The sequence below is a fragment of the Rhodospirillales bacterium genome, assembly GCA_016712595.1.
GTDB lineage: Bacteria > Pseudomonadota > Alphaproteobacteria > Rhodospirillales > Defluviicoccaceae > Defluviicoccus.
This window is the reverse complement of record JADJQT010000001.1, coordinates 1,580,005-1,637,675: the sequence shown is the minus strand read 5'-3', so window position 1 is coordinate 1,637,675 and position 57,671 is coordinate 1,580,005. Positions and strand designations below refer to the sequence as shown.

Genomic DNA, 57,671 nt, shown 5'->3' with positions numbered 1-57,671 from the left:
TCCTCGCCGAGCAGGGCTCGCACTGGAGGCAGACTGAGGATGACGAAGGCGAATTCGGATCCCTGCGCCAGCAGGAAGCCGAGTTGGGTGGAGCCGGGAACCGACCAGCCAAAAGCTCTGCTCGCCGCGGCGTTGGTGACGATCTTCACCGCGATCAGCAGCACAGCTGCGCCGATCACCCACGGCCAGAGGCGCAACAGCATCGCGAGGTCGAGCGACAACCCGACCGAGATGAAAAAGAACCCGAGCAGAAGCCCGCGGAATGGCTTGATCTCGGCTTGGATGATGGCACGGTAGGGAGTCTCGGCAACGATCATGCCGCCAAGGAAGGCACCCAGTGTCAGCGACAGACCGATGGCGCCGGTTGCCCACCCTGCAGCCAGCGCCACCAGGAGCGCCGTCGCGGTGAACACTTCCTCGTTGCGACTGCGGGCAATGGCGTCGAACAGCGGTCGCACGACAACGCGGGCGAGCAGGACCGCGATCCCGAAGGCGAGCACCGCCTTGACGATAGCCAGCCCGATCGCCGGCAGGACCGCCGTCTGGCCGCCGAGTGCGCTCGCGACGATCAACAGAAAGATCGCGGCAACATCTTGGAAAATCAGGATGGCGGTGGCGGTGAGACCGACCGGGCAATTCTGCTGATGGCGCTCGCTGATCAGGCGCGCGACGACGGCTGTTGAGGACAGCGCCAGGGTTGCGCCGACCAGGAACGCGGCAGGCGGGCTCAATCCGAACAGCATCGCCACCAGGCCGAGCACCAATGTCGCGCCCAGCACCTGAACCGGCCCGAACCCGAAGATATCGCCCGCCTGCTCGCGAATGTGCTTCAATGAAAAGTGCAGGCCGATATCGAACAGCAGGAAGACGACGCCGAGTTCGGCCAGCGTCGCCACGGTTCCGCTGTCGGACAACAGCCTGACGTCAGCGGCGCTGAGGCCCAGGCCCAGCACGAGATAGCCGACGATCGGACTGAGCTTGATCGCGCGGCAGCCGACCGCGACCGCGACACCCAGCCCCAGCAGAACGATGACCGGGACGAGAGCTGACAGGATGTGATGCGCGTCCGTCAACCTACGCCTCCGCGGGATGCAGGTATCGATGGATCGCCTGCACGACCACCGACCCTTCGCCGACGCTCGACGCCACGCGCTTCACCGATCCGGAACGGACGTCGCCGACGGCAAAAATTCCGGGCATGCTGGTCGCAAACGGCGAGACGGTTCCTGTTTCGTCCTGCATCTGACCCGTCACCACAAAGCCCTTGGCATCGAGATCGATGCAACCATCGAGCCATTCGGTATTCGGCTCCGCGCCGATCATCGCAAACACGTTGCAGATCGGCCGCGTCTCGCTGGCGCCGGTATCGAGATTGCGCCACGTGACGTCCCGCAGCCGCGCATCTCCGTGCAGCGTCGTAATCTCCGTGCGCGTGTGCAAGGTGATCTTGGCCGACTGCGCAATCCGACGAACAAGGTAGTCCGACATCGTCGCGGCGAGTCCTGCGCTACGCACCAGGATATGAACGTGCGCGACCGTGCGCGAAAGAAACATCGCCGCCTGCCCGGCCGAGTTTCCACCGCCGACAACGATCACTTCCTCGCCACCGCACAGTTGCGCTTCCATGGTGGTCGCCGCGTAGTGGACGCCCTGTCCCTCGAACCGAGCGTTGTCCGCCACGGCAAGTTTGCGGTAGCGCGCCCCGGTGGCGATGACGATCGCGCGCGCCTGCACCGACTGGTCGTCGTCGAGCCGCAGTCGATAAGGTCGCGCGTCGCAGTCGATGCCGCGGACGTCACGCGAAATTGCCAGTCTGGCGCCGAATTTCTGCGCCTGAATCTGGGCACGGCCGGCCAACGCCTGACCGGAAATGCCAGTCGGAAAACCCAGATAGTTCTCAATTTTCGATGATGTTCCAGCCTGGCCACCCGGTGCCATGCTTTCGATGACGATGGTATCGAGCCCCTCGGAGGCGGCGTAGACGGCGGCGGCGAGGCCGGCGGGCCCGGCACCAACGACAGTGAGATCGTAGACCCGTGTCGGGTCAACCGTCTCGGTCAGACCAAGCTCGTCGGCCAGAGCGGCGTTCGATGGATTGCGAAGCACGCGCTCACCGGGCGCAATCACCACGGGAAGCTCCTCCGGGGTCAGTTCAAAACATTCGAGAAAGTCGGTGGATTCTGGGTCCGTTTCGGAGTCGAGCAGGCGATGCGGGTAGCCGTTGCGGCTGAGAAAGCGCTGCAGCCGAAGCGTGTCGCCAGCGTGACCCGGACCGAGGACGATAACACCGCTCTGTCGATACCGGATCAAGCCGATGCGACGCAGGATGAACGCGCGCATGATGATCTCGGCGATGTCGGGCTCACCCGTCATCAAACGGCGAAAACCAGCAGGCGAGATGCGAACGACGCGACACTCGCAGCCCGTTCGTCCCGACACGAGCACCTGCCGGTCGTTGAACAAGGTAAGTTCGCCGGTAAACTCTCGCTCACCATGCACCACGAACACGTTGGACGCCCCACACACATCGACATCGAAAATCTCGATGCTCCCCTCGAGGACGAGGAAGAAATCCACCGCCCTCTGTCCGCGTGTAAAGACGAGCGTGCCCCCCGGCAGCCTTTCCTCGCTGCCGTAGCCGGCAACCCGCGCCGCCATCTCCACACTCAGCCGTGGGAAGGTCTGCGACCGCCGCAGGTAGGGATCGCTCGGATCGAGCTCCGGATCGGGCGATGGATCGGCGGACGATGGCCCATTCAACGCAGGTTGCACGATGTAACTCCCTGTCACAGCAATATTAACGTGCAGTGGGGCAAGGAAGGCAATACCTGTGCCCGTTTGTGCTTCCCCGCATATATGGGGCACCGCAACGCCGCCGAAGCTCAAGAGTGATTATGGGCTTCGGAACGCAGGGCGACAGCCGCATCAGCCTCCAGCCCCGTTCGGCACTGGTCGGTGAGCGAACGGATAGCGGACGAGGCTGCGTTCACGGCAGAGCGGTTCTGGTCAGGAAAACACCACCACGACGACGCCGAGGCATTGACGACGAATGGCATCAGCCCTTGCATCCCCGCCCCGCGCAGAGATGGTTTCTTTTATTATCCTCACCTTCTGGCGGCATGCGCTTGCACGCTGCGTCCTGGCGATCACACCACCCCGAGATCGACGGCCCCTCGACCCGTGACCGGAACCGGCTTGGCAACAGGAGTATCCCGCCGGTGGTTCGCCGGCAAGCTTGCCGAAAGCCGGAACCAAGGTGCCGCGGCCCGGGAGCTTCGCGCTGCTAAGCAGGATTCCCTTGGGCGATCCACATATGGCAGGCTCTGGTGGAGGGATCACTGGATTTTGGTGTTGTCATGGCGGGTCGTCCTCGGGTAGTGGCGACGGCGGAGCAGTGCGAGGAGTTGCGTGCGCTGGCCGGTTCGCCGGATCGGGCGGAAGCGGATCGGGCGCGGTCGATTTTGTTGTCGCTGCAGGGTTGGTCGAGCGCTCGGATTGCCGAAGCGTTTTCGGTCGAGCCGAACAGCGTGCGCCATTGGCGCTGGACGTTCGGTCGCGAGGGGGTGGCGGGCCTGCGCGCCCGCAAGGCACCGGGGCCGGAGCCGGTGAAGGCGCGGGCGGCGCTGGCGGTGGTCTCGGCAGTGCTGACGGACGAGGTTGCCGATCGGCGGAACTGGACGCTGCCGCGGTTGCAGAACGAGATCGAGCGGCGCACCGGCGAGCGGATTTCCAAGTCGCGGCTGAGCGTGGTGATGCGCAAAAAGGGGGCTTTCGCTGGCGGCGACCCCGGCACACGCTGAAGGGGCGGCAGGACGCCCAGGCCGTCGATCGCTCCGGCCTGCGGCTTCGTCTGCTGAAGCAGCAGGCCCAGGCCGGCGACCTCGTGCTGCTGTTCGAAGACGAGTCCGAGGCGCTCACCCATCCTTATCTCGCGCATGTGTGGGCCGGGCGCGGCGCCGACCTGCGCGTCGCAGCGCCCGGCCAGGCGCGCAAGGTGGCGATGATCGGCGCGCTCGACTTCGCGGCCGGCACGCTGGTCGTCGAGACCAGCCGGAGCAAGCGAAGCAGCGATTTCATCGCTCTGCTGACGCGGCTCGACGAGCTCCATGGCCCGCGCCCCGGCCGACCGACGAAGCCGGTCGTGCTCGTCATCGACAACGGTCCCATTCATACCAGCAAGGCGTCGCGTGCCGCCCTCGCCGCGCGGCCATGGCTGTGCGTCGAATGGCTGCCGAGGTACGCCCCCGAGTTGAACGACATCGAACATGCTTGGCGTGACCTGAAGCGGCATTTCCTCGCCCATCAGACCTTCCGAGACCTCGACCATCTCGACCGCGCCATCCATGCTGCCGTCACTGACCTCAACAACGAACGCCAATCCAAAACGTGTGCAAACCTACGAATCGCTGCTTAGCAGCCTTGCTCGGCATGAGTGCCTCTTGAAGAAGTGACAACGCTCCACGTGTGGTTGATTGTAGCGGGATAGGTATCCTCGAGGAGCTGTTGCGTTGTCTAATGACGAGATCATCGATCTTGATCTCGATCCGCGCGAGCACCGTCGCCGTTTTTGGCGTCGCCTCATCCGCGTCGGCATCCCCATCGGCATCGTGTTTCTTATCGTCGCTTCGATCGTCGCGACGGCCTTTTTTGGCTACTACAGCAATCGGCGCGACGCGCTGGCGTTGTCTCATGATGTTCTGGCCGCCCTCGACAAGCGCGTCAGCCAGCAGTTGCAGAGTTATCTCGCGCCGGCGGTGCGCGTCCTCGACCTGTTGCACAGCACGCTGCCGGGCGGCGTCTTCGCCAGAGGCGAGGGGCAACTGGCCGAGAATCTCGCGATCGGCGTTCTGGGCAACGCATCACAGGTCGCGCTGGTCAGCTTCGCCGATGCGAACGGCGATTTTCTGATGGTCAAGCGGCCCGGGGACGGTGCCCCCGAAGGCGACGGTGCTCCGCAGGGCGGAGTTGCGATCAAGCGCATTGAAAATCGCGACGGCGCACGACGCGTGACCTGGGAGCGGCGCGACGCGGAGGGGCACGTCCTGTCGCGGACCGAGGACCCGAGCGACACCTACGATCCGCGGACCCGGTCGTGGTTCATCGATGCCCTGCGCGCCGCCAATCAGGTGTCGTGGACCGATCTTTACATCTTTTTCACCGACCGCACGCCGGGGATCACCGTATCGCGCCAGCTTGCCACGCCGGCCGATCGCCCCGCCGAAGTGGCCGGAGTCGATATCAGCCTGAAAGCGCTGAGCGGTTTTCTTGCTGGCCTCGAAATCGGCAAAACCGGCCGGGCGATGATCATCGATCATGAGGGCCGCCTGGTTGCGTACCCCGATCCCCAGCGGATGATGACCGAAGAGAACGGCAGGCCGGTTCCGGCACGGATCGATGCGATCGGCGATCCGGTGTTGGCCCATGCGTACGACCGGCTGCGCATCATCGGACCAGGATGGCAGGTGATGGACGAAGGGGGAAAGCGGATTATCATCGCGTCTTCATCGTTGCGCGAGATCGTCGGCCGTGACTGGTCGCTGGTGTTCGTCGTTCCGGAAGACGATTTCGTCGGGTTCGTTGCCGCCAACAACCGCACTGCTCTGCTGATGTCGCTGGGCGTGGTCGGCTTCGCGGTTGCGCTGGCCATCCTCCTCGCCCGTCAAAGCTGGCAGACCGAACGCCTCGCCCGCGCGCTCCGCAGGCGCGAGCGGACATGGCAGACACAGCGCCAGGCCTTCGCCGACTTGGCCACGTCGGTCGACATGTTCGATCCGGATGACCGCAGCGGTGGGGAACGATTGACGGCAACGGTGGCTGACGCGCTGCGGGCGCGGCGGGTGAGCCTTTGGCGCTTCGATGCCCGACGGCCGGTGTTGATCTGCGAAGATTGCTACGATCGAGAGACGCGCGGACATACGTCCGGCCGCCAGATCACCGAAGCCGATTGCCCGCTGCTCATCGAGGCGCTGCGAGGGGGAGAGGTGGTGCCGGTCGCTGATGCTGCGGCCGATCCGCGTACCACCGATCTCTCTCGTGTCTACCTAAGCCCCGCCGGCTGCCGGACCCTGCTGGCGGTCCCGATTCAATCGCGCGACCGCGTCGAGGGAGCGGTCTGGATCGAGGATCTCGCCGAGACGTCGCTGAACGACGCCGATACGCTGAGTTTCGTCTGGTCGGTCACACGCATGCTTGCGCCCCGCTTTTCCGCGAGGGCTCCTGCCGTGGTGGCAACAGCCGTCATCGCGCCCGACGATGCCACGCCGCCCGCGCTCCATAAGACTCCGGCCGCCGCGACCGTCGCGCGCCATAACGTGGCCCCGTTCGCGGCGATGCGGACCGCGTCGATTGGGGGAAAGCGTTCAGAGCGGTTTTGTGACCGGCTGGCGGCACACGGGCTCGGCGGCGATAAGGTGGCAAGCGCCATCTTCGCCGATGCGGCGGTCATGGTGATGCGCTTCGTCGACCCGGTCATGGCCGCCGTGGAGCGGGCGGCATCGGGCGGCCCGGAGCGCTCGCCGGTGCTCAACGACGTCGTCTGCGCCTTGCAGCGCATCGCCGAGACGCATGAGATCGACTACCTGAAAATCGTCAGCGATCAGATCGTCGCCATCGAAGGCTTCAGCGGCGATGCGATCCAGCACGCCCGAGCAATTGCCGAGTTGGCGCTGGACATCCAGGCATTCTGCGGTGATGCGTTTGCCGGTTTGGCGCGGCCACTGGATTTGGCCATTGGTGTTGACCAGGGTACTGTGGTCGGCAGCAGCGTCGGCTTCGGCCACTTTGCGTTCAACATCTGGGGAGATGCCGTCCGCGTTGCCCAGGCCATGGCCACCACCGCCCCCCCCGGAATGATCCAAGTTACCGGTCGCGCCTATCGGTGCCTCGCGAACGACTACGCGGCGCGAAGCCGCGGCGCTTTCTACGTCGAGCACGAAGGAGAACTCTCGACCTATCTGCTGAAGGGGCGCCTGTGACGACCGGCCCCGGAGCAATCCCAAGAGGCGTGGGAGGTACCGGCGCCGGTCGGACGGCACGCCGCTTGTCACTCAGGGTACGGCTACTTCTCGCCATGACCGGCCGGCCGATTGTCGGTCTGATCCGCTGGATTCTTGCCGCCGCGGGCATGGCAGCGGCGGTGTGCCTAGTCGGCGCCCAACCGGCATCATGGCGCGCGCCGGTGAAGGCCGAATTCATGCGGACGATGACCCAGGCCGGCGTCAGCGGCCTGCGCGCGGCAATGATCAGTGGTGCCCTGTTCGGCGTGGCCATGGTCATGCAAGCGTCCTACTGGCTGAGCGTGACCGGTCAGCTTGACCTCGTCGGCAGGGTGCTGGTCCTACTGTTGATCCGCGAGGTTGCACCGGTGATCATGGGCCTCATTCTCGTCGGGCGCAGTGCCACGGCGATGATGATCGATCTGAGCTTGATGCGCCGCGACGGCCAGGTGCGGATGCTCGCGCTTCAGGGGATCGATCCGTTCCGCTACTTGGTCATGCCGCGGGTGGTGGCGCTGGCACTCAGCCAGTTTTCCTTAACGATCGTCTTCGTGGTCACGGCGCTCGTCCTCGGGCACCTGTTCGGCTATGCGCTTGGCGTGTCACAGCGCTCGCTCTTCGCCTTTCTCGATACCGTCCTGCAAGCGATGACCGCCACGGACTTCGTTATCCTTCCATTGAAGACGCTGACCATCGGCTTCGCTCTCGGTATCGTCAGCACGCTGGTGGTCTTTGATGCCGATGCCCGGCACCTGGAGGTCCGGGAGCTGATCACCCGAGGTTTCTTCACCGCAGTCCTGGCCGTATTCCTGATCAGCGGTCTGATGAGCGTGTTGCTTTAGGGGGCGAAGCGAATGGACGGCAACGGTACCCCGTCCCGGCCGATTCAACCGATTGTCCTCGACTTCCGGGAGGCGGACCCGCCTGCAGGCCACGCCGCCCACGTCAAGACGCCCCTTACCCTCAGCGTTGCCGCAGGATCGTTGCTACTGATTGACGTTAGCGACTGGCGACAGGCAGCGACGCTGATCGATCTCGCGACCGGACTGGCGGCGCCTTTGGGCGGCAGTGTCAGCTTCCTCGGTCGTAATTGGGCCGCATTGCCGCCATCGCACGCGGATGCGATGCGCGGCCGCATCGGCCACGTCCTGCGTCACGGCAACTGGATCGAGAACTTGCCAGTTTTTGACAATATCCTCCTGGCACACCGCTACCACACGCGGCGACCGATTGCCGAGCTGAAGGCCGACGCCGTCGATCTCGCGGTGCGTTTCGGCCTGCCGGGCATACCGGTCGGCCTGCCGACACAGGTCGATGCAAGCGATCGGCAGCGCGCCGCCTGCGTGCGCGCGTTCCTCGGCCGGCCGGCCCTGGTAATCCTCGAGGAGCCAACGCTGGGATTGGGCGAGAGCGTTATCGAACCGCTGGTCAACGTCATCCGCCGGGCCCGCGACCGGGATGCCGCCGTGCTCTGGTTCACCGAAGACCGGGCAGTCTGGGCGGACGACAGCGTGCCGGCAACCGAGCGCTACCGGCTTCGCGATGTTCTCTATCGGGCGTCATTTCAGAGCGTCGGAGATCGGCGATGAGCCGGGTCTTCCAGCGAGGCCGTTACGCCAACGAAGCCGTCGGCGCCCTCGTGCTTTTCGCGGTCGTTGTCGTGGTCCTCGCCGTGCTCGAGGGCGGGATCATCAATCGTTGGCTCAATCCGCCGGCACATCTGAAGATCGTGCTTCCGGCGCAAGGCCTGTTCGGGCTGTCGGCCGGCGCGTCCGTCGAGATCCTCGGCACCAATGCGGGTCAAGTCAGCCGCATCGTCATCGATCCCAAGCAGAGCTTTTACGCCGAGGCGGAGATCAATAACGACATGCGGGGGTTCGTCCGTCGCGACTCCGCGGCCTACATCCGCAAGCAGTTCGGCATTGCCGGTGCCGCTTATCTCGAGATCACCCGCGGTACGGACGAGCCTCTCGACTGGAAATTTGCCGTGATCGAAGCGAAGGTCGATCGCGCCCCCACCGAGGATCTCGGCGCGCTGATCACCGACCTGCGGGAACGGATCCTGCCGATCATCGATCAGACCGGGCGAGCGGTGACCGCGCTGGCCGACTTCGCCACGCAATTGCGATCCCCGGACGGGCCGCTCAACCAGGTTCTGGCCAACGTCAGCAGCATCAGCCGGACGATCGCCGAAGGAAAGGGGGCCGCAGGCATGCTGGTTGCCGATAAGCGCACCGAGGACGAGTTGCGCCGAGCGGTGGCATCGGTGAGCACCGCGGCGGGGCAGGTGCAAACGATCACCCGCGAGTTGGAGACGATCACCAAGAACCTCAGCGTGGTGAGCCGGTCGGTGAGCGAGCAGACGGGAGCGATCCCGCACATCGTCGCCAACGTCGATCAGTCACTTGCCTCGCTGCGCGTCGTCAGCCGCGACCTCAGTCAGGCGACACCGGCGTTGCCGGCACTGGTTACCCAGACACAGCAGACGACGCTGGAACTGGAGCGCCTGCTGGTTCAGCTCCGCTCGCTCTGGGTGCTTGGCGGCGGTGGAGACGGGCAGAGTGAGCTCGGTCAGCGATTATCGCCAGTGGAGGCGCGGCCGTGAACTGCCGTCCCACGTTCGCGCTTAGCATGCTCGCCCTGGGCGCGCTGTCGGCGCTCGCGGGTTGCGGTGGTTCTTCCCCGCCACCCCCGAGCGATCCGGCATTCGTGCAGACCGAACGGCTGGCCCGCCTCGCTTACGGACAGGGCCGGTCGGATCAGGCGGCGACGCTCTACCGCCAGGCGCTCGACCAGGCCTTTCGGCGCGACGACCTGCAAGGGATTGGTGACGGGGGCTACAACCTCGCCATCGTCGAGCTCAACCGTGGCCACCCGGCCACGGCACTCGATGTTTCCCGTTCGACCCGTGGCGAACTCGTCCGCCGCGGCGCCGAGGTTCCGGCCGACCTGGAACTTGTCGAAGCCGTCGCCCTTTACCGCACCGGTGTGGCAAGCGCCGCGGCGGATCAGGCGGCACGGATCGTGCTTCTGCCATCGGCCTCGGCCGAAACAGTGGCACGCGCCACCTTCCTCACCGGTCTGGTGGCCGATGACGACGGCGACACCGCGGCACTGGCGGCGGCTCTCGCCGCCCTTAGCCAGACGCCGAACGAGGCGAGCGGCGCCGACCGGGACGAGCTCTCCGGCCGGGTAGCCCTTCGCCAGGGGGACCCGATCGCCGCCGGGAAGGAATTCATTAAGGCAGCCGACCGGCGCCGGGCGCTAGGCGATGATCGCGGAATGGCGCGCGCCCTGGCGCTCGCCGGTGGCGCGGCGGAAGCCCGCGGCGACGCGATGGCAGCGGCGGATCTTTTCCTGCGTGCCGGTCGGAGCGCAGCTCTATCCGACGATCCCGGCGACGCGGTCGGCTGGCTCCAGCGCGCTCGCGACCTCGCCCTGCGCGACAACGTGCCAGCCGTGGCAACCGAGGCCCAGTCATGGCTCGATCAGCGCGGCAAACCGGCCGATCGATAAGCTGGGCACAGTTACGGAAGAGTTAGCATCCATCGTTGCTGCGTAACCGGCCGATCGGGGGTCGCTACACGAAAGTTAGCTGCGTGTACGCCGCGTTTATAAGCAAAACGCAGCGATTGGCGATTTGATCGAGATGCTGCCGTTGCGGGTTCGGCGGAGTTGGCGGCCGACGGCGGTTCTGAGGACCGCAACGAGTTGCATAGCAGGCGGGATGCGGTCCCAGAGGGTTCGAACGTGCTCCCGTCCACGGGGTGACCGGCGGGTGGTCTGGCCCGCGACGACGCGCTGTGACCACCGGAAGCCCATCTCGTGGAAGTAGAGGTCGGCGTGCTCCGGACTGATATGATGGAACACGCCGGCGACGGTACGGCGGACGCGGGAATTGAACCCCTCGACGGAATTGGCGTGGACCGTGCCGCGCGCATATTCGCGCTTGGCATGCTGAACCGTATCGTGCGCTGCGAAGCTCTGGCCGACGGCGGCAAAGGTGCTCCACGCATCGCTCATCAGATGGGTCGCGGCCACGTCGACCTCCTTCTCGAGGACTCGTTCGGTCTCGACGGCAGAGAGGTCGACCACCACCGAGGCCCGTGCGCCACCCGCGACCGTCCCGATCTCCGCGTCACGCGGTCGTTCGACCACCGCGAGGACGCACGCCTTGGTCGTCCGCTTCTGGCCTTTCCGGCCACGGCCGACCGGCGGTGTGTCCCGCTGTTTGCGCGGACGGCCGCCAAGATAAAATTCGTCGATCTCGACCGTTCCCTCCAGCTGGGTCTCGCGCGCCATCATCAGCCGCAGGGCGTGCCCCATGCGCCAAGCCGTGGGTTGGCTCACGCCGAGGGCCTCGGCCAGGCGCACCGACGACAGCCCCTTATCGGATTGCAGGGTCAGCCACAGCGCCTTCAACCAAGTGGCGAGCGGCAGCTTGGTAGAGTGCAGCGGCGTTCGTGTCGTCACCGTGAACTGGAACCGGCAACTGCCGTTCGAGCACTGGTAGAGACCGGGTCTCGCCCGCCAATTCCCCATATCCCGCCCGGCGAGCGCGATCGAACGTCGGTATCCACACGCCGGACAGACCCGCCCGGTCGGCCAGATCATGCTTTCCATCAGGCGGCGGCAGCGCTCCTCGTCGCTGAACGCTCGCACCATGTCATCGACCGTCCTGATCCCAGCCAGCGTCGATCGAACCAAATCTGACATCGCCACCACCCGACTATCCCGAACGTCACTAGAATCAGCCAGAAAGCAGCTTTGTTCAACGATTTTGCTGCGTTTTGTTTGTAAACGCGGTGTACGCCAGAATAGAACGAACGGCGAACTCACTCTGGCTGAGCGGCTCCGGTTCGGCCGAGCGCGTTGTAGAGCGTTAACTTTCCTACCTTTAGTCGCGCGGCAGCCTCGCGCACCTTCAGCCCGCCGGTGATCAGCAGCCGGGCCCGGGCGAGCTTGTCGGGCGTGACCGTCGGTTTTCGACCGCCTTTGCGGCCGCGCGTCTCGGCTGCTTTCAGGCCGGCGCGGGTACGCTCACGAATGAGGTCGCGCTCGAACTGTGCGAGCGCTCCGAACAGGTGGAAGATCAGCGTGCCGCCCGGCGTCGTGGTATCCACGCCTTCGGTGAGCGAGCGGAAGCCTACACCTTTCGCCTCGAGCCAGCGGACCGTGTCGATGAGATGCGCCATCGAGCGGCCGAGCCGGTCGAGTTTCCAGACGACGAGCGTGTCGCCGGAGCGGCCGTAAGAGAGCGCCTCGGCCAAGCCGGGCCGATCGGCCTTGGCACCGGAGGCGTGATCCTCGAAGAGCGGATCGCAGCCGGCCGCGCTGAGCGCGTCGAGCTGGAGGGCGGCATCCTGTTCCGCGGTCGATACCCTCGCATATCCGATGAGCGCCACCGCCAACCTTGTCCCTGTCCAGCTTCCCGTCCGGTAATCAACGCGTCCGGAAAGCCGTCGTCAAGGTGCATTGCTGGACAGGTGCGGGCTTGACCATCAAAGGGTCCTTTGCCGGACCTGCTGCTGGCCGATGGTGCGATGCGAGATCATCGGCCACTCCCGGCCCTTTCCAATGGGGACCGGAGGGTCGTACGGTTGGTCTCGCCTCTCGTCGACGACGCATGGCCGCCGGTCAGGCGCTCGGGGCCTGGCGGGGGAAGCTGGCGAGGGCTGCGGTGGTGCCGTCGGCGAACGAGAGCTTCAGGTTGTCCTGGTCGGAATAGCCGTAGATGGTCATCCGGTCGGTGGTGCCGTTGATGGCGATCGTGAGGTTGCCGTCGGCCTCGCTGACCGCGAGGTCGGACGCGCTCACGCCCTCGCGGAACGCGATGGTGCTGTCGCGCACGAAGCCGCTCGCCGCGCCGTAGTTGTTCCCGCCGGAACCGGCATGAGCCGATCGTAAGTAGCCGTAGACCCGGTCCTGCCCGTCGCCGCGACCGAAGACGATGGTGCTGTCGTGGGCGACGTAGAGGACGTCGTTGCCCTCGCCGCCCTCGACGGTCGAACCGGCTCCCGTAGTGATCTCGTCCTGTCCGGTTCCACCCGAGACCTGGGCGTTCTGGCCGGTCATGATGATGTCTTCGTCATCACCGCCGGAGACGATGGCGTTGGCCCCCCGCACGTCGATCCGGTCCCTGCCGCTGCCGCCGGAGATCACGCAATTGTCGCCGCTGGCGAGGACCATGTCGTCGCCCTCGTCCAGCGAGACGACGGCGTTGGAATTGACGTAAACATGGTCGGAGCCGGCACCGCCCGAGATCACCGCGTTTTTGCCGGCCTGCAACCAATCGCGCCCGTCGCCGCCGGAGAGCACGGCGCTGGACCTGGCATAAAGGTGGTCGTCCCCGACGCCGCCCGAGATCACCACGTCGTTCAGAGCCTGAATGTCGTCTCCGCCGCTGCCGCCGGTGACCACCGCGCGCTCGTAACCCGTGACAAAGGTGTGCGCACTCACGGTCATGCTCGTCGGCGTGTCAGCGGTCGACGAGGCGGGGGCGACATCGCCGCCCTGCCACAGCGGCGTGCCCTGGGCGGCGGCGGCGGCGATCTGCTGCAGCGCCGCCCAGCGCTCCTCGGTGCTCGGCATCGCTGCGCCGCCGCCGGCGGCCTTGGCCATCTGCTCCTGTACCATCAGCATCAGCTTCGCCGTCGGCGACAGGCTCACCTGGTCCTGCGGATAGAGCCGGCCGAGCAGCGAGCTGACGTCCGGATGCAGCGCCGTCTGCCAGTTGCGCGTGTTCGGCGCCACCATCCCCGGATAAAGGCTGTTGATCGTCGTCGACATCGCATGATCCTCTTGGGCGAACGCCGACACCGGCCGGCTTTTCCGACCTCTGCAGGTTAGGGCGAAATGTTTAACGTTTCGTTATTCGCCAGGGCGCCGGCCGACCGGCCGGCATCTCCGCATCGAGACGCTCGATCTGCCCGGCCGATGAGCGCCACCCCGGAGCACCGCCCGCATCGATGCCCGTTGCAAGCGCTCGGATCCCCTGTTCACGAGATGAAATCGAAGTTGGCGGCACTCAAGTCGGTCACAATCTTCAACTCGCCGCCGGCGAACTCGGCGTCGGGCCTGAAATGATGCGGCACGTCGCGCCGTTCGGGTGGGAGCATCTGTCGCTTGCCGGCGACTACGCCTAAGACGCCGAAGGCCAGCTTACACCGGGCGAGCTGCGGGCGCTCAGGACCAAGGCGTCGCTGCTCGCCGCGTGACGGAAAGGACATCTTTCGTCCTCACCTGGCGGACATGCAGCTCACTTTCGTGTAGCGACTCCGATTACCCGATGCGCCATCACTCCCTCCAAAACCACAACAGCCACATCTGAATCAAAGACATACCGGTCAGTCCAGCGCCACCCGCGCACAGGTCTCCTCGCGGTAGACTAAGCGGAGCGATGACTTCGCTCAAGCCATTGAAAGGGTGGTGCCCAGGGGCGGATTCGAACCACCGACACGCGGATTTTCAGTCCGCTGCTCTACCAACTGAGCTACCTGGGCACGACGATCGCCACCAAATCGCATCGGAAACGACACGATCCGGGGCTCCCGGCGGAGGCAGCGCTTATATCAGCTTCGCTGGCGGGATGTCCAGCCGCCGAGCGGCTCTTTACACAGGCGATAGCAGCGCGCGAAACCCGAAGACTCAGGCCTCGATGCTCTGCATTCCTGCCGCGGCATAGCGCTCGGCGGCGATGGCGGAGGGAGCAAACATTGCGTCGAGCGTGCTTATCTCGTCGGGCGTGAGGGTAATCTTTACGGCTGCCGCGTTCTCGTGCAGATAGTCTCGCCGTTTCGTCCCCGGGATCGGCACGACGCGCGGCTCCTTGCCAATCAGCCAGGCAAGGGCAATCTGCGCCGGCGTTTTTCCCCGTGCGGCGGCAAACGTCGCCAGCGCATCGGCGAGGCGCTTGTTGCTGACGAACGCTTCACCCTGGAATCGCGGATTCTGCCGGCGGAAATCGTCCGGAGCAAGCGCGTCGACGGAGACCACCGCGCCGGTGAGAAACGCGCGGCCGAGCGGCGAGTAGGCGACGAAGGTCGCGCCGATGTCGCGGCAGGCGTCGAGCATCCCGCCTTCCGGGTCCCGCGTCCACAAGGAGTATTCGCTCTGCACGGCGGCGATCGGGTGCACCGCGTGGGCGCGGCGCAAGGTCGCCGGCGAGACTTCCGAGAGCCCGAGAAACCGCACCTTGCCGGCGGCAACGAGTTCAGCCATCGCCCCCACCGTCTCCTCGATCGGAACGCTGCGATCGCGACGGTGCGCGTAGTAAAGATCGATCACCTCGACGCCCAGCCGCTTGAGCGACGCCTCGCAGGCGGCACGGACGTAGGCCGGCGAATTGTCGATCCGCCGCTCATTCGAGCCCGGCACGCGGACGATGCCGAACTTCGTCGCCAGCACCACCCGATCGCGCCGGCCGGCAAGAAAGCGTCCAACTAACTCTTCGTTATGCCCGGAGCCGTACATATCGGCGGTATCGAAAAAATCGATGCCGAGATCAAGGGCGGCGGCCAGCGTGTCCAGTGACTGCGCGTCGTCGCGGGTACCGTAGAACTCGGACATGCCCATGCAACCGAGGCCAATGGCGGAAATGCTCTGCCCGGTCTGGCCGAGGGTTCGTCGTTGCATTGCAGCTCTCCTCCAAGGGAGCCAGGGCCCGGTGTCGGAAACACGGGCCGGAATGGCCTGCGGCTGAAATGGTCCCTTGTCGAGCCGACGATAAGCCGGATAATCGTGTATAGCTTAGTGAGGAAAATTCATCAATTTCGCGCTCCGACCTCGCAGATCTCGCCGACTTCGCCGCCGTCGCCGTTCATCGGAGCTTCCGCCGCGCGGCTGTCGAGCGCGGTGTGTCGCCGTCGGCGCTCAGCCACGCTGTGCGCGGCCTCGAAGAACGGCTCGGCGTGCGCCTGCTCAACCGCACGACGCGCAGTGTCCGCCTGTCGGCGGCAGGTGAGCGGCTGTTCGCCAGCCTGCATCCGGCGCTCGCCGACATCGCTTCGGCGATCGAAACGGTGAACGCGTTTCGCGACACGCCGAGGGGCACGGTGCGCGTAAACGTCAGCCGCGCCGCGGCACGGCTGATCCTGGCGCCGGTCATTGCCCGCTTCATCGCGGCCTACCCGGCGATTCACCTCGAGATCGCCACCGATGACCGGCTGATCGATATCGTCGCCGGCGGTTTCGATGCCGGAATCCGCTTCGGCGAGCGGATTGCCCAGGACATGGTGGCGGTCCGCGTCAGCCGGGACGTGCGCTTTTCCGTCGTGGGAGCGCCGGATTACTTCGCGCAGCGGCCGCCACCTCAGACGCCGCACGACCTGCGCGCGCACGCCTGCATTCGCTACCGCTTCGCCAGCGGCGCGCTCTATGCCTGGGAACTGGAGAAGGACGGCGTTGAACTTGAGGTCGACGTCGACGGCCCGCTCACCCTCGACGACCAGATGCTGATGCTTGACGCGGCGCTGGGGGGTGCCGGACTGGCCTTTGTCTTCGAGGCATACGCCGCACAGCATCTCGACAGCGGACGACTGATGCGCGTCCTCGCCGACTGGTGTCCGCCATTTCCCGGCCTGTTCCTATATTATCCCAGTCGCCGGCAACTGCCGGCGGGACTGCGCGCGCTGATCGAGATGCTGCGCGTCAGCGATTGAACGCTGCGCCGGCCATGATGCACGGAGTGGGACGATGGCGTATCGAACCTGGGGTGTTCGCACTTCCCTGCCACGCCCGCTCAGCCGCAATGAAAGGATCGCCGATTGTTGCGTGAACGGCGTGGCGATCTCCGCCGGTCTCGTCGGTGTCGTCGTGCTTATGGTGGTGGCAATCCCGCAGGCAAATGACCGGCTGACGATGAGCCTGCTGGTTTACGCCGCCGGACTGCTGGCGATGTTGACAACTTCAGCGCTTTACAACGCCTTGCCCTCCTCGCGGCACAAGGACCTCCTGCGCCGGCTCGATCACGCGGCGATCTTCCTGATGATCGCCGGGACCTACACGCCGTTTTTGCAGATGAAGCTCGACGCCGGATGGGCACGCTGGCTGTTGGTCTACGTCTGGGCGGTCGCCGGCGTCGGCGTGACGCTCAAGCTGATCTGGATAAACCGCTTCGAGCGCCTCTCCGTCCTGCTTTACCTTTTCCTCGGCTGGACCATTCTGGTGGTGATCGGCCCCTTGTCGACTGCGATGGCGACTCCGGCCGTCGTGCTGCTGGCGATCGGGGGCGTGCTTTACAGTGCCGGCGTCCTGTTTCATCTCTGGGAACAACTCGCCTACCAGCAGGCCATCTGGCATGGCTTCGTCGCCGCCGCCGCCGCCTGCCACTATGCGGCCGTGCTGGGTGGCGTTGTCCTGTCCGGCGGGTTCAGCTAATCGGGAGGGGTTGTTGTCGACTCTCGGTCGTATCGGGAGTGGCGTCGGAAGTTTCCGAGCGGTTGAGCGTCTGTAGCTCGCCATCACGCAGCAGCAGAGTGCGCGTCGCCAAGGCTTCGATCAGGCGCTCGTCGTGGGAGACGAGAACGAGGGCTTGCGGCAAGGCGGCAAGGTGATGGATCAGGCGCGCGTGCGCAGCGGTATCGAGCCCGTTGCTCGGCTCGTCAAGCAGCAGAGCATCGGGCTCCATCGCCAGCACCGCTGCCAGTGAGACCAGCCGCTTTTCACCGCCGGACAACTTGTGGGTGATGCGCGCGCCGTAGCCCTCAAGGCCCAGCGCCAAAAGGACGCGCTCGGCGATGCCAACCGCCTGCTTGCGGGTTTTGCCGAGGTTCAGCGGACCGAACGCCACGTCTTCGAGGACGGTCGGGCAGAAGAGCTGGTCTTCGGGGTCCTGGAAGAGGAGCGCTGCGCGGGCGCGGACCTCGCGAAAATCCGCTTCGCTGCTCCGCGCCGCACCGAAAGCGACGAGGTATCCGGCTGTCGGTTTGCACAATCCGACGAGCAGGTGCAGCAGTGTCGTCTTGCCGGAGCCGTTGGCGCCGATGATCGCCACGCGCTCCCGCGGCCGCAACTCGAAGTTGACCCGCGAGAGAATCGCGGGCCCATGGGGATAGGCAAAGCCGACGTCCTGCAGCGAAAAGAGCAGTGTCACGCTACGACGAACTGGCAAACACCGAGCGTGGCAATCGCGGCGGACAAGACACCTGCGAAGGCCCAATCGGCGCGTGTCGGCGGCAATGCGTCCAGCGTCAGAAAGCGGCCGGAAAAGCCGCGACATTTCATTGCCTGACCAACGCGCTCCGAACGCTCGAAGCTGCGGACGAGCAGCATGCCGAAAAGGTAGCCGAAGCTCGTCCACGTATGGCGGTCGGAGTGCGGCTGGAACGCCCGCGCCCGCATGGCGAGCCGGAGCCGGGCGTACTCGCCGTGTAGCACGGCAACGTAACGCACCGTCAACAGCAGCATGCGCGCGAGCTTGTCGGGAACGCCCAGTTGCAGCAGCGCATGCCCCAGCGTCGTCGGCTCGATGGTGCCGACGAGCGACAGCAGGGTGAGAGCAACGGCGTTGCTGGTCAGAACCAGGCGCAGCGCCTGCTCTATGCCGTCGCGGCTGAGCGCGTAGCCGGCGATCTCGGCGATGGCCGGCCCCGGCGCGGTGAACGGCAGGAACAGCACGACCGGCACCATGAAGGCCTCGAGCGCGAGAAGTCGGCGCAGCAGCGGCGCGGGCGGCAGGCGTGCCAGACAGGCGAGCGCGCCCGCCAGCGCCAGCGCCGCAGCCAGCAGCGCGGGAGAACGCAGCGCCAAGGTCACCGCCGCGAAGATGAGGCTCAAGAGAATGCGCACGCGAGGCTCGACCTTTTGGACGAAGCCCGTTTCTTCCCCGTTGCCATTTCGGGCGTCGGCGGTGAGCAGGTTCATCAACGCCGTGCCCGCTCCCTCTGGCGTGCGCGCAGCCACGCAGCGAGACCGGCAAGACCGAGGATGTAGCCAAGACCACCCAAGATGTCGCGAAGCTGGACTTCGTCCTCGAAGGCGTTGAGCTGCTCGCGCAAGGGGCGAATTTGCGCCGCGACCGCAGCGGCGACGGCGTCCGGGAGCGCCTCCGGCCCCGCTTTTCCCGCCGGCTGCATCGCTTCCTCGACGGACGGACGCGAAACATTTGGGTTGACCGCTGCCTGGGCGCCGGCCTGCGACGATTCGGGCAACGAAGCCGGAAGATCTTCGGCGGCGATGACGAAACGGGCGACGTGCCCGTCGCCACAATCGACGATGATGACGTGATCGACACGCCGAGTTGCAGTGATCGCGAACTTGCCGTCGTCGTCCGTCTGCAGCAGCGCCAGTGTCTCGCCTCCCGGTGTGGCGACGACGATTTTCGCTCCCCGCGCCGGGCCGCCGCCGACGAAATAGGCGCTGCCATCGATGCGCGGACCGACGGCGGTGGCAAATACTTTCAACTTGTGGGCGTAAGCCGGTGATGCTGCCAGCACCGCCATCGCCAGCATGCCCACTGCCAAAACAGCCACTGCCAAAACGGCCACCGCCAGCACGGCCGTCGACAGCATTGGCACGCGCAAGGCGCGCGCCGGTCGCACGGCCAACTCAGGCATGCGCCGGACTCCCCACGCCGAGGATCTCCGGCTTGACCTTCTTCAGCAGCACCACCGCCGCACCGGTCAGCGCCCCCTCAATCACCATCAGCGGCCCGTAACTCAGCAGCACGATGCCGAGGGCGGGACGATATTCAGGGCCGCTCAGCGCCAGAGCCGCGCAGACGAACAGCGCAGTCAGCGCGACCGCGCCGGCTCCCGCGCATGCGCCAAGTGCAAAGATGGCGCGCGGTAATTCGAGTCGACGCAAAAGCGGGCCAAGAACGGCCGCGATCAAAAGCGCCGGCACGGCCATGTCGACGACATTGACCCCGAGAGTGCTCAGGCCGCCAAAGCCGAAAAAGAGGGCCTGCAAGGTCAGCGCCACCAGGATCGCCGGTACGGCGGACCAGCCGAGCACAAGGCCTATCAGCCCGCCGAGCAGGGGATGAACGCTCGTCGGACCGACCGGGATGTGGACCAGCGACGCGACGAAGAACACGGCGGACAGCAACGCCGCCTGTGGGATCTTTTCGTAATCCAATCGCTTGAGCGAGACGGCGAGAAGCATGGACGCGGCGGCGACGCCACCGACCAGCACCGGCGCCGAAAGCACGCCATCCGGAATATGCGCCATGTCCGCGGTTCCTCGCCGTTATTTTTTGCCTGCGGCTCCTCGCCGCTACTTCATGTCCACGGCGCGGATCCACATCAGCGCACCGAGTTCGACCGGGACATCCTTGCCGGCCGGGTTCTTCATCGTCTTCTCGCCTTGAGTCAAGGCGGCGAAGCCCCACCAGCCGGCGCGCGGCAGGCCGTAGGCGAATTCGCCCGCGGCGTCGGTCTTGACCACCTGGGTAATGAAGACATCCGACGGCGGCGTCACCGAGCTGTCGTTCATCCATTCGACCTCGACCTCGGCGTCGGGCACCGGCCGGCCATCGCGCTCGAGGACACCGCGGAAAACGTTGCCTGTCCAAACGCCGTAAGGACGGGTCAGCGGACGGATTTCCACCGGCAACCCGACCAGTTCGTCCCAGCCTTCACCCGCTCCGTAGGCATCGACGACGACCTTGGCGTAGTGCACGATCATCTTGCCTTCACTGGGCTCCCAGTACGGCTTCGCCTCGACGAAAAAGACGTAGTCCGCCGGTGTCTTGATCTCGTAGGACGCCTGCCACGCCTGCTTGCCGTCGTGCGTCGTCGCCCGCAGACGCGCATCGAGATTCTCGATCGTGCCGCCCGATTTGACGCCGAAGCGTTGGGGGCGCTCCATGGTCATCACCGGGCCGCGCTCCATCGGGTGCGTGAAGATAAGATCGATCAGAACGTTACCACCGCTTTCCGCGGTAACCGTGTCGGTCGAGGGCTTAACCACCTGGAAATGCGCCTGCGCATCTCCGCCGGGCGCGAGTAGGAGAAAACCAACGCTTACGATCGCCCCTGTCGTCGATGTTCGTATGTCCCGTCTCCATCGATTCTTGGTTGGCGGACCGGGTGGCGGTCCGGCATCGTTGATTTGCGCGATGCTTTTGCCGCGCCCCGCGCCGGTATGATGATCTGCGAATTCTTCATACCACGCGTCGGCGCGAATGCAAGGACCGTCGCGCACCAAGGAACGATGGGAGACCCAGGCGATGCAGCGGATCACGATCTCCGTCGACGACGCGTTGCTCGCGGAGTTCGACGCACTCATGCAACTTCGCGGCTACAGCAACCGCTCGGAGGCTTTTCGCGACCTCGTGCGCGAGCGGCTGGAGCGAGAGCGCTTCGCCAGCGTCTCGGCGCCCGCCTGCATCGGGTGCCTGACCTATGTCTACGATCATTCAGAGCGGGAATTGCCGCGACGCCTGATCGAGGCGCAGCACGCGCACCACGATCTGACGATCTCGACGATCCACCTTCATCTCGATCATGAAAATTGCATGGAGGCCGCCATCCTGCGCGGGCCGACGCAGCAGGTCACCGCTTTCGCCGGCACCATCACCGCACAACGCGGCGTCCGCCACGGTCATCTCTGGCTCGTGCCTGTCGACCTTCGCCTCGACAGCCACGAGCACACCGTCGGAGATCATCCCAGCGAGCCGCATGTCCATAGCCGACCGAAAACTTAATCGTCGGGTATGGGAAAGGCTCTGTGAAACCCGCCCCCCTGAACACAGTGTCAAGGAGCGATCGGCATCGCCTGACGCTTCAGCTTACGCGGCTTTGACCTGGGCCAGGAAGGTGTTCAACTCGCGGGTCAACTGCGCGGACTGCTCGGCAACGTGCTTCGAGGCACCGAGCACTTGGCCCGCAGCCGATCCGGCGCCACTCGCCGTCTCCTTGACGGCGGCGATGCTGCTGGTGACCTCCTGAGTCCCCCGCGCCGCGCCCTGAACGTTGCTGGCAATCTCCTGCGTCGCCGCGTTCTGCTGTTCGATGGCCGAGGCGATTCCCGTGGCAATTTCGCTGATCTCGGCGATCACCCGACTGATCTCCTCAATCGCTGCTACCGCGTCCTTGGTCACCGCCTGCATCTGCGCCGCCTGGCCGGCGATCTGATCGGTCGCCTGAGCCGTCTGCCCGGATAACGATTTCACTTCGCTGGCGACCACCGCGAAACCCTTGCCAGCCTCACCGGCGCGCGCAGATTCGATCGTGGCGTTGAGGGCAAGAAGGTTGGTTTGACTGGCGATATCGTTGATCAGCCCGACCACTTCGCTGATTTTCTGCGCGCCCTCGACCAAAGCCTGCATGGTGCCGTCAACGCGGCGAGCCTCCTCGACCGCCTGCTGGGTGATCCGCGAGGACTGCGTCACCTGACGGCTGATCTCGCTGATCGACGAGGACAATTGTTCGGCCGCGCTCGCGACTGTCTGGACGTTCGCTGATGCCTGCTCGGCAGATGAGGCCACCGTCAATGCCTGCTGATTGCTCTGATCGGCCGCGGTCGACATCGCCTCCGCCGCAGATTGCATCTCACCCGCCGCCGAGGACAGCGACGCGGCGAGCTGCCCCACCTTGGCCTCGAAGCCCTTCGTCAGCGAGTCGAGTGCTTCTGCGCGCCGTTCCTTGTTCTTGCGCTCTGCCTCTTGCTCAGCCGCGAGGCGATCGGCGGTGATCATGTTGTCCTTGAACACCTGCAACGCCGCGGCCATGCCACCGATCTCGTCGCGACGGCCGACCCCATTGATCTCGCAGGCAAGATCGCGGGCGGCAAGCTTGCGCATCGTCGCGGTCATCGCCGCGATCGGTCGCGAAACACTGACCACGATCAAAAAGCCACTAACGCAGCAAATCATCGCGGCGACGACAAGAACGATGACCACAAGTATGAACGTCGAATTGTAGAGTTCTTCGCCGAATCGTGCCGCATTATTGGCTTCGCGGACATTCAACGCGACGTCATTTTTAACGGGATTGTGGGCAGAATTAAACGCTTCGCGCAGTGTTGTATTGAATATGTTTCCTGCCTTATCATTTTCGTTATTGCGCGATAATTCGATAACCTCCTTTGATTTTTCGAGATAAATCTCCCAGAGGCGAGAGAAGTTGTTGTACAGCGCTCGCTCCTCGTCCGTCGAAATCAGCGGCTCATAGGCGGCGCGAATTTTGGCGATCCGGCCCGCCGTCTCCTGCATCTCGGCCTCGTAGCCATCCATTTCCTTACCGGTCGTCGACAGGATGTGGTTGGCCTGCAGCCGGCGATACTTGCCGATCGCGTCATTGAGATCACCGATGGCCTGCAGGCTCGGCAGCCAATTCTGCGTGACTACCTGGGTCTGTTGATTGATGCCGGCCAAGCGATCCAAGGAGAAGGCGCCCAGTGCCACGGTGACGAGAAGGGCCATGGCAAAGGCCAGCGTCACCTTCGTTCTGATCGCCAGGTTATTGAACCGATCCAACATGCACGATGCTCCAGACAGTATGGCAGCCCGGCGAACTCGATGTCTCCCGGGGATACGTAGGTACCGTTGCGCGATGAATGCCGTGAGTCATTCGCCTATAAGGTACACGCGGGAACCATCCTCGTCGATCGCGATTAACAATGGGTTACCGCTGCAAGGATCGTGAACCGACTGTGGCTCCGTGGGCTTACGGCATCGCCAGCCGGATGCGTCTTTGCACAGAGACGCTGCCAGAAACAGAGTGAGGCTATGTGTCTCTCTCACGCGGCGATCCAGACGCGGAGGGAGGTCGATGACGACGACATTGGTCAGGGCGGAGCGCACGCGCGTGCAGCGGACGGCTTTGCGCGAAATGAAATGCCGGGCGGATCGCTTTGCTTTCCTGATCGACGCACAAGATTACTTTCGCACTTTCAAGACTGCGGCGATGCGGGCCCAACGCTCAATCCTGATCATCGGCTGGGACGTTAACAGCCGCACGCTGCTCGAGTTTCCGGGCGAGGCGCGCCCGGACGTTCCCAACGAGCTCGGCCCGTTTCTCAACCACGTCACGAGGCTGCGTCCGCATCTGTGGGTCCGGGTACTGAACTGGGATTCGCCACTGCTTTACGGGCTCGACCGCGAGTGGGCACAGCAGGCACGCTTCGACTGGTTCACCAATCCGCGCTTATGTTTCGCCCTCGACGAGGCACACCCGATCGGCGCCTCGCAGCATCAGAAGCTCGTGGTCATCGATGATCAACTCGCCTTTGTCGGCGGCATCGACCTGACGGATTGCCGGCTGGACGCGCCCGCGCACCGCCCCGCCGATCCCCGCCGCCGCAATGCCGACGGCACGCCGTATGAGCCACATCATGACATTCAGGTCGCGGTCGACGGTGCCGCGGCGCAGATGCTGGCCGAAGTGGCGCGCGATCGCTGGCAACGAGCGACCGGCCAGCGGCTGGTACCGGCGGTGAACGGAAACGAGGATCCCTGGCCGGATGACCTTACCGCCGACTTGCGGTTCGTCGACGTCACCATCGCCCGCACGTATCCCGCATGGAAAGGGCATCGCGAGGTCCGCGAGATCGAAGCCTTGTTCGTCGAGTCGATCCGCCGCGCCCAAACGAGCATCTACATCGAAAACCAGTACTTCTGCGCCGTGCCCATCGTCCAGGTCATCATCGAGCGCCTGGCGCGCCCGGACTGTCCCGAGATCGTCCTCGTTCTACCCCGTCAACCGACAGGCTGGCTCGAGCGAACGACGATGGGCAGCCGCCAACAGCAGATGCTGGCGCGCGTGCGGGAAGCCGATCAGTACAACCGTGTGCGGGTTTATACCCCCGTCGTCGGCACGTCGGGAGACGTCGGCATCAAGGTCCACTCGAAAGTGATGATCATCGACGGCCGGTTCGTCAATGTCGGATCGGCGAACCTCAACAACCGCTCCGTTGGCCTCGATTCCGAATGCAACCTCGCCGTCGAAGGAAAGGCGGGCTCCCCCGAGGCAAGAGCGATCGCCGGGTTTTGCAATCGCCTGCTCGCCGAACATCTTAATGCGCCGATCGGCCGCGTTTTCGCCGAGATCGAGGCCGGCGGCTCACTGATCACGGCAATCGAACGGCTGCGCGGCCCCGGTCGCAGCCTCGCTCCGTTTCCGGATCATGCGAACGATACCGACGTCTTTCAGGCGTTTGCCGCCGATCTCGACCTGCTTGATCCAACTGCGCCGGTCGAGCCCGAACGCATCGCCGATGAATTCGCCCGCGATCACCGCGGGCGATCGACTCTGCAGGCGAGCGTCATACGCCTGTGTGCCGTCGTTCTTGTGCTTTTGTGCTTCGCCGCGTTGTGGCACTGGGGGCCACTGGCCGCATACGCCAATCCCGAGACGATCGAATATCTGGCGCGGATCATGAACAACGACTGGCAGGCGAGCGTGGCCTTGCTCGCTGTCTATGTCGTCGGCGGCCTGCTGATGTTTCCGGTAATCGTGTTGATCGCCGCGACCGGCATGGTTTATTCGCCGGTGTACGCGCTGCTGATCGCCGGCGGCGGTTCAGTCTTGAGCGCGATCGCCGGCTATGCGGTGGGCGCCGTGATCGGCCGCGCCCATCTCCGCCGCCTCGCTGGCGGCCGGCTCGATCGCATCAGCCGCCAGCTTGCGCGTCGTGGAATTCTATCGATGACCATTATACGCGTTCTGCCGGTTGCGCCGTTTACCGTGGTCAATCTCGCCGCCGGCGCCTCGCATATTCGCTTCGGCGATTTCGTCGCGGGTACGGTGCTCGGCATGGCGCCCGGCATTACCGCGATTACCCTGTTTTCGGCTCAGCTCTGGCAGGTTTTACGCTCGCCCGACGCTTCGAACCTCTTAATCCTCGCAGTCCTCGCGGCAGCCTTGATCCTGGCGGCAGCCTTCGCCTGGCGGCGCTTCGTGCATCGCCATTCCGATAAGGCAAAGGCGTGATCATTGCGTTCGATGCGCAGGAATGCGCCGATGCGCAGGCGTCAGCACCATCGTCGCCGATGACAGCAACCCGACACCTGCGCGTCGCCACCTACAACATTCATCGGACAATCGGCAACGACGGTCAGCGAGATCCAGCGCGCATCGCCGCTGTTATTGATGAGCTTGGCGCCGATATCATCGCCCTTCAGGAGGTCGACTGGCGATCGGATCGGGATGACGACCTGATCGCCGCCGCCACCACCGAGACGGGCTATCACGCCGTCGCCGGCTCGAACCTGCGCCGCCATCGCGGCGAGTACGGCAACCTGCTGCTGAGCCGGCTTGCCGTGCGACGGGTGCGGCGGATCGACCTTTCACAGAACCGCAAAGAACCGCGCGGCGCGATCGATGTCGATCTCACCGGCGGCGGGGCTACGCTGCGGGTAATCGCCACGCATTTCGGACTCCGGGCGATCGAGCGCTGGCGCCAGGCCGCGCGCTTGCGCGATGCCATCGCCGATCACCCGGACCATCCCCTGCTTGTCCTCGGCGATTTCAACGACTGGTGTCCCGGATGCCCCTCGCTGCGCCCTCTGCTGACTATGGTGGCGGCGAGCCCGCGGCGGGCAAGCTTTCCGTCGCGCCGGCCGCTGCTCGCACTCGACCGCATTCTTTACAGAAACATCGCAGCATCCCCGTGCTTTCGCGCGCATGCGACGCCGCTCGCACATTCGGCGTCCGATCACCTGCCCGTCGTCGGCGAAATCGTTCTCGACTGACGGCAGCCGCGACGAACGCCCCGCGTCAGGGGCTACTCGCACGCAGGCGGGCCAGGGTGGTGCGCGTGCTGATCGCGTCGGGATCAACGGCAAGGACGAGGACGGCGGCACGGCCGGCCGCCTTCGCGCGCGCCAGCGCTGGCGCGAACTCCGAGGTGTGCTCGACACGCTCCGCAAAGGCCCCGCAGGCGTGCGCGAAAGCGACGAAATCCGGATTTTGCAAGCCGGTACCAAGCGGGCGTCGGGGATAGGCGCGCTCCTGGTGCATGCGGATCGTGCCATACATGCCGTTATCGAAGACGATCACGATCGGCGCGGCCCCGTGCTGCACCGCCGTCGCCAATTCCTGGCCGGTCATGCCGAATCCGCCGTCGCCGGCACAGGCGACGACCAAGCGCTGCGGATAGCGCAGCTTCGCCGCCACCGCCGCCGGCACGCCGTAGCCCATGGCGCCGTTGACGGCGCCCAACAGCCGCCGGCCGCCGCCGAACCGCAGGTAGCGCTGCGGCCAGCCTGAGAAATTGCCGGCATCGACGGTCACGATCGCATCCCCCGGCAGATCGGTGCGCAGATGGATCATGGCCTGGCCGAGGTCGAGCCCGCCGCCGGACGCCGCGGGTGCCGTATCGGCGAGATATTCGGAACGGGCGGCGTCGGTCCATGCGCGCCGATGCGTGCCGCCGCTTGGGGCGAGCTTGCAGGCGGAGGCGGCAAATGCCGGGGCGCTTGCGCACAAGGCGATCGCCGCCGGAAACACTCGGCCGATCACCTGCGCCCCCGGATGGACGTGCACGAGTTCCGGTCCGCCGGCGGCCAGGAGCGAAAAACCCTGTGTCGTCGCTTCGTCAAGACGCGAGCCTACGGCCAGCAGCACATCGGCGGAGCGCACGCGGGCGACGAGCGCCGGATTGGCGCCGATGCCGAGTTCACCCACGAAGCACGGATGATTGTTATCGAACAGGTCGTGGCGCCGGAACCCACAGCATACCGGCAGGGCGTTGGCTTCGGCGAAGCGCTCGATATCCGCGCGCGCTGCCTCGTTCCAGCCGCTGCCGCCGAGCAGCAGCACGGGGCGCAGCGAATCGCCCAACACCCGGTGGATCCGCTCCATCACGCCGGGATCAGGAGGTGCATCGGCGAGGCGCGGCATTGGCGCATCGCCGCAGACGGCGCTCTCGCCAAGAACGTCCTGCGGCAGCGACAGGACAACCGGCCCCGGCCGTCCACGCATCGCGGTATGAAACGCCCGGGCGAGCGCCTCGGGGAGTGCCGCCGCACTCTCGATTTCCTCCACCCGCTTGGCAAGCGGGCGGAACATCACCTCGAAGTCCACCTCCTGGAAAGACTCCCGGCCGCGCCTGGCACGCTCGACCTGCCCCACAAGCAGCACCATCGGGGTCGAATCCTGCCGTGCCGTGTGTACACCGATCGCCGCGTTGCAGGCTCCCGGACCCCGGGTGACCAGACAGACACCGGGGCGGCCGGTCAGCTTGCCGTCGGCCTCCGCCATCATCGCCGCGCCGTGCTCGTGGCGGCAGGTGATGAAGGCAATCCGCGCGCGCACGTCATAAAGCGCATCGAGAATCGCAAGGTAACTTTCGCCAGGAACGCCGAAAATGCGCTCGACGCCAAAATTCAGCAGGGCATCGACGATCAGCCGCCCGCCGGTGCGCGCCGTTGCCATCCGCCAGGGCTCCTCTGCCGTGAGTCGTTTCATAGTTTTAGCCAAGACCGCGGCCGGGAGCGAGCGTGGCAAATTGCGCGGAGCGGATTGGTCAAAAAAATGCCGCCCCGGCAGTCCCGGGGCGGCGGTCGAAAGACAAGGAAACGTTTTGAGGCTATTTGACGAACGCGTCGCGCGCACGCACGCCGATATCGCCCTGATCGGTGAAGAAGCCGTCGAGGCCGAGATCGAGGAACGCGGTGATTTCGCCAGCGAGATCGCCGAACTCCAAAGGATCGGCGCTGCTCTGGAAATCCGCCGGCAGGAAGGTGTTTTCGGCGCGGAACGTCCAGGCGTGAACATCGAGGCCGACGGCATGCGCATCGGCGATGATCGTCGTCGGCGCACCGAGGGCGTTGTTCACCCGCGGGATGATCAGCGACTTGTTCACGCCGATGCCATTGGCGTAGGTGGCGATTTCGGCAAGGCCGGCCGGGGTGGCAAGATCGGCGTAGGTGCGGGTATCGCCATTGGCAACGAAGTCATAGGGTGCCCCGCTCGAATCCATAAGCTGGATAAGCGGAAGGTCGGTCAGGCCGCGCAAGGTCTTGAGGTTGGCGACCTCGAAGGACTGGATGAACACCTTTTTCGTCTCGCGGAAGAACGCTGCCCGATTGATGGTCTTGACCAGCAGCTTTTCCATCGGCAGGCCGATGCTCTGGAAGTAGGTCGGATGCTTGGTCTCGGGATAGACGCCGACGCAGCGGCGGTGCGTCAGGCCCTTCGCCCTGGCTTCAAGCTGGAAGCGGAAGTTGACGCCGCGGGCGAGGTCGAGAACTTCCTGAAACGTGGGAATTGTAAAGTCGCCGTTGAATCGCTCGTTGGTCGGGCGGACCTGCGGCAGGCGTTCCTTGGCACGCAAGGTCTTCAGTTCGGCAAGAGTGAAGTCTTCGGTGAACCAACCTTGGATCGCGTTGCCATCGATCGTCTTGGTCGTCTTGCGGGAGGCGAACTCGGGGTGGTCGGCGACGTCGGTCGTTCCCGAGATATCGTTCTCGTGGCGAGCGACGAGCACGCCATCCTTGGTCATTACCAGGTCCGGTTCGATATAATTGACGCCCATCTCGATCGCGAGCGCGTAACCGCCCAGCGTGTGCTCGGGCACATAGCCGCTGGCGCCGCGGTGGGCGATGACGATGGGATCACTGCTTTCGACACATGGCAGCGGTGCATCGCCGGTCGCCCGGGCAGTGATCGGCGCGAAAACCATGGACGACGCTAGCAGCGCCGCGGGCAAAACGGCAAGTCTCAGATGTAGCACGTTGATTCCCCTCCTCCAGAACGCGGATAGCCGCGACCGGTCGCGCGCGGGGATGCGCATCGCGCATGTGTGAGCACAACTGGCCGGGCGCGAAACGCTAGCCGAGCGAGGTGCGCGAGTTTCGGAAGCTTGCTTGAACTCTTTCTGACGATTTTGTGGCGGTGGACATCCGCCCGGGCGTGAGCCACCATGACCGTCAACAAGCACAGGAGGGGAGCCTGGAAAATGTGGGAGTGGGCGCTTCGCTGGAGCGAAGTCAGGGACGATCTCGTCCTCGGCTCCAGCCCGATGACCGTTGACGACATCGAAAACATCCGCGAACAGACCGGCGCGACGGCCCTGTTGTCACTGCAAAGTGACGCTTGCCGGGCGCACTACAACATCGACTTCGCGGATCACCGCGACTTTGGCGAACGCAGGCAGATTGCGATGGTCAACGCGCCGATGTACGACTTCGACGCCAGCGAGCAACGGCGAAGCCTGCCTTACGCCGTCCGCAGCCTGCGGGATCTCCTCTGTGCCGGTCACAAGACTTACGTCCATTGCACGTCCGGATATTCGCGGGCGCCGCTCGCGGCGCTCGGCTACCTGACGTTCGTCGAAAAAGAAACCACTGAAAACGCGACGGCGACGATCCTCGCCGCCCAGCCGGAGGCCGATCCATCATGGGAAGCCTACCATGGCTGCCGCGCTGACCTCGTCGATCTGCTGCGCGAGAATATTCTCGTCCGCGCCTACTACCTGTCGCAGGAGGAACCGGAGGCGTCGCCCGCCGAGCACTGGGCGCGCGCCGAGTGCGATATGATCTGCTCGGCGTTCATCAACGGCGGCACCGCGCCTCGCTGGCGCCTCGACCCCTGCCGCGCATGAAGCCACGCGTCGCATTCCGTGCGCTCCTTCGGACCGTGCGGTGATGATCGGCTTCGAAGCCGGGAAAACCGGTCTGTGGATTCCGCCGGATAGAGGATCCGCGGGGGGCCCGCCGCCGCTCATCCTCTTTCTACACGGCATCGGCGAGCGGGGCTGCGGCGGCCCCGAACTCGCGCGTGTCGCCGCGTGGGGACTGCCGAAGCTGCGCACGACCAACGGCCTGACCAACGAGTCCGGCTTTCCCTTCCTCGTCGTCGCGCCACAGTGCCCGCCCGATCGCCATTGGTGCGATCGCGAGATGCGTGACGCGGTGGCCGCGCTGGTCGACCATCTGGTTGCCACAGGCGCGGCCGATCCCGCCCGCCTCTACCTCGCCGGCTTCAGCATGGGCGGTATCGGCAGCTTCTGTATCGCCCTTGATCGCCCGTTGCAGTTCGCGGCGCTGGTTTCGGTCTGTGGCGCGTGCGAGGACCAGCCGGAGCGGTTGCCCGAACTCGCCCACCTGCCGATGTGGATCGCCTACGGCGAGGACGACGAGATCGAGCGGCTCACGCGCGGCTCGAAGGACGTGGTTGCGCGACTCTCCCGCTTCGGACGACTGGTCGAACGGCCATTTTGCGTCGGGCGGGCCGGCAACATCGGCGCCCATCCCCGCACCGCGGACGCCGCGTTCGCCGAAACCGCCCTTTACCACTGGCTGCTTGACCCGCGACACGCGCGCCCGCCGTCCGGCCCGTGAGTGCTCGCGCATTGCTTGCCCCGCTGTCTTCCGGCTGATCGCTCGTCCCCTTCGGGTGGCTTCGGTGTCGCATGATCGAATATACCCTCGACCTCAACTGCTGGTGGTTTCCCGCCGATGCCGCGTCCATCCGCCACGACGAGCATCCACCGCTCATCATCTATCTTCACGGCAGTGGACAGAAAGGCGAGGGCGGCCGCCGGCTGCACAAAGTGACGGACTGCGGCTTGCCGAAGCATCGGCTTGAACATCGCAAGCTGACCGACACCCCGTTCCCCTTCGTCGTCGTCGCGCCGCAATGCCCGCACGGCAGAAATTGGTGCGATGCATCCGTTCTGGCCGCGGTCGAGGCGCTGGTCCGCCAGATCATCGATGGCGGCATGGCTGACCCGCATCGGCTCTATCTCACCGGGTTCAGCATGGGCGGGATCGGCACGTTCTGTCTGGCGTTGCGCGACCCTCAGCGGTTTGCCGCAATCGCCTCGGTGTGTGGGCGGTGCACAAACATCAGCGAGGTCGGGCGCCTCCGGCACACACCGACGTGGGTTGCCTATGCCGAGGACGACGAGATCGAAAAGCTGACGCGCGGATCGAAGGACGTCGTCGAGCGCCTGGCGCCGTTCGGCAATGTCGTCGCCCGCCCCTACCACGTCGGCGCCCGCGACGGCGAAATCGCCCACGTGCGCACGTGTAACGCCGCCTACGCCGACCGCAACCTATACAGGTGGATGCTCCACCACCCCTACGAAACCTGAGCCTTGGCGTAGGCGTCCCGCATCTCGCGCTTGAGCGTCTTGCCAGCGACGTTACGGGGGAACTCCTCGTAGAGCACGACGTCCTGAATGCGCTGAAACTTGGCGTCGACCCGTGCGTTCGTCCAGGCGACGAGTTCTTCTCGCCCCGGCCGATCCCCCGGCTTCAGGGCAACGGCGGCAATCGGGACCTCTCCCCATTTCGCGTCCTGGACACCGAACACCGCGACCTCGCGAACCGCCGGGTGACCCGCAATCACCTTTTCGACATCGAACGGATAGACGTTGACGCCACCGACGATGATCATGTCCTTGATGCGATCGACGAGGAACAGATAGCCTTCCTCGTCGACATAGCCGGCGTCGCCGGTGTGCAGCCAGCCGTCGCGGATCGCCACCGCGCTCAGGTCCGGACGCTTGTAATAGCCCGGCATCATGCATGGGCTGCGCCCGCAGATCTCGCCCACTTCGCCGGCGGCGCACGCGCTGCCGTCTTCGCGCTCGATACGGATTTCCATGAACGGCGGCGGGCAGCCGACCGAGCCCAGCTTGCGAATCGCATCGTGCTTGTCGAGGATGGTCATGAACCCCTCGGTCAGCCCGTAAAGCTCGTAGAAGCGGTTAGGAAGCTCGGCATTGATCCGTTGCTTGACGCGAACGTGCAGCGGCGCGCCGAGGTTGTGCAGCATCTCGAGGCTGGCGAGTTTCTCGGGCGTGTAGTCCGGGTGGTCGAGCACGGCGGTGATCTGCGCCGGCACCATGATGATATGGGTGACCTTGTAGCGGTGGGTATCGGCGATGACCCGCGCCGGATCGAAACTCTCATGCAGCACGTAGGTGCCACCCACGAACATCCACGGCATCAGGTCGACCATGGCACCGTTGAAGACGATCGAGCCGGCGTGCAGGACGACGCTCTCCGGCGAGATGCGAAAGGCCTGGGCGAACAGCGTGCAGTACATCGCCCGCACATAGTGGGAATGGATGATGCCCTTGGGCAGACCGGTGGTGCCACTGGAGTACATGATATTGAACATGTCCGCATCGACGATGCCGGCATCGGGAGGATTATCGTCCGGCGCATCGCCGATGAAGGCCTCGTAAGTGCAAAACGCCGGCTGTTGCGTGGCGTCGGTGCCAAGAAGAATCCAGCGTTCGGCAGCGATGTGCGGCAGTCGCGGGCGCAGGCGCTCGAAGGTTGCGGCGAACGAGACATGCCCCAGCACCAGTGACGTATCGGAATCCTTGAGCAGCGAGGCGAGGCCACCGTCCTGAAGGAGCGGGCTCATCGGCACGATGACGAGGCCGGTCTTCGCCGCCGCCCAGTAGGCGGCCATTAACTCGAGGCAGTTAGGCAGAACCGTGGCAAATTTGTCGCCCTTTTTGAGCCCGGCGCGCAGAAGGGCGTGCGCCAAGCGATTAACGCGCGCGTTGAGCGCTTTGTAGGTGAGCGAGTGTCCACCGACGATCAGGGCGGGATGCTCCGCCCGATAACGCGCATGGCGCGGCAGCAGCGAGCCGATATCCATGGAAATCCCCCATCTCTTTGCTTTTGGTCCACCATACGACCGCCGAGCGGGCAGTGCCATCTTTGCTGTTCGCAGGGGCTGGCGATATTTTTTGCCGAACACAGGCACGAACGCGTCGGCACATTCGTTGGAAATCGTCCTCGTCCGGCTCTCTGCCGGGCAAGCGGCCCCTCTTTGGTTTTTCAGTTATTGCCGAGAGATCGTCGACGTCGCGCCGGCGTCCTGCCACGCAGGCACAGATAAAATTACGCGGCTTGCACGAAGCTCTGGATGACGGTCTTCGTTCCAGCCTTTTCGAAATCGATCTCAAGGCGATCACCGTTGACGCTGCGGACCGTGCCGTAGCCGAATTTCTGATGAAATATTCGCTGACCGGGGGCGAACGGGCAGGCAGGCGCCGGACGCGCCGAGGGGCGATGGGCGGCGAGACCATCGATCAGCGGCGGCCGGCGAAGCCGCGCACCGCCGCCTGCACGGACACTGCTCGCAACGACGGACGGCAGATCGTCCAGCCATTCGCGATCCCTGCCGCCGTACCGGGAAGCGCCGAACAGCCCGGTGGGCGCCGATACCTCGACATGGTCCGCCGGCAACTCGCTGACGAAGCGTGACGGGAGCGCGCTTTGCCAGGTTCCGAAGACCATGCGGTTGGCGGCGTAGCTGACCACCGCGCGCTTGCGGGCGCGGGTGAGGCCGACATAAGCGAGCCGGCGCTCTTCTTCGAGCGAGGCCGCTCCGCCTTCATCGAGCGAGCGCTGGTTGGGAAACACGCCCTCCTCCCAGCCCGGCAGGAAGACGGTATCGAATTCGAGCCCCTTGGCGGCATGCAAGGTCATCAGCGCGACCTTGTCATCACCGGCCGCGTCATCGTTGTCCATCACCAGGCTGACGTGCTCGAGAAAGCCGGCGAGGCTTTCGAACTCGACGAGCGCCGCTACCAGTTCCTTGAGGTTGTCGAGTCGCCCGGATGCTTCCGGACTGCGGTCGGCCTGCCACATCGCGGTATAGCCGGACTCATCAAGGATCGTGCGCGCCAGTTCGGCGTGCCGCGTCCGGGCCATCTGCTCCCGCCAGCGCGCGAGGTCGGCCAGCAGCCGGCCCAGTGTTCCGCGGGCTTGCGGCTTGAGCTCGTCGCTCTCGATCAGCCGGGCGGCAGCGGCCAGCAGCGGGATGCCGAGATCGCGGGCCAGAAGGTGAATGCTGCGCAGGCTGGCGACACCGAGACCGCGCTTCGGGGTATTGACGATACGCTCAAAGGCGAGGTCGTCATCTGGCTGGACGACGGTGCGAAAATAGGCGATGGCGTCGCGGATCTCCTGGCGTTCGTAAAAACGCGCGCCACCGATGACCCGATAGGGGATGCCGACAGTGATCAGCCGTTCCTCGAATTCACGCGTCTGGAAACCGGCGCGCACGAGCACGGCCATGCTGCGCAGCGGCTCGCCAGCGGCCCGCAGAGCCTCGATGTGCTCGCAAACGACGCGCGCCTCGTCCTCGCCGTCCCAGACACCGCGCACGAGCACCTTCTCGCCCTCGCCCTGGGTCGTCCACAGTGTCTTGCCGAGCCGGCCGCGGTTGTGGGTGATGAGCCCGGACGCGGCGGCGAGGATATGGGGTGTCGAGCGGTAGTTGCATTCGAGGCGGATGACCTGGGCGCCGGGAAAGTCGCGCTCGAAGCGCAGGATGTTGTCGATCTCAGCGCCGCGCCAGGAATAGATCGACTGATCGTCGTCGCCGACGCAGCAGAGGTTGCGGTGCCCTTGCGCCAGCGCGCGCAGCCACAGGTACTGGGCGACGTTGGTGTCCTGGTATTCGTCGACGAGCAGGTAGCGGAACTGCCGCTGATACTTCAGCGCGATCTCCGGATGCTGGCGAAAAAGGGTAATGTTGTGCAGCAGCAGGTCCCCGAAGTCGGTGGCATTCAGCGTCCTCAGGCGCTCCTGATATTCGGCATAGAGCGGCAGGGCCAGGCCGTCGAGCGCGTCGGCACCTTCCGCCTCCGTCACCTGCTCCGGCGTCAGTCCGCGATCCTTCCAGCGCTGGACGATCGAGGAGACGAGGCGCGGCGGCATCTTCTTGACGTCCATGCGCCGCGCTTCCTCGAGCTGCTTGATCAGGCGGAGCTGATCGTCGGCATCAAGGATGGTGAAGTTGGGTTTGAGGCCGAGCAGTTCGGCATGGCTGCGGAGAATCCGCGCCCCCGTCGCATGGAAGGTACCGACCCACCAGCCTTCGACCGAACAGTCGAGCAGCCCGACCACGCGCTCGCGCATCTCGCGCGCCGCCTTGTTGGTAAAGGTCACGGCCAGCACCTGCCACGGTCGGGCGCGACCGGTCGCAAGGATGTGAGCGAGCCGGGCGGTGAGCACCCGCGTCTTGCCGGTACCGGCACCGGCCAGTACCAGCACCGGCCCCTCCGTCGCCTGCACCGCCTCGGCCTGACCTGCGTTCAGCAGCCCGAGATAAGCGGCCGGCGCGCACAATCGGGCCTCGGACACGGGAATGTCACCATCCATGCCCCGAGATATAGCATGCTTCCAGCAGAATTCCGCTACCGAACGTAACGAGGCAGGCTTAGGCGCTGATCCCTCGCTCTCGTCGGGACGGTGCGGGCGGAGCTGAAGCGGTGGAGTTCCAGCGAATCCGGTCAGTTGACCCCATGGTCGACGTCGAGCGCGTAGCCGGTGCCGCGCACCGTGCGAATGACGTCCTCGTCGCCATGAGCGCCGAGCGCCTTGCGCAGCCGGCGAATGTGCACGTCGACGGTGCGCAGTTCGACGTGGATGTCACGACCCCACGCCTTGTCGAGCAATTGCTCGCGGGTAAACACCCGGTACGGTCGCTCCATGAACAGGCGCAGCAGCCGGAATTCGGTGGGGCCGAGGTGGATGTGCTTGTTGCGACGGGACACCCGGTGAGTGGCGAGATCCATGATGATGTCGTGGCACACCAGCCGCTCTTCGCTGAGTGACGGGCGGGTCCGCCGCAGCACCGCGCGGACCCGGGCGACAAGTTCGCTGGGCGAGAACGGCTTGACCACGTAGTCATCCGCGCCGGATTCGAGGCCGCGCACCCGGTCTCCTTCCTCGCCGCGGGCGGTCAGAATGATGATCGGCAACGCGCGCGTTTCCGGTTTGCCGCGCAGGCGCTGGCAAACGGCGATGCCTGAGGTGCCGGGCAGCATCCAGTCGAGCAGCACGAGGTCCGGCTGGTGCTCCTCCACGGCGATCATCGCCTCCTCACCGTCACCAGCCATCGAGACGTCAAACCCTTCGCGGTCGAAGTTGTAGCGAAGCATTTCTGCCTGCGCCTCTTCATCTTCTACAATAAGCACTTTCGGCTTAGCCGAAATCGCTGCGTGATTGAGCTGCACGGCAAAGTCCCTTCTTGAATTATCTTATACTGCTATTGTCACTATCTACAGTACAGTAAAACTTGTGACATCGTCTTTCGGCCTTTCGTCTGATGGTGCCCGTCCATGCACAAGAAAACCGACGACTTCTGCAATGTTTGTCGCATGATCACCGACGCGCTCTATATTTTTAGCGATGAACAATAGATGGGTACACGCGGTTATGTTGCGCGGGTCCTCCATCATATACGTCAGTAACTCACGAAATATGCTGGTATGCAGAGCGTCCAACTCCTTATCGCGCTGCCGTACCAGTTCCGCCTTTTCCAGATCGCGGGCGATGTAGGCATCAAGCACATCCTTGATCATCTCCTGCGCCAGCTTGCCAAGCCGCACGACCGTTTGCGCCGACGGCACCGGCGGCATCTCGACCAGTGCCGCGGTACGTTTGGCGACGTTTTTCGCGTAGTCACCGACGCGCTCGAGCATGCCCGCGGTCTTCAGCGCGCCGATGATCTCGCGCAGGTCCTTGGCCATCGGCTGACGCAGCGCCAGCATCGCAACCGCCTCCTGGTCGACGAGGAGCTCCAGATCGTCGATCCGCTGGTCATCGGCGGTGATGCGGGCGGCGCGTTCGAGATCCCGCTTGCTCATCGCGTCGATCGCCTTGGCAAGCTGAACCTCGGCGAGGCCGCCCATCTCGGCAATCAGGTTTTCCAGCCGCTTCAACTGATCATCGAACGACTTGACGATGTGCTCGGACGTCATGGTCCTTGGTCTCCTCCGGACGAGTCCCGCGGTCATACGAGCCGCCTAGCCAAAACGCCCGGTGATGTAGTCCTGTGTTCTTTTGTCGTCGGGATTGGTGAAGATCATCTCGGTCAAGCCGGTCTCCACCAGAACACCCATATGGAAAAAGCCGGTGCGCTGTGAGACACGCGCCGCCTGCTGCATCGAGTGGGTAACGATGATGATCGTGTAGTTCTGCCGCAATTCGTCGATCAGTTCTTCGATCCGCGCGGTGGCGATCGGATCAAGCGCCGAACACGGCTCGTCCATCAGGATTACTTCAGGCTGAACCGCGATCGCGCGGGCGATGCAAAGCCGCTGCTGCTGGCCGCCGGAAAGGCCGATTCCCGGCTGATTCAGCCGATCCTGCACTTCCTTCCACAGCCCCGCCCGCTCCAGGCTGGTCTGAACAATCTGCTCGAGATCGCGTCTGTCGCTGGCAAGTCCGTGGATGCGCGGACCGTAGGCGACGTTCTCGAAGATCGATTTCGGAAACGGATTGGGTTTTTGGAAAACCATGCCGACACGGGCGCGCAGGTGAACGGGGTCCATCTGCGGCGCGTAAACGTTCTCGCCGTCGAGCAGGATGCTCCCGGTGATGCGGCAGCCATCGATGATGTCATTCATGCGGTTGAGACATCTGAGATAGGTCGACTTGCCGCAGCCCGAGGGACCAATCAGCGCCGTGACCTCGTTGCGATAGATATCGAGGCTGATGTTGTCGAGTGCCTGTTTGCCGCCGTAAAAAACACAGACCTTGTCGGTGTGGAATTTCACCGTGCCTGCCGCCGGTATTGCCAGGGTCGCGGGCTGCATTGCCATTTTTTGCATCTAGACCGTGAACATTGCTGTTATTCCGCGGAACGCTGCGTTCTTGCAATCGACCGTTGGCTGTTTATGGATCACCACTTTCGCTCGAATCGCTTGCGCAAGACCACGGCAACGAGGGTCATGGCGATCAGAAACGCCAGCAGGACGAGGATCGCCGCCGATGATCGCTCGACAAAGGCGCGCTCCGGCGCATCCGACCACAGATAGATCTGGACCGGCATCACCGTCGCTGCATCGAGCGGTCCTTGCGGGATGTCGGCGATGAAGGCGACCATGCCGATCATCAGCAGCGGCGCCGTCTCGCCCAATGCGTGTGCCATCCCGAGAATTGTCCCGGTCAGCATGCCCGGCATCGCCAGTGGCACCACGTGATGGAAGACCGTTTGCATCTTCGATGCGCCGACGCCGAGCGCCGCCTCGCGCATCGACGGCGGCACCGCTTTCAAAGCGGCGCGGCTGGCGATGATGATGATCGGCATGGTCATCAGCGAGAGCACCATGCCGCCAACCAGGGGCGATGAGCGGGGCAGACCGAAAACGCCGAGAAAGACGGCAAGGCCGAGCAGGCCGAATACGATCGACGGCACGGCGGCAAGGTTGTTGATGTTGACTTCGACAATCGCCGTCCACGCGTTCTTCGGCGCGAATTCCTCCAGATAAATCGCCGCGCCAACGGCAAGCGGAAAGGCGATGGCGATAGTGATCAGCATCGTCCAAAATGTGCCGACGAGGGCGCCCCATACGCCGGCGAGTTCGGGTGAGCGGGAATCGCCGGCGGTGAACAATGTGCGATTGAAAACGCGCTCGATCAGTCCGCGCTGTTCAAGGCGATGAAACCAGTCGATCTGCCGGTCCGACACGCGGCTACCGTTTTGTGCCGTTGCCCGGGCAATCTGTCCCTTGGCGAACTGGTCAAGATCATCGGACAGGGGCACGGTTACCCGGACTCGCTGGCCGATTAACGCCGGATCCGCGAGCACCTTATCGCGCAAGGCGTAGGTCGCGCCAGGACTGATCAGCGCGAACAACTCGCGCCGCTCCTGTCGATCGGTGACGCCCGGAAACAAGTCTTCGAGCGATTGACGAATCAGCTTCTGGTAGTCCGCACGCGAGAGCACGCCATCGTCCCGCGCGCCGTCGGGATCGATGTCCTGTGGGTAGAGGGTCACGTCCAGATCGATCATTGTCTGGGTGAACGCGGGAATTGCCGTCCGAATGATCGTCCACAGCAGCACCACAAGGCAAAGAGTGGCGAAGACGATCGCGCAGAGCCCGTAGAGGCGAAATCTGCGTTCGGCGGCGTAGCGTCGGGCAAGGCCGGCCGAAATCACCTGCGATACATCGCGCGCGTCAGCGCGCGAACGGATGAACGTTGGTCGCGCGACGTTGTTAATCATAGAGTTCTCGATACCGGGCAACGATGCGCAGGGCGACGATGTTCAGGCACAGCGTGGAAATGAACAGCACGAGGCCGAGAGCGAAGGCGGCAAGCGTCTTCGGGCTGTCGAATTCCTGATCGCCGATGAGCAGCGTGACGATCTGTACGGTCACGGTGGTTACTGCCTCGAACGGATTGGCGGTGAGATTGGCCGCGAGACCGGCGGCCATAACGACGATCATCGTCTCGCCGATCGCCCGCGAGATCGCCAGTAGAAAACCGCCAATGATCCCGGGCAGGGCCGCCGGCAGAATGACACGGCAAATGGTTTCCGAGCGCGTTGCTCCAAGCCCGTACGAGCCTTCGCGCAGCGACCGCGGCACGGCGGTGATGACGTCGTCCGACAGCGACGAGACGAAGGGGATAATCATCACCCCCATGACGACGCCGGCGGCAAGCGCGCTCTCCGACGAGATCGACAGATCGAACCCGGCACCGAGGTTGCGCAAAAAGGGCGCGACCGTCAGCGCCGCGAAGAAGCCGTAGACCACCGTCGGAATTCCCGCAAGAACTTCCAGCATCGGCTTGACCACCGCGCGCAAGCGCGGAGGCGCGTATTCCGCCATATAGATGGCCGACATCAGACCGACCGGCATGGCGACCGCCATGGCGATGGTGGCGATGAGCATTGTGCCGGCCATTAACGGGACGACGCCGAAGCTGCCGCCGGCGCCCACCTGATCGGCGCGCATCGCGATCTGCGGGCTCCATTCCAGCCCGAACAGGAATGCGAGCGGCGATACGCGCATGAAGAAGCGGACGGCTTCAAACACCAGCGACAGCACGATGCCGATGGTGGTGAGGATGGCGACGATCGAACAGGCAACCAGCAGGACCTTGATCACCGCTTCGACGGCATTGCGCGCGCGCAGACGCGGCACAATGCGAGCACGGGCGAAGACGAGCCCTGAGACCGAGGCGACCAGCACCAGCACGAACATCCCCGTCCTACTCATGGCGCTGATCCGCGCGTAATAATCGGCCGCCGCCTGCAGATCGGTACCGGCGGCGCTGCCGGCAATATTGCCGCTCGCAACGTTGCGGATGTCGTTGAACAGCAGGCCGAGTCGCTCCGGCGGTAGCGCCCGGTCCGCGTCCGGAAGGCTGGCCATGACGACGGCATGGACGATCTGCGGTTCAGCGATCAGCCAGACCAGCAACACGAGCAGCGCCGGGAGACCGCACCACACGGCGACATAGTAGCCGTAGTAGTGAGGGCGCGAGTGCAGCCGCTCGTATCCGCGGCGTCCGACATCCACCGCCCGCGCCCGGCCGAGGTAAAACCCGATGGCGGTCAGGACGAGAAGCGTCGCCATCAGGATTGCGAACTGCATTGGGTTGCGCGTCCTTATTCGGTGCGCGGGTTTATCGGCGCCGCGCCAGCATCCGGCGAGCAGAGGCAAGGCCCGCGGCCCCTGCCGTTGCCAGCAGAGCGCCGGCAGGCTCCGTCGCGTGTCTCGTACATGCTACATGCCGACGTTGCTGACCAACGCCATCGCCTGTTCGCGTGCCGCCTTCGCCTCTGCCGCCGGCAGCGCGATGAGGCCTTTCTCGGCCAGATAACCGTCTGGCCCCCAGGCTTTCTCGCTGGTGAACTCGGCAATATACTCCTTAATGCCTGGAACAACGCCGACATGTGCCTTCTTGACATAGAAGTAAAGCGAGCGGGAAATAGGATATTTTCCCGTGGAAATGTTGTTGTAGTCGTCGTCGACGCCGTTAATCAGACTTCCTTGGATCTTATCCTGGTTCTGTTCAAGGAAGCTATAGCCGAAGATCCCGAAGGCGTTCTTATTAGCTTCCAGCTTGCGGACGATAAGCACGTCATTTTCGCCTGCCTCGATGTAGGCGCCGTCTTCACGAACACCCTGGCATATGGCCTTATGCTTGGCCTCATCCGTCTTCTTCAATGCCACGATCGCCGGGATCTTGTCGCACCCCCCCTCCATCGCCAACTCGGCGAAGGCATCGCGCGTACCGGACGTCGGCGGGGGGCCGAGCACTTCGATCGCGATGTTCGGCAGTGACGGATCGACATCACTCCACGTCTTGTTCGGGTTGGCGATGATGCCGCCTTTGCCGTCGGGAACATCCTTGGCCAGAGCCCGATAGAGCTGTTCGAGGGTGATGTTCATCTGCGGCGAAGCCTTCGAGTTGGCGACGACGATGCCGTCGTAGCCAATCATCACCTGGGTGATCTCCTTCACGCCGTTCTTGGCGCAAAGCTCGATTTCGGAGGCTTTGATCGCCCGTGACGCGTTGCTGATGTCCGGCGTGTCGATACCAACACCTTCACAGAACAACTTGAAGCCGCCCCCCGTGCCGGTGCTTTCGATGACCGGGGTCTTGAAGTTGGTCGTCCGGCCAAACTCTTCGGCGACACGGGTCGAAAACGGGTAGACCGTGGACGAGCCAACGACGCGAATCTGATCGCGCGCCTGCGCCGTGCCCGCCACGATCAGGCTTCCCAGAAGCGTTAAGGCCAACGTTTTTCCGATCATTTGTAATGTCCGTATTTCCAGTGACGGCAAGGTAGAATGGCGCGCGCGCCTGCCCGCGCTCGACTGTAAGCACGAGCGGGGTCCATCCTATGACAATCAGGTTACGTTTTGATGACAGGCTGCGGCTCAGACCGTAGGCGTCCGGTTTGGGGTGCCCCCCGTGGACATCGACGCCGCGTGCTCGGCCAACGGCAAAAAGATGGTGAACGTGCTGCCAGCACCGACCTTGCTTTCGATCGCCAGCCGTCCGCGGTGGCGGTTGACGATATGCTTGACGATGGCAAGACCGAGGCCGGTGCCGCCGAGGCGACGGGACCGTCCCTCGTCGGCGCGGTAGAACCGCTCGGTCAATCGCGGCAGATGAATCGCCGCGATACCGTCCCCCTCGTCGGTCACGGCGACGGAAAGGCCGGGCCCTTGCGCCCCCGGCAGCCGATCGACGACGCGGGCCTCGATGCGGATCGAACTCTCGGCGCGGGCATACTTGACCGCATTGTCGACGAGATTGTGAAAGACCTGGGTAAGCTGGTCGACGTCGCCGATCACGTTCGGCAGGTCGTCCGGAACCAGAAGAGCGATGCTCATCCGCTTTTCCTGCGCGCGCATCATTAGCGTATCGGCGACACCGGCGAGCACGTCGGCAAGATCGACCTGAGCGCGCGGCGGGACATGCTCGTTGATTTCGACGCGGGACAGCGACATCAGGTCCTCGACCAGGTGCGCCATTCGCCGCGCTTCGGCCTGCATGATGCCGAGAAAGCGCTCGCGCGCGATCGCGTCGTCGGCCGCCGGTCCGCGCAGCGTTTCGATGAAGCCGGCGAGCGCCGACAGCGGCGAGCGCAACTCGTGGCTGGCGTTGGCGACGAAATCCGCTCGGCTCTGTTCCGCCCGCTTCGCCCGCGTCTCGTCACGCAGGACAAGCGCTACCCGCGGCGCGCCCGGCTCGTTCGACTCCGGAAGCTCACCGGCATGCAGGGTGAACGTGCGGGGGACGGGAAGCGGCAGCGTCACCTCCTGCGTGACCGATATCGTGTCGGACGAGACCGCCTCGACCGCGGCCAGTACGTCGGGATGCCGCAGCGACAGCGCGAGGTCGCGGCCGAGATGTCCGGCGCCCAGAACATCCTTCGCCGCGTTGTTGATTGCGACAATCTCACGCTCCCCGTTTAACAGCACGACCGGGTCGGGCAGCCGCTCGAGAAACGCCTGAGGCACCTTCGTCGTAGCTGCCGGCTGCGGCGCGACGACCGCCTTGACGACCGCGCGTTGACGTCTGAGCAGCCACACCATGCCCGCCAGCGCCACCGCGGCGGTAATGGCGGCGGCGAGCGGATCGATCGAATCCAGTGCCGCTTCACACGCCAGCACGGCCAATGTCGGCGCACCGGCGAGAATCGCCGCGCCGCGATCGCTCAGCTTGCCTTGGACCACGTCGCGTTCCTCGCCCCTTTCTCGAACCCGGACCGCGCAAGCCGTCTCGCCGTCACCTTCACGGCCGCTTCCGGCCGAGAAGGTTGATTGCACCCCCGCCGCCCCCCGGTCGTGGCTGGTGCGCTTGGCCGGCAACGGCGGCGGCAAGGCGCGTCAGGTGCGTCGCGGGCCAGGGAGCGGTACGGCGGGTCGCGAGATCGACGTGAACGCACAGCACCTCGTTGCCGGCAACGCCGTCGCCGACGCGTGGGCAGGCCATCTGGTGATATAGAACCACGCGCTTGGCATCGTGCGCCATCACCCGGCTTGACACGATCATCTCATCGCCGAGCAGGACCTCCCGGCGGTAGGTGACGTGCATCTCCCCGACGAAGACGGAGCAGCCCGTATCGCTCCGGTACGATTCGCCCAGGCCGAGCTGATCGAGCACCGCATCGGTCGCATGATCGAACACCAGCACGTAATAGGCGACGTTCATGTGGCCATTGTAATCGACCCACTCGGCGCGGACCGGCTCGCGATAAGCGGCGAAGTCGTTCATTGCGGCGCCTCGCTGGCAGGGATCAGGATCCAGGGGACATCCCCAGGGCCTTTTCCAAACTGGCCTTTTTCTTCTCCAGGGCGTCGATCTGCCGCTCCTTGGCGGCGACGTCGACGTTGCCGGTCAATTCTCCGGCCTTGAGTTCCATATTCACCGAGGCCAGGTCCTGATTGGTCTTTGCCACGTCCGCTTTCAGCCGGCGGTATTCGGCGTCGCTCACCGACTTGCGTTTGCGGGCGGCCTCGAGTTCCGCGGTGACGCGGTCAAGGTCGGACTGCGCCGCGTCGATCCGCTTGGTGTTGCGCTCGATCTCGCGCTCGAGCTGCAGGTTCTGGTCCTGCAAGTCCTGCTGCTGGGTCTTCGCTGCCTGCAATTCGGCATTTGCCGCCGCCTCGCGGCGCGCGGGTCCGCCAGAATAAAGATCATTACGCTGGTCGAGGTAGGTGCAGCCGGCAAGCGCCAACGTCACCACCAGACCGGTCATCACCGCTCGCCGTCGCATTGTCGCCTCCCTGTCGCTCATACCTTGGAGACCGCGAGCACTTGGTTCATCGCCACGACGTTCTGTTCGAGCTGATCGATCTGCTGGCTGAGCACCTGGATCTGCTGATCGAGTTCACGCGTATCGCCCCCTGTCTTCATCGCCGCCTGCTGATAGTTGTCGCGACGCTTCTTGAGGTTGGCCAGCGTCTTCTGCAGGCTGTCGCGATCCTGCTCGACGCGGGCGCGCGCGTCGTCGAGATCGTCGCGGCTCGCCTGGTTCTTCGCCACCTGATCGTTGATCGCGGCCAGTCGCGCCTTCGACTGATCGAGAACCTTCGACGAACTCTCGACCAGCGCCTTCAACCGCTCGTTATCCTGCTGCACGTCCCGTGTCATCGCCTGAATGACGCGCACCCGGTTGTTGCCGGCTTCCTGCTGTTTCGCCACCATATAGCCGTCGACACCGCCAAGGATGCCGCCGGCAACGCCGCCGACGATGCCGTAGCGAACCATGTTATCGACTCGCCCGGTCGTCGCGCCGATAAGAACGCCGGTCAGGATACCGAGCCCGGCGCCAACCAGCGAGCCTTCGGCGACGGTGGTGTTGAACACGTTCGCGTCTTTGCGCATCTGCTCTTCTTCCGGGGTCGGCGGCGCGCCCGCCGTCGCGTCGGGCGCGCCGCCGCCTTCCGGCTGGACGCCGCGCCCGGACGCGCAGCCCGACGCGAGCAGAGTGACCGCCAGCAACAGGGCAAGCGCGCGGCGGGGGGCGCCAAACCCGACAGGGCCAACCATCTCCCGTTTCGTCCTTTTCGCGTTGTCCGCCCCTGGCCCCGTCTTCGCCGTCACGCCGGGATCTCGCTCAGGATCGCCTTACGATCGAGCTTGCCATCCTTGCGAAGCCGTATTTCCTGTTTCATGAAGGTATCGACGTACGGCAGCATCGGCTCCAGCTTTCTCGCCTCGAACTCGCGCTTGAGAATCTGCGCCTGCGGGGCGAGCACCACCTCGGGATATTCGGAGGTCAGTTGGGTTATCGTATCGATATAATATGACAGGTTGAAGTCGAGCGCGGCCCTATCAGCATCCAGCTGCTTTTTGATGCTGTCGCGCACCGCATCGCTGACCCCACTCAGCGCCTTGATCTGGTTTTCGCGAAACGCGATGATCCGCGTGTCCTCGCCCAGCTTCTTGGCGAGATAGGCGCCGACGCGGATGCCGCTCAACGCCGCCCGGTCACGCTGCTCGTTGCGGGTCTGGATGTTGGCCTTGATTACCGTTGCGAGATTTTGCACGCGCTGGCGCAATACCGGATCTTCAACCGCCTTGGCCAGTACGTCGACCTCTTTGACCGGGTCGTCCTGCGGCGCGGCGAGCGGCGACTCGGCGGTCTTCGGCAGGTCTTCCCAGGCCGCGCGGATGGCGCCCAGACGCCGGGTGCTGGGCAGGCTCGGCGCGGCTAGCGCCAGCCGCAGTCCCGTCGTCTCTGCGCGCCGCTCGCCCTGCTTGTCGAGCGGCACGAACTCTTCGCGCGCGGCGGAGCGGATGTCCTCGAGCGGGGTGCGGTAATCACCGCCCTTGACCGTGGCGCCGCCGGCTTGACCGTGGAGCCGCGAGAGCTTGTTCAGCCGAAACGGATCGAGGACAAATTCACCGACGTTACCGAGCATGTCGTAAAGGCCGAGCGGGTTGGGCTTGAGCAGGCCGATGACGTTGAGCTCGTTATTGGCCGACTCCGTGCCCTGATACCAGACGTAGCGCGCCGCCCCCTCCGGCATCGGAAAGACCGGCGCGACAAACACCGATTCGGACACCGCTAGGCCACCGCGGGCGGCGAACTCCCATTCGGCTTCCGTCGGCAGGCGCACGAATCCCGGGCTGCCGTCCTCGGCCGGCAACTTGGCGAGGACGTTGCGCACGAGCCAGGCACCATAATTTTCGGCGAATCCGACCGCTTCCGCCCACGTCAGGCCGACCTTGGGAAAACGGCCGTCATCGTTCACCTTCGGGCACTGCGTCCCCAACGCATCGAACTGCAGCGCCGTGACCTCGTATTTGCCGAGGTAGTATGAGCGGATGTCCGGCTTTTTCTTGTCGGTGAAGCCCCCGACGATGTAATCGGCCCGGCTGTTCTCGGCGTAGGCAAACCGCTCCTCGCTACCGCCGAGGGTGATCTTGCGATCGCCGAGGACGCCGTCGGCAGAGACGTCGATGCGGCGGAAGGCCATGGCGCCGCCGCACGGCATCGGCAGGATCAGGTCGTCCACCACCGGATGCGGATTATACAGCCTCTCCGGCCACGGCTGGGTCTGTTGGGCGAACGCGATCGGGGCGAGCGCGACCCCTTGCACGAGCAGCAGGCCCGCGACAAGACTCCGGCTAAACATCGCGCAGTTCCTCACTGACCTCCAGCCGTCCATAGATCGCGCCGGTCATCCATGCCGGCAGCAAGGACACGGCAATGGTCACCAGCGCGCAAACAAGAAGCTCCCTCGGGCCGAGATGGCATGCGCGCTCACCCGTCGCAATGCTCTGGGAAAAGTAAAGATTGATCGCGGCGGCGACGCCCGAAAACAGCATCGCGGCGAGCGCGGTGCCGGCGGAGGCAATCGCCGCGGCCTGGGCGACGGGAAAACCCACGAGCCAGCCTGGCGTGTAGCCAAGGAGAGCGAGGATGGCCATCTCGCGCCGTTTGCGGCTGGCACTGGCCCATTGGCTCGCGGCGAGCGAGACGAGATATCCGCAGGCGCCGAGCCCGGCGATGATAACAAGAATGATGGAAAGATTGCGCCTCAGCGCCAGCGCGCTGGCGATCTCTCCCTCGCGGGTGCTGACGGCGATGCCCTGGGCGCGCAAATCGCCGGCGATGGCGGCGACATCGCCGATCGTTCGCGCGTAAAGGCGGAACAGCGGATAAGCCTTCACCGCGGGTGCGGCGCCATCGCCGCCCCAGCCGAGCGCCGGAACGGCGAAGCCATCGCGGTAGTTCTGCACCGCCTCCAGCAGCGCCAGTGTCGCGAACGCGGCAAGCCCGTCATAACGTTCGGCGGGAACGATGGCGCGGATGGTGAGCGTCAGGCTCACTGGCTCGATTCGGCCACCGCGGGTCCGTTCGATCCCGGCGACGACCTGATCCCCCGGCTTCACGCCGAGCTTGTCCGCGACACGTCGGCTGATGCTGACGATCCCGAGGCCGTCGGCCAATGCCGGCCCGCCGCCTCCCACCGGATCGCCGGGCGCGGTCGGCAGCAGCGAGATCCGCACCGGCGCGGGCACCGTCCCCTCCTTCGGCAACAGGTCGACCTGACCCGCGATCGCCCGGGTATTGGCCATGACGAAATCGACATCGGCGCGCGCGCGCATCGCCGCAAACCACGCGGCATCAAAGCGATTGGCGCCGGAGACGTCCGGTACGATCGCCCGCATCGCCGGATCGCGATCCATCCGCTCGATCAACGTGCCGATCACCCCTTGCTGCAGGCCATAGAGAACCAGCAGCGGTGCCAGAATCGCTGCTAGCGCCGTCACCTGGCACACGCTGATTGCCCACTCGTGGGCGAGATCAAAAAGCGCCAGGCGGACGAGTTGTGCGGGCTTGCTGCCGATCATGGCCGCGCCTCGTCGCGGATGCGGGTCGTGGCGCCGTCGACGACGCATGCGATCGTCCGCAAGCGCATGCGCTCGACAGCCGCGCGATCGTGTGAGACGACGATGAGCGTCACCGCCAGTTCGGCGGCGAGGTGAACGAACAGTTCCATGACCTTGCTCGCGTTCGCCGGATCGAGCGAAGCCGTCGGCTCGTCGGCGAGCACGATGCGCGGACCGTGCGCCAGCGCACGCGCCACCGCGGCGCGCTGGCGTTCGCCGAGCGAAACCGCCGCCGGCTTACGCCGCGCCAGATGCGCGATGCCGAGAAACCGCAGGAGATCCGGCACCGGCCCGGGGATGTCCTGCCCGAGCAGCCGGCGGCCGATCAGCACGTTCTCCTCGATGCTCAGGAACGGCAGGAGACCGCCGGTCTGCAGCACGATGCCGCAATGACGCGCGCGCATCGAGGTCAGCTCCGCCCGCGCACCCCGCGCCCACAGGGCGGCGACATCGGTCTCGCCCGCGCCTTTGACGTGCACGCGAAAGGTTGCGGCGCGCGTCGGCTTCAAGGTCATCGCCAGAAGATCAAGACAGGTGCTCTTGCCGCAGCCGCTGGGGCCGATCAGCGCGATGCGTTCGCCGTCGCCGATCGCCAGCCGCTCAATGACCAGCCGGAACACCTCGCCACCAGCACCCCGCCCGCGCTCGACCCCCTCGAGCAGGATGGCCGGCGGAACTTCCGATACCGCCACGGGCCGCCTCCCCCTCCCCTCAGGGCAGAACGTCGAGGGGAACGGGATAGACAGCGTCACCCGCCGCACCCGCGGGATTGAGCTGCACCCAACGGTCGACATCGTCGTGAAAGCGCTGGTAGAGCGCGATCTTCGACTTGACGTCGTCGATCAGCGCCTGCTGCTGGCCGACGCCCATGCGCGCCCAGGTATCCTGATCGAGCCCCATGATCTTGCTCTGATAGGGCAGGCCTTCTAGGTACTCGCCCATCAACCCCGTATCCTCAAGATTCTTCGCCCCGGCCTCGCCGACCTTGTTGGGATCTCGGCTCATCGCCGCCGCCGCGCTGCGCAGCTGATTGAAGAAATCGGACGGATTGATCTGCCCCTTCTCGCCAGCCTCGACCACCTTGCGCAGCGTTGCCTGCAGATCGCTCAACTGGTTCTTGGTCAACAGCAGGCGGACGCTGAACGCCGGCACGTCCGGCTGGCGGAAATCCCGGTCGGACGCCCAGGCCTCGAACATGCGCGGCGCCTTCGTGCCCTCGACCCGGCCGAGATAGGCGAGCTGCATCGCCCGTCCGACCTCCTGCGTCGCGTCCAGTATCGCGTCGCCGCCCGCTTTCGCCGAGCCCTTGGTTGGCGCGGCTAACGGCGCCTTGCCGGCATCCTTGACCTGGGCGACGAGCGCCTGCGCCAGCTTTTGAACCTGCGCCTTGAACGCCTGGGGATCAACGACGTCGACCGGAAAGTACAGCGACTTGCCGTTATTGAACCGGGCAAGCCGTTCGTACTGCGCCCGCGCCGTCGCCCGGTCGGCCTTGCCCTCCTCGGTCTCGAGGTAGAGAACATAGGTGGCAATGCCGTTCTCCTGGGCAAGCTGATTGACCTGAGCGGTGCCAAGCCTTGTCGTCGACAATGGCGAATTGCCCTCGCGCGAACTCGCGTCCGTGATCAAGATCAGGTAGCGGCCGCCGAAGCCGGACCAGTCGAGCCCCTGGATTGCCTCAACGACGCCGGCATATCCGTCCTCGGCATAGGCGCGGGTCGAAACCTGCGAGGCGGCGACGTCCTTGACCGCGTCGGCGAATTGCTTGTGGTCGCTAACCTTGGTCGGATCGGCGAACGTGCGCACGAGGTACCCGATACCTTTGACCTTGGTCGGATCATCGCGATAGGCGACCAGTCCGAAGCGGACCCGGTCGTTGAGCTTCGCCGCTTCAACCTCGCGGTAGACCTCGTCCATCACCGCCCGTGTTTCGTCGATGGACGGTTGCATCGAAGCACTGGCGTCGATAACGAAAACGATGCCGGAATTGAACTTGGCAAGATCCGCCTGTGGGTTGCTGCGCTGACCGACGCTGTTCAGCTTGTCCTCGCCCTTCTCCTTGGTGACCGAGGCGATCTGAACCGTGCGCACCTTGAAGCCCGACTTCAGCATGGTCGTGCTCGCATCGAGAATCGGCAGCAGATAGAACTGCTTTTGCAAATCGACGAACGTCTCGGGCTCGATCGAGATCACCGGGCTGTCGGCCGGCAGCGATCCGGCGGCAATGTCCCGGCGCGCCGTGTCGGCGTCGGCAATCAGCGCATCGGAATTCAGTTCACCGACAAGCGCCCCGCGATCCTTGTAGAACAGCACACGATCGCGGTTGGCGGGATTGGTGAACGCGAGGACGAGGCTGTGCTTCCAGGGAATCGTATCCGCCGCTGAAACGAAGCCCGTGATCTTTCCTTCACTGTTCGATCCCACCTCGAGATAGTCGATGCCGGCGGCCGACTGCCGCCCGTAGACGAACAGCAGTGTCATCGGCGCGAGTTCCGTACCGCCGCTCCCCGCCCCCGGCTTTGCAGTCAAGGTGGCGCCGGGCCGGGTCAACACCCGTTGGTAGAGACTTGTTTTCCCTTCGATCAACAGAGGCCTGCGTGCGGCATCCGCCATTGCCGGACCGGCGATGGCGATAACGCCCGCGATGCTGGCGGTGAAGAGAAGGACCAGTATCGCGGCCACGGCGCGCGCGGTTGCGGGGCCGGTGAAACGGTTCATCGTGCAGGACCTCACTTCTCCAGCGCCTCTTTTGCCTTGTCCAGCCCCTGATCTGCCGCTTTCTGCAGCCAGATGACCCCGAGTTCGGGACCGTTCGGCTCCTGGGTTCGGCCGCTCTTGAGCAGCATGCCGTATCGATACTGGGCCTCGGCGATCCCGGCTTCCGCCGCCTGCCGATACCAGTCCGCCGCCTGCGCCGGGTTCGGTGCCGGCAGCGGGCTCGTTTCCGGTGAATAGGTCTCGGGGTCGTACATTTCGCCGAGTTCCAGAGCGGCGGCGGCATTACCCTTGCCGGCGGCATTGCGCAGCAGGAGAAAGGCGCCATCGAGCTGTTTGGCTTGGCGGAATGTCTGCGCCAGCCCGTAACTCTCGTCCGCGCCCGGATTGCCGGCAAGAAACTGTCGCGCGCCCTCGAGGTTCGTCGGTGTTGCCGGCGCGACGACGGGCGCCGGCGTCGACGGGCCGAACAGCCGATCCTTAGAGAACCAGACCCCCGCACCGGCCGCCGCCAGCACCAGCGCCGCGAGGCCGGCATAGGCCAGTGCGCGACCCCCGCTCGGCTTGCCGTTCCTCGGCGTCTCTTGCGTCTCCGTCTCGCGTTGCCGGCGCGCGGCGTCCTCGCTTTGCCGTTCTGCCTTTTGCTCGCGCTGGCGCACGGCGGTTTCCTCGCGCTGGCGCGCCTCCGCTTCCTGGCGAGCGCGATCGGCATCAGTCGCCGCATCACCACGGCCATTCACCGACCGCGCCGCCTCCTGCTCGCTGGCCTCGGTCTTGGCGACGGCAGGAGGCACGTCCGCCGGAAGGGGCTCGGATGGGGACGGCGACTTCGGACCCGCGGGAGCGACGTAGCCGCGCGGCGCCCGCGACGGCAGGCGGATAGCGATCCAGGTCAAGCGCTCGTCCCGCTTCAGCCCGCGTCCATCACGCAGGCGCAATATGTAGGGCGCATGCGGCCGCAGGTGCCCCGTCACCGAGGCATCAAGATCGAACAGCAGCACCGGGCCTTCGCAATGCGGATTGGCCGGGCGAAACCATGCGAGCGCCGTCGTCCAGACATCGTCGGTCAATCGCGGATCGAGATGCTTTTCAACCGCCCCCTGCATGCCGGAACAGCACAGCTCAAGACTGTCGGTATCGACCTCGCCGGCATCGACGACCTGGATTTGCGCCTGGCCGGCGGGATATCCGGCTGGCTGCGTCGCGCGTGCGGGCATCAATCCTCCCATGCCTCATTGTTGCGTTTCGTGCGTCCCTTATACCGCTGCGCGGATCGTTGCCGACCTTACCGTTGCGCGGTCAGTCACTGGTCGATTTCACCGCTGCGCGGCCACGGCCCGATTCACCAGCGGCGCGATGGCGATCGTCTCGAGGATCTCGCCGAGCTGACGGTTGTGCGCCTCGTCGATCTCGCGACCACCGGCAAAGCTGGTATTATCCAGCCCGAGCTGGCGCAATGCCACGCCCCAGTCGAGGAACAGCGCCTGCTCGAGCGGCAACCGGGCGGGTCCCAGCGTCGGTGTGCCGTTTCCGCTCGCGGCCGGTGGTGCGGCGAAAATCGCCCGCGTCGCCTCCTTCGGCGGTTCCGGAAAGCCCGGCCGCTTATCCGCCGGCATGTCGCCGAACCCGAGGTAAGAGACGTAATCGTTGATCACCGCCGCGGCAATGCAACCGGCGCGATCGGCGACGTCGTCCCAGCGCACGTTGGCCGACTGCACGTGCGCCCGCACGCCGCGGGCGATCGCGTCGGTGATCGCGAGGCGGTGAGCACCGACGATCATCTCCTGGACCAGATCATCAATCAGCCGTGCGTCGATGGCGAGTGCCTGCGTCTTCTGGGTGTTCTGCGACAGCCGTCTTACTCCCTCGGTCCAATGGTTCATCACCTGCATGGCGAAGAGAGCCGGGCGGTCCACGCTCGGTGGCGGCGGCGCTGATGCCGCCGCCTCAGGAGAAGCGGCCCACGGGTCGTCCGCCCACGGATCGCTTTCGTCCGCCGCCGGCGACGATGGCGGCGGCTCGGCAACCCGCAACGCCGCGACATTGAGGAAAAGTTCGCGCGCGTCGCGCTCGCGGACCAACAGGCAATCCATGAGGTGAGCGAAGCTCTGGAACTTGCGCCCGCGCACGGCGGCGAAAAGCTGGCGGCGCAGATCAGTCAGCGCCTGCTCCTTTTCCCGCCGCGAGGCGTCGTCGTCCGCATGGTAGAAGCGGCGCAGGCTGTCTTCGAGTTCCCGCGCCTGCTCGCGCAGCCGCTCGCCGACCTGGCGCTGCTTCAAGTCGGGGTCGAGGACCTCGGACAGCCGCCTTACGAGAAACCCGACGCCGCCGTCGTTCGGCTCAAACGCCGCCGCCCAGGTTTCCTCCGGCAGCGCGAAGTGCCGCTGCACCAGCTCCGAGCCGATGAACGCCCGCTGATATTCGGCGATCAGGGCACCGCTGACCGCCGCCGGCCCGCGCTCGACCAGCCTCTCGCTGCCGTCGGCCTGCTTGGTGATCTCGGCATAGTCCATCAGGTGCTGCTGTTTCATCCCGGGATTGCGCAGGAACAGGGCGTTGGCGAATGGCCGCCCATCCCAATTGCCGACCCATTCATCCTTGCCGTAAAGCTCGATCAGCGATGCGTGAAGCCGCCGGTCCCACTTACCCTTGCGCGAGTCCGCGGTCTCGCCACCTTTCTCGAGGAACTCCAGGTCGAACTTGGTGAGGACGAGGAACAGGGCGTTGCTCACCTGCGCGCGCTGCTTCGGCGACGCTCCGTGCGTAAGGTCAATCCAGCTCTTGACCATGCCGGCAAGGTCCTTGACCTCAGCGACGCTGGGCGGCATGCACAAAAGCATCGCCGTGAGCTCGCGCTCCTCGGTGAAGCGCTGGAAAAGATAGGCGATCTTGCCGCGCAGCAAGAGCTCGCGAACTTGCGCGCTTCGTTCCTGCGCATCGTCGGGAAGATGCGTCAGCTTCAGGCGCGAGCGCGCGCCGGGAAAGTCGAGCAGGTCCGTATGGGCGAAGAACGGCCAGGGACGCTCGGTCATGACGATCTTGATCTCGGCAACCAGTGCCGTCAGCAACGCCCGTGGCATCGCCACCGCCGCCCCTTGTGCGCCGTTGGCCAAAGGCAGCACGCTGATGGTGTCTGCCTTGTCCGCAGGCGAGCCAAGCTGGCTGAGGATGGCGACATCGATAATGCTGGCGTCGCGCGGGACCAGGGCGTTGAGTTCGGCGCGGGCCTCGTGGGCGAAATCGAGCTGCGCCAGCGCGCGGGCGAGATCGACGAACAGGTGGGTGAACGCCTCGATGCCACCCCATAGCATCGCATAGAGCCGGGCCCGCTGTTCCAGTGGCAGCCGGCCGGCGGTGGCGATCAGCCCATCCCAGAAACCGACCCGGTCAAGCGCCTCGATGCGCGCGCTGAAATTGCGCTGGAAGTATTCGCCAAGGTCGAAAAGGGTGATCTCGTCGAGGTGGGTCGCCGCCGGTTGCCCCTCCGCGGCGGCCTCGGCGGCCACCAGTGCCTCGCGGATCGCCGCCTCGTCCGGCAGTTTGAAGGTCATGTTGTTAGGATCAAAATCGGAATAAAAGCTGTTGGCGAGGATCTTGACCAGATCGGTCTCGCTCAGCAGCCGCAGCTCCACCGGGTGGGCGGGATCGACCGGATCCTTGTGCGCGGTAAACCGGGTCACGAGGCCCGTCGACTCGCGATCGCCCGGCGGATTGATCTCGGTCAGGAAATCCTTGTGCTGCCCGGCGAAATCGGCGGTCAGCGGGGTCGTCGGCCGGCGGGCGAGGGCGGAGACCAGGTACGACTTGCCCGCCTGGCTCGGCCCGAAGACGCCGACGCAGTTGCGGCGCCCGGCCGCGCCCTGGAGCTTCCGGGCAAGGTTCTCCGCTCTGCGCGCGCCCGAGGTCAGCCCGTGCGCCTCGTTGGCGACGCCAACGGCGCTCCTGCGCACCTCGTCGATCCACAATCGCGCGCTCGCGCCACCGGCGGCGAGGCGCTTGGCGGCGGCGATCAGCTCCGCTCCGGACTCACTCACCTCGTCCCCTTCCCTCACTTGTCGAGCAGGATACCGGTATCAAGCCAATATCCGCGCTGATTGTCTATCGTCTGCAGTCGCAGCCGCAAGTTGTTATTTGGCAGGCTGCGCCCGTCCCGATCCTCGATTCGCGACAGGACGAAGGAATCGATGATATCCTTGACCTCGCGGGTGTTGCGCTTCAGGCGGATCTTGAGCGGCGTACGGGCATTGAGCTTGGGAGCCAGTTCCGGGCTGGCGTAATCGAGGCTGTAAAGCCGCGTGCCCGGCCACCAGTCGACCGGAAACTGGCGGAAGCCGAGCGGCATCGGTCCGCGAAAATCGAATTCCTTCTCGGGCAGCTCGTATTCGCGATCGTCGAGATCGAGTCCCTCGTAGTATTCGTCGTCCTTCAGCAGCCGGTTATTACCGGACAGTTTGCCGAAGAACCGCGCGGTCGACTGCGGCTTCAGCTCATCGGCGCGGAAGTTGAAGTTCTGCAGCTGGCCCTCGCCGAGCAGGCAGAGCATTGCCCCCACCGAGGCGGTCGTTTTCGGATCGGAGATCAACGCCTGATAATCGCGGAACGGATACCACTGGCCGACGCGGAACGTGTGCAGCGGGATGATGCGGTGCGGCGGCAATGCGCAGGTTTCGCGCAGGATATCGCAGACAGCCGGTAGTCGCGATGGCCGGCCAGAGAGCAGCAGCACGTCCGTCTGGCAACGCCAGACGACCTCGCCCAGCGATTGCAGCATCTCAAGGAAGACACTGCGCACCGTTCGATCGATCTCGGCGAAATCGATCGGAAACACCATCTTTTGCAGCTCGAAGCCTGTCGCACCCAGCTTGTCCGCTTCCTGATTGACGTAGGTGACGACCGTCTCGTTGGCGAGCGCCGTGCCGTCGAAGAACGCGGCGAACGGCCGGCTGGTCGCCGGCATCGGTGCCAGCGGATCGTAGGATTCGTAAGCGGCCAGCATGCCGATGGCGATCGGCGCCGCGATCTGGGCTGCGAACTGCTGGCGGCGGAGCTGCTCGATGACGGTCATGTCGCCGCGATCGCCACCGAACAAGCGGTTGAGCAGATAGTCGGTACGATCGCCGAGACCCGCAGCGCCAAGCGCCCGGCGGATCGGCTCGACGACGTGCTCGCGCACCACGCGAAAGACGGCATCGTCTCCGGCAAGATTGAAGCCCTCGCGGAATTCCTGGCGGGGAAACAGCGTTACGTTCGCCCCCTGGCCCTCGACGCGGAAGGACGTCACGACGAGGTCCGTGGTGCCGCCACCGACATCGAGCGTCGCGAGGCGAAAGGCGTCGCTCGCGCCGTCGGCCCGGTTCAGCGGATGACGCAGGACGTTGAAGAAGGCGCGCGCGTCGCCGGAGTAGTGCAGCGCGATCTGGCTGTAGAGAAAGACCGCCTGGGTGGCGCTGGCCTCATCCCATTTGAGCACCACGTCGGGCAGGGGCGTATCCGCATGGGTGAGCAGCGTCGCGGCCGACGCCCCGTCCGCAGCCGGCTGTGCCGCGGCGGCGCCGATGCACAGGTAGACGAGGTCGCGGGCGATCTCGGCCTGGCGCTGCATGATCTGCCGCTCGGCGAGAGGCATCGCCGTCGGGATGGTCATGATGATCCGCCGCAGACGCCGCGGCAGATCGGCATTGCGCCGCCTCAGCCGGTGCGCCGGCGCGTTCATCATGCCGATCGCCTGGTAGAAGATCTCGGCAAGCGTGAACGCCATCATGTTGCGCCGAGAATAGAGCGCGCGGATGGAGGGAAACCACGCCTCATCGTGCGCCGGCGTCGCCTGGGGGATCTGGTGAATCGCGTCTCCGATGTCGTTAACCAGCGTCGTGAAGGCAACACCGGTGGCGAGTCCGCTCTGCTCGCCGTGCGCCATCGGGCTGTTGAACCGCCAGCTGTCGCGGCGCGGATCGTCGTCCCACAGGTAACGCTTCGGCCCGGACAGGCCGGTCGAGCCCTCGCTGCCGCGGCGCAGGCTGGCGAGGCGCACCGCCTCGGGCCCGACCCTGACGATCGTCGGCCACGAAAACGCCTCGGCACGGCCGCTGCGCAGCGAGAGATGATCGCGCCCGAACGTCGCGCGGCTGAACTCGATCCGGCTATCGAACGGATCGCTGTAGACAAGTTCGGGCCGGCTGAGATCGCGTAACTGCAGCTTGACCGCCTGGGTGATGTCCGCTCCGAGCTGATCGGGCTGGGCTTCAATCAGAAGGCCGCAGGTCCGCGAGTTGCCGAGGTCGATCACGATGTCGACGTCGATCGGCGCCGGTCGCGGCTCGGTGATCCGGTCGACAAGGACGAATTTGGGCAGGATATCGAGGCCGAAGATCAGCTCGATGAAGGCCTGGTATCGGGCGAGGTATTCATGCGGCCCTTCCATCCGCTCGCGCAGCTCG

Annotated in this window: 49 protein-coding genes and 1 tRNA gene (2 of these 50 only partly in view); 15 read left to right on the top strand and 35 right to left on the bottom strand. The window is 65.0% G+C overall.

From position 1 onward, the window contains the following. A protein-coding gene (locus tag IPK66_07410; protein ID MBK8175085.1) for a cation:proton antiporter crosses the window boundary here: on the bottom strand, positions 1-1,073 show its 5' portion. 631 nt of this gene lie to the left of the window's left edge; the window shows 1,073 of its 1,704 coding nt (coding positions 1-1,073); its start codon is at positions 1,071-1,073; the stop codon falls past the left edge of the window. A gap of 1 nt (position 1,074) precedes the next feature. Then, entirely contained in the window at positions 1,075-2,658 is a 1,584-nt protein-coding gene (locus IPK66_07405) for an FAD-dependent oxidoreductase (GenBank protein MBK8175084.1), read from the bottom strand. 698 nt (positions 2,659-3,356) lie between these two features. On the opposite strand from IPK66_07405, the gene IPK66_07400 reads away from it, so the two are divergent. From IPK66_07400 to IPK66_07370, 7 genes are all read left to right on the top strand, one after another. Beyond that, the gene (locus IPK66_07400) at positions 3,357-3,800 is read left to right on the top strand and encodes a helix-turn-helix domain-containing protein (protein MBK8175083.1); all 444 of its coding nucleotides are present in this window, start codon (positions 3,357-3,359) and stop codon (positions 3,798-3,800) included. An 83-nt stretch (positions 3,801-3,883) separates the two neighbouring features. Next, positions 3,884-4,414, top strand: a complete 531-nt coding sequence (locus tag IPK66_07395; GenBank protein MBK8175082.1) for an IS630 family transposase — start codon at positions 3,884-3,886, stop codon at positions 4,412-4,414. A gap of 94 nt (positions 4,415-4,508) precedes the next feature. Then, positions 4,509-6,974, top strand: coding sequence for a GAF domain-containing protein (locus tag IPK66_07390; protein MBK8175081.1), 2,466 nt, complete (start codon positions 4,509-4,511; stop codon positions 6,972-6,974). A 65-nt stretch (positions 6,975-7,039) separates the two neighbouring features. Beyond that, the gene (locus tag IPK66_07385; protein ID MBK8175080.1) at positions 7,040-7,837 is read left to right on the top strand and encodes an ABC transporter permease; all 798 of its coding nucleotides are present in this window, start codon (positions 7,040-7,042) and stop codon (positions 7,835-7,837) included. 12 nt (positions 7,838-7,849) lie between these two features. Continuing rightward, the gene (locus IPK66_07380; GenBank protein MBK8175079.1) at positions 7,850-8,584 is read left to right on the top strand and encodes an organic solvent ABC transporter ATP-binding protein; all 735 of its coding nucleotides are present in this window, start codon (positions 7,850-7,852) and stop codon (positions 8,582-8,584) included. Next, the gene (locus IPK66_07375) at positions 8,581-9,600 is read left to right on the top strand and encodes an MCE family protein (protein ID MBK8175078.1); all 1,020 of its coding nucleotides are present in this window, start codon (positions 8,581-8,583) and stop codon (positions 9,598-9,600) included. Before IPK66_07380 ends, IPK66_07375 begins: the two co-directional genes overlap by 4 nt. Beyond that, positions 9,597-10,511 (top strand): hypothetical protein, encoded by a 915-nt coding sequence (locus tag IPK66_07370; protein MBK8175077.1) that lies wholly within the window; start codon positions 9,597-9,599, stop codon positions 10,509-10,511. The genes IPK66_07375 and IPK66_07370 overlap by 4 nt, the downstream gene beginning before the upstream one ends. Positions 10,512-10,607: 96 nt before the next feature. On the opposite strand, the gene IPK66_07365 is transcribed toward IPK66_07370, so the two are convergent. From IPK66_07365 to IPK66_07340, 6 genes are all read right to left on the bottom strand, one after another. After that, the gene (locus IPK66_07365; GenBank protein MBK8175076.1) at positions 10,608-11,711 is read right to left on the bottom strand and encodes an IS1595 family transposase; all 1,104 of its coding nucleotides are present in this window, start codon (positions 11,709-11,711) and stop codon (positions 10,608-10,610) included. A 119-nt stretch (positions 11,712-11,830) separates the two neighbouring features. Beyond that, a complete protein-coding gene (locus IPK66_07360; GenBank protein ID MBK8175075.1) occupies positions 11,831-12,400 on the bottom strand; it encodes a recombinase family protein in 570 nt (189 codons plus the stop codon). 232 nt (positions 12,401-12,632) lie between these two features. After that, on the bottom strand, positions 12,633-13,784 hold the full coding sequence (locus IPK66_07355) for a hypothetical protein (GenBank protein MBK8175074.1): 1,152 nt from the start codon (positions 13,782-13,784) through the stop codon (positions 12,633-12,635). A 209-nt stretch (positions 13,785-13,993) separates the two neighbouring features. Beyond that, positions 13,994-14,224: a hypothetical protein gene (locus tag IPK66_07350; GenBank protein MBK8175073.1), complete on the bottom strand. Its 231-nt coding sequence runs from the start codon at positions 14,222-14,224 to the stop codon at positions 13,994-13,996. A gap of 197 nt (positions 14,225-14,421) precedes the next feature. Further along, positions 14,422-14,497 (bottom strand) — tRNA-Phe (locus tag IPK66_07345). A gap of 145 nt (positions 14,498-14,642) precedes the next feature. Further along, a complete protein-coding gene (locus IPK66_07340; GenBank protein MBK8175072.1) occupies positions 14,643-15,629 on the bottom strand; it encodes an aldo/keto reductase in 987 nt (328 codons plus the stop codon). Positions 15,630-15,763: 134 nt separating this feature from the next. Here IPK66_07340 and IPK66_07335 point away from each other — a divergent pair, with 134 nt between their 5' ends. Together IPK66_07335 and IPK66_07330 are read left to right on the top strand one after the other, a co-directional pair. Beyond that, positions 15,764-16,654, top strand: coding sequence for a LysR family transcriptional regulator (locus tag IPK66_07335; GenBank protein ID MBK8175071.1), 891 nt, complete (start codon positions 15,764-15,766; stop codon positions 16,652-16,654). Between the two features lie 34 nt (positions 16,655-16,688). Further along, the gene (locus tag IPK66_07330) at positions 16,689-17,372 is read left to right on the top strand and encodes a hemolysin III family protein (protein MBK8175070.1); all 684 of its coding nucleotides are present in this window, start codon (positions 16,689-16,691) and stop codon (positions 17,370-17,372) included. Here the strand turns inward: IPK66_07330 and IPK66_07325 are convergent. From IPK66_07325 to IPK66_07305, 5 genes are all read right to left on the bottom strand, one after another. Further along, complete coding sequence (locus IPK66_07325; protein MBK8175069.1) at positions 17,365-18,087, bottom strand: ABC transporter ATP-binding protein; 723 nt, start codon at positions 18,085-18,087, stop codon at positions 17,365-17,367. The two genes, IPK66_07330 and IPK66_07325, sit on opposite strands and share 8 nt — an antisense overlap. Continuing rightward, on the bottom strand, positions 18,084-18,857 hold the full coding sequence (gene cbiQ, locus IPK66_07320; protein ID MBK8175068.1) for a cobalt ECF transporter T component CbiQ: 774 nt from the start codon (positions 18,855-18,857) through the stop codon (positions 18,084-18,086). Before cbiQ ends, IPK66_07325 begins: the two co-directional genes overlap by 4 nt. Then, positions 18,857-19,444 carry a hypothetical protein gene (locus tag IPK66_07315; GenBank protein MBK8175067.1) on the bottom strand — a complete coding sequence of 196 codons (588 nt, stop codon included), beginning with the start codon at positions 19,442-19,444 and terminating at the stop codon, positions 18,857-18,859. The genes cbiQ and IPK66_07315 overlap by 1 nt, the downstream gene beginning before the upstream one ends. Positions 19,445-19,541: 97 nt before the next feature. After that, positions 19,542-20,165, bottom strand: a complete 624-nt coding sequence (gene cbiM / locus IPK66_07310) for a cobalt transporter CbiM (protein ID MBK8175066.1) — start codon at positions 20,163-20,165, stop codon at positions 19,542-19,544. Between the two features lie 45 nt (positions 20,166-20,210). Further along, positions 20,211-21,224, bottom strand: coding sequence for a DUF4198 domain-containing protein (locus tag IPK66_07305; GenBank protein MBK8175065.1), 1,014 nt, complete (start codon positions 21,222-21,224; stop codon positions 20,211-20,213). Between IPK66_07305 and nikR the strand changes: the two genes are divergently transcribed. Further along, entirely contained in the window at positions 21,166-21,642 is a 477-nt protein-coding gene (gene nikR / locus IPK66_07300) for a nickel-responsive transcriptional regulator NikR (GenBank protein MBK8175064.1), read from the top strand. The genes IPK66_07305 and nikR overlap by 59 nt on opposite strands. Positions 21,643-21,726: 84 nt before the next feature. Here nikR and IPK66_07295 read toward each other — a convergent pair whose 3' ends face one another. Continuing rightward, complete coding sequence (locus IPK66_07295) at positions 21,727-23,418, bottom strand: MCP four helix bundle domain-containing protein (protein ID MBK8175063.1); 1,692 nt, start codon at positions 23,416-23,418, stop codon at positions 21,727-21,729. Positions 23,419-23,710: 292 nt separating this feature from the next. Here IPK66_07295 and IPK66_07290 point away from each other — a divergent pair, with 292 nt between their 5' ends. Continuing rightward, the gene (locus IPK66_07290) at positions 23,711-25,870 is read left to right on the top strand and encodes a VTT domain-containing protein (GenBank protein MBK8175062.1); all 2,160 of its coding nucleotides are present in this window, start codon (positions 23,711-23,713) and stop codon (positions 25,868-25,870) included. Next, a complete protein-coding gene (locus tag IPK66_07285) occupies positions 25,867-26,631 on the top strand; it encodes an endonuclease/exonuclease/phosphatase family protein (GenBank protein ID MBK8175061.1) in 765 nt (254 codons plus the stop codon). The genes IPK66_07290 and IPK66_07285 overlap by 4 nt, the downstream gene beginning before the upstream one ends. A 25-nt stretch (positions 26,632-26,656) precedes the next feature. Here the strand turns inward: IPK66_07285 and IPK66_07280 are convergent, their stop codons facing one another. After that, positions 26,657-28,315, bottom strand: a complete 1,659-nt coding sequence (locus tag IPK66_07280; protein ID MBK8175060.1) for a thiamine pyrophosphate-binding protein — start codon at positions 28,313-28,315, stop codon at positions 26,657-26,659. 154 nt (positions 28,316-28,469) lie between these two features. Beyond that, positions 28,470-29,675, bottom strand: coding sequence for a glycerophosphodiester phosphodiesterase (locus IPK66_07275; GenBank protein ID MBK8175059.1), 1,206 nt, complete (start codon positions 29,673-29,675; stop codon positions 28,470-28,472). 165 nt (positions 29,676-29,840) lie between these two features. On the opposite strand from IPK66_07275, the gene IPK66_07270 reads away from it, so the two are divergent. From IPK66_07270 to IPK66_07260, 3 genes are all read left to right on the top strand, one after another. After that, a complete protein-coding gene (locus IPK66_07270; protein MBK8175058.1) occupies positions 29,841-30,485 on the top strand; it encodes a dual specificity protein phosphatase family protein in 645 nt (214 codons plus the stop codon). Positions 30,486-30,528: 43 nt separating this feature from the next. Next, entirely contained in the window at positions 30,529-31,224 is a 696-nt protein-coding gene (locus IPK66_07265) for a prolyl oligopeptidase family serine peptidase (protein ID MBK8175057.1), read from the top strand. 71 nt (positions 31,225-31,295) lie between these two features. Continuing rightward, a complete protein-coding gene (locus IPK66_07260; GenBank protein ID MBK8175056.1) occupies positions 31,296-31,979 on the top strand; it encodes a prolyl oligopeptidase family serine peptidase in 684 nt (227 codons plus the stop codon). Here the strand turns inward: IPK66_07260 and IPK66_07255 are convergent. The 19 genes from IPK66_07255 to IPK66_07165 form a co-directional block, all read right to left on the bottom strand. Then, the gene (locus IPK66_07255) at positions 31,967-33,505 is read right to left on the bottom strand and encodes an AMP-binding protein (protein ID MBK8175055.1); all 1,539 of its coding nucleotides are present in this window, start codon (positions 33,503-33,505) and stop codon (positions 31,967-31,969) included. The two genes, IPK66_07260 and IPK66_07255, sit on opposite strands and share 13 nt — an antisense overlap. A gap of 245 nt (positions 33,506-33,750) precedes the next feature. Then, positions 33,751-36,021, bottom strand: a complete 2,271-nt coding sequence (locus IPK66_07250; GenBank protein ID MBK8175054.1) for a UvrD-helicase domain-containing protein — start codon at positions 36,019-36,021, stop codon at positions 33,751-33,753. A gap of 131 nt (positions 36,022-36,152) precedes the next feature. After that, entirely contained in the window at positions 36,153-36,803 is a 651-nt protein-coding gene (phoB, locus tag IPK66_07245) for a phosphate regulon transcriptional regulator PhoB (GenBank protein ID MBK8175053.1), read from the bottom strand. Positions 36,804-36,923: 120 nt separating this feature from the next. Then, on the bottom strand, positions 36,924-37,625 hold the full coding sequence (phoU, locus tag IPK66_07240) for a phosphate signaling complex protein PhoU (protein MBK8175052.1): 702 nt from the start codon (positions 37,623-37,625) through the stop codon (positions 36,924-36,926). Between the two features lie 45 nt (positions 37,626-37,670). Continuing rightward, positions 37,671-38,477, bottom strand: a complete 807-nt coding sequence (locus tag IPK66_07235) for a phosphate ABC transporter ATP-binding protein (GenBank protein ID MBK8175051.1) — start codon at positions 38,475-38,477, stop codon at positions 37,671-37,673. Between the two features lie 71 nt (positions 38,478-38,548). Further along, the gene (gene pstA / locus IPK66_07230) at positions 38,549-39,874 is read right to left on the bottom strand and encodes a phosphate ABC transporter permease PstA (protein MBK8175050.1); all 1,326 of its coding nucleotides are present in this window, start codon (positions 39,872-39,874) and stop codon (positions 38,549-38,551) included. Next, complete coding sequence (gene pstC / locus IPK66_07225) at positions 39,867-41,249, bottom strand: phosphate ABC transporter permease subunit PstC (protein ID MBK8175049.1); 1,383 nt, start codon at positions 41,247-41,249, stop codon at positions 39,867-39,869. The genes pstA and pstC overlap by 8 nt, the downstream gene beginning before the upstream one ends. Before the next feature lie 132 nt (positions 41,250-41,381). Further along, positions 41,382-42,416 (bottom strand): PstS family phosphate ABC transporter substrate-binding protein, encoded by a 1,035-nt coding sequence (locus IPK66_07220; GenBank protein ID MBK8175048.1) that lies wholly within the window; start codon positions 42,414-42,416, stop codon positions 41,382-41,384. 126 nt (positions 42,417-42,542) lie between these two features. Next, complete coding sequence (locus IPK66_07215; protein MBK8175047.1) at positions 42,543-43,847, bottom strand: hypothetical protein; 1,305 nt, start codon at positions 43,845-43,847, stop codon at positions 42,543-42,545. A 58-nt stretch (positions 43,848-43,905) separates the two neighbouring features. After that, positions 43,906-44,388, bottom strand: a complete 483-nt coding sequence (locus IPK66_07210; GenBank protein MBK8175046.1) for a thioesterase family protein — start codon at positions 44,386-44,388, stop codon at positions 43,906-43,908. A 22-nt stretch (positions 44,389-44,410) separates the two neighbouring features. Further along, positions 44,411-44,890 (bottom strand): hypothetical protein, encoded by a 480-nt coding sequence (locus tag IPK66_07205; protein MBK8175045.1) that lies wholly within the window; start codon positions 44,888-44,890, stop codon positions 44,411-44,413. A gap of 17 nt (positions 44,891-44,907) precedes the next feature. Next, the gene (locus tag IPK66_07200; protein ID MBK8175044.1) at positions 44,908-45,666 is read right to left on the bottom strand and encodes a hypothetical protein; all 759 of its coding nucleotides are present in this window, start codon (positions 45,664-45,666) and stop codon (positions 44,908-44,910) included. Positions 45,667-45,716: 50 nt separating this feature from the next. Beyond that, complete coding sequence (locus tag IPK66_07195; GenBank protein MBK8175043.1) at positions 45,717-47,258, bottom strand: SUMF1/EgtB/PvdO family nonheme iron enzyme; 1,542 nt, start codon at positions 47,256-47,258, stop codon at positions 45,717-45,719. Then, positions 47,251-48,480: an AbrB/MazE/SpoVT family DNA-binding domain-containing protein gene (locus IPK66_07190; protein ID MBK8175042.1), complete on the bottom strand. Its 1,230-nt coding sequence runs from the start codon at positions 48,478-48,480 to the stop codon at positions 47,251-47,253. Before IPK66_07190 ends, IPK66_07195 begins: the two co-directional genes overlap by 8 nt. Beyond that, positions 48,477-49,313, bottom strand: a complete 837-nt coding sequence (locus IPK66_07185; protein ID MBK8175041.1) for an ABC transporter ATP-binding protein — start codon at positions 49,311-49,313, stop codon at positions 48,477-48,479. Before IPK66_07185 ends, IPK66_07190 begins: the two co-directional genes overlap by 4 nt. Next, positions 49,231-51,237, bottom strand: a complete 2,007-nt coding sequence (locus tag IPK66_07180) for a VWA domain-containing protein (protein ID MBK8175040.1) — start codon at positions 51,235-51,237, stop codon at positions 49,231-49,233. The genes IPK66_07185 and IPK66_07180 overlap by 83 nt, the downstream gene beginning before the upstream one ends. 11 nt (positions 51,238-51,248) lie before the next feature. Beyond that, positions 51,249-52,451, bottom strand: coding sequence for an SEL1-like repeat protein (locus tag IPK66_07175; GenBank protein ID MBK8175039.1), 1,203 nt, complete (start codon positions 52,449-52,451; stop codon positions 51,249-51,251). A gap of 99 nt (positions 52,452-52,550) precedes the next feature. Beyond that, on the bottom strand, positions 52,551-55,268 hold the full coding sequence (locus IPK66_07170; protein MBK8175038.1) for a virulence factor: 2,718 nt from the start codon (positions 55,266-55,268) through the stop codon (positions 52,551-52,553). Between the two features lie 14 nt (positions 55,269-55,282). Beyond that, a protein-coding gene (locus IPK66_07165; GenBank protein MBK8175037.1) for a virulence factor SrfB crosses the window boundary here: on the bottom strand, positions 55,283-57,671 show its 3' portion. Its footprint extends 638 nt past the window's final position; only the last 2,389 of its 3,027 coding nucleotides appear in the window; its start codon lies off the right edge, out of view — the gene reads right to left on this strand; the stop codon is at positions 55,283-55,285.

What these genes read in the sequence shown, in the direction of transcription:
- IPK66_07405 (MBK8175084.1), bottom strand. Translation starts at nt 2,658, where the DNA reads ATGGCGGCGCGGGTTGCCGGCTACGGCAGCGAGGAAAGGCTGCCGGGG.
- IPK66_07400 (MBK8175083.1), top strand. Translation starts at nt 3,357, where the DNA reads ATGGCGGGTCGTCCTCGGGTAGTGGCGACGGCGGAGCAGTGCGAGGAG.
- IPK66_07380 (MBK8175079.1), top strand. Translation starts at nt 7,850, where the DNA reads ATGGACGGCAACGGTACCCCGTCCCGGCCGATTCAACCGATTGTCCTC.
- IPK66_07375 (MBK8175078.1), top strand. Translation starts at nt 8,581, where the DNA reads ATGAGCCGGGTCTTCCAGCGAGGCCGTTACGCCAACGAAGCCGTCGGC.
- IPK66_07365 (MBK8175076.1), bottom strand. Translation starts at nt 11,711, where the DNA reads ATGTCAGATTTGGTTCGATCGACGCTGGCTGGGATCAGGACGGTCGAT.
- IPK66_07355 (MBK8175074.1), bottom strand. Translation starts at nt 13,784, where the DNA reads ATGTCGACGACGATCAACAGCCTTTATCCGGGGATGGTGGCGCCGAAC.
- IPK66_07350 (MBK8175073.1), bottom strand. Translation starts at nt 14,224, where the DNA reads ATGTCCTTTCCGTCACGCGGCGAGCAGCGACGCCTTGGTCCTGAGCGC.
- IPK66_07340 (MBK8175072.1), bottom strand. Translation starts at nt 15,629, where the DNA reads ATGCAACGACGAACCCTCGGCCAGACCGGGCAGAGCATTTCCGCCATT.
- IPK66_07330 (MBK8175070.1), top strand. Translation starts at nt 16,689, where the DNA reads ATGGCGTATCGAACCTGGGGTGTTCGCACTTCCCTGCCACGCCCGCTC.
- cbiQ (MBK8175068.1), bottom strand. Translation starts at nt 18,857, where the DNA reads ATGAACCTGCTCACCGCCGACGCCCGAAATGGCAACGGGGAAGAAACG.
- IPK66_07315 (MBK8175067.1), bottom strand. Translation starts at nt 19,444, where the DNA reads ATGCTGGCGATGGCGGTGCTGGCAGCATCACCGGCTTACGCCCACAAG.
- cbiM (MBK8175066.1), bottom strand. Translation starts at nt 20,165, where the DNA reads ATGGCGCATATTCCGGATGGCGTGCTTTCGGCGCCGGTGCTGGTCGGT.
- nikR (MBK8175064.1), top strand. Translation starts at nt 21,166, where the DNA reads ATGCAGCGGATCACGATCTCCGTCGACGACGCGTTGCTCGCGGAGTTC.
- IPK66_07305 (MBK8175065.1), bottom strand. Translation starts at nt 21,224, where the DNA reads ATGAGTGCGTCGAACTCCGCGAGCAACGCGTCGTCGACGGAGATCGTG.
- IPK66_07295 (MBK8175063.1), bottom strand. Translation starts at nt 23,418, where the DNA reads ATGTTGGATCGGTTCAATAACCTGGCGATCAGAACGAAGGTGACGCTG.
- IPK66_07290 (MBK8175062.1), top strand. Translation starts at nt 23,711, where the DNA reads ATGACGACGACATTGGTCAGGGCGGAGCGCACGCGCGTGCAGCGGACG.
- IPK66_07280 (MBK8175060.1), bottom strand. Translation starts at nt 28,315, where the DNA reads ATGGCAACGGCGCGCACCGGCGGGCGGCTGATCGTCGATGCCCTGCTG.
- IPK66_07275 (MBK8175059.1), bottom strand. Translation starts at nt 29,675, where the DNA reads ATGCGCATCCCCGCGCGCGACCGGTCGCGGCTATCCGCGTTCTGGAGG.
- IPK66_07270 (MBK8175058.1), top strand. Translation starts at nt 29,841, where the DNA reads ATGTGGGAGTGGGCGCTTCGCTGGAGCGAAGTCAGGGACGATCTCGTC.
- IPK66_07265 (MBK8175057.1), top strand. Translation starts at nt 30,529, where the DNA reads ATGATCGGCTTCGAAGCCGGGAAAACCGGTCTGTGGATTCCGCCGGAT.
- IPK66_07260 (MBK8175056.1), top strand. Translation starts at nt 31,296, where the DNA reads ATGATCGAATATACCCTCGACCTCAACTGCTGGTGGTTTCCCGCCGAT.
- IPK66_07255 (MBK8175055.1), bottom strand. Translation starts at nt 33,505, where the DNA reads ATGGATATCGGCTCGCTGCTGCCGCGCCATGCGCGTTATCGGGCGGAG.
- IPK66_07250 (MBK8175054.1), bottom strand. Translation starts at nt 36,021, where the DNA reads ATGGATGGTGACATTCCCGTGTCCGAGGCCCGATTGTGCGCGCCGGCC.
- phoB (MBK8175053.1), bottom strand. Translation starts at nt 36,803, where the DNA reads ATGCTTCGCTACAACTTCGACCGCGAAGGGTTTGACGTCTCGATGGCT.
- phoU (MBK8175052.1), bottom strand. Translation starts at nt 37,625, where the DNA reads ATGACGTCCGAGCACATCGTCAAGTCGTTCGATGATCAGTTGAAGCGG.
- IPK66_07235 (MBK8175051.1), bottom strand. Translation starts at nt 38,477, where the DNA reads ATGCAAAAAATGGCAATGCAGCCCGCGACCCTGGCAATACCGGCGGCA.
- pstA (MBK8175050.1), bottom strand. Translation starts at nt 39,874, where the DNA reads ATGATTAACAACGTCGCGCGACCAACGTTCATCCGTTCGCGCGCTGAC.
- pstC (MBK8175049.1), bottom strand. Translation starts at nt 41,249, where the DNA reads ATGCAGTTCGCAATCCTGATGGCGACGCTTCTCGTCCTGACCGCCATC.
- IPK66_07220 (MBK8175048.1), bottom strand. Translation starts at nt 42,416, where the DNA reads ATGATCGGAAAAACGTTGGCCTTAACGCTTCTGGGAAGCCTGATCGTG.
- IPK66_07210 (MBK8175046.1), bottom strand. Translation starts at nt 44,388, where the DNA reads ATGAACGACTTCGCCGCTTATCGCGAGCCGGTCCGCGCCGAGTGGGTC.
- IPK66_07205 (MBK8175045.1), bottom strand. Translation starts at nt 44,890, where the DNA reads ATGCGACGGCGAGCGGTGATGACCGGTCTGGTGGTGACGTTGGCGCTT.
- IPK66_07200 (MBK8175044.1), bottom strand. Translation starts at nt 45,666, where the DNA reads ATGGTTGGCCCTGTCGGGTTTGGCGCCCCCCGCCGCGCGCTTGCCCTG.
- IPK66_07195 (MBK8175043.1), bottom strand. Translation starts at nt 47,258, where the DNA reads ATGTTTAGCCGGAGTCTTGTCGCGGGCCTGCTGCTCGTGCAAGGGGTC.
- IPK66_07190 (MBK8175042.1), bottom strand. Translation starts at nt 48,480, where the DNA reads ATGATCGGCAGCAAGCCCGCACAACTCGTCCGCCTGGCGCTTTTTGAT.
- IPK66_07185 (MBK8175041.1), bottom strand. Translation starts at nt 49,313, where the DNA reads ATGTCGACCGTTGGGTGCAGCTCAATCCCGCGGGTGCGGCGGGTGACG.
- IPK66_07180 (MBK8175040.1), bottom strand. Translation starts at nt 51,237, where the DNA reads ATGAACCGTTTCACCGGCCCCGCAACCGCGCGCGCCGTGGCCGCGATA.
- IPK66_07175 (MBK8175039.1), bottom strand. Translation starts at nt 52,451, where the DNA reads ATGCCCGCACGCGCGACGCAGCCAGCCGGATATCCCGCCGGCCAGGCG.